The sequence below is a fragment of the Nocardia sp. NPDC004123 genome, from assembly GCF_053603795.1.
In genome coordinates, this window is sequence record NZ_JBSGGG010000012.1 from 170565 (window position 1) to 227449 (window position 56885).

At 68.7% G+C, this 56885-nt stretch carries 52 protein-coding genes and 1 other RNA gene (1 of these 53 only partly in view); 29 read left to right on the forward strand and 24 right to left on the reverse strand.

Annotated elements, in window-relative coordinates; genetic code table 11:
* A protein-coding gene (locus ACWEQQ_RS19265; protein WP_452349125.1) for an alpha/beta fold hydrolase crosses the window boundary here: on the forward strand, positions 1-1118 show its 3' portion. 568 nt of this gene lie to the left of the window's left edge; only the last 1118 of its 1686 coding nucleotides appear in the window; its start codon lies off the left edge, out of view; it ends in the stop codon at positions 1116-1118.
* A 24-nt stretch (positions 1119-1142) separates the two neighbouring features.
* Here the strand turns inward: ACWEQQ_RS19265 and ACWEQQ_RS19270 are convergent, their stop codons facing one another.
* Together ACWEQQ_RS19270 and ACWEQQ_RS19275 are read right to left on the reverse strand one after the other, a co-directional pair.
* Entirely contained in the window at positions 1143-1874 is a 732-nt protein-coding gene (locus tag ACWEQQ_RS19270) for a DUF7873 family protein (RefSeq protein ID WP_452339509.1), read from the reverse strand.
* 106 nt (positions 1875-1980) lie between these two features.
* Entirely contained in the window at positions 1981-2757 is a 777-nt protein-coding gene (locus ACWEQQ_RS19275; RefSeq protein WP_452339508.1) for a C1 family peptidase, read from the reverse strand.
* Between the two features lie 272 nt (positions 2758-3029).
* Between ACWEQQ_RS19275 and ACWEQQ_RS19280 the strand changes: the two genes are divergently transcribed.
* Both ACWEQQ_RS19280 and gndA read left to right on the forward strand, forming a co-directional pair.
* Positions 3030-3974, forward strand: a complete 945-nt coding sequence (locus ACWEQQ_RS19280) for a LysR substrate-binding domain-containing protein (RefSeq protein WP_452339507.1) — start codon at positions 3030-3032, stop codon at positions 3972-3974.
* A 144-nt stretch (positions 3975-4118) separates the two neighbouring features.
* A complete protein-coding gene (gene gndA / locus ACWEQQ_RS19285) occupies positions 4119-5561 on the forward strand; it encodes an NADP-dependent phosphogluconate dehydrogenase (protein ID WP_452339506.1) in 1443 nt (480 codons plus the stop codon).
* A gap of 84 nt (positions 5562-5645) precedes the next feature.
* Here gndA and ACWEQQ_RS19290 read toward each other — a convergent pair whose 3' ends face one another.
* The 7 genes from ACWEQQ_RS19290 to ACWEQQ_RS19320 all read right to left on the reverse strand — a co-directional run bounded on the left by ACWEQQ_RS19290 (position 5646) and on the right by ACWEQQ_RS19320 (position 11227).
* Positions 5646-6383 carry a helix-turn-helix domain-containing protein gene (locus ACWEQQ_RS19290; protein ID WP_452339505.1) on the reverse strand — a complete coding sequence of 246 codons (738 nt, stop codon included), beginning with the start codon at positions 6381-6383 and terminating at the stop codon, positions 5646-5648.
* Positions 6384-6626: 243 nt separating this feature from the next.
* Entirely contained in the window at positions 6627-8261 is a 1635-nt protein-coding gene (locus ACWEQQ_RS19295; protein ID WP_452349126.1) for a CocE/NonD family hydrolase, read from the reverse strand.
* A gap of 687 nt (positions 8262-8948) precedes the next feature.
* Positions 8949-9581 (reverse strand): TetR/AcrR family transcriptional regulator, encoded by a 633-nt coding sequence (locus ACWEQQ_RS19300; RefSeq protein ID WP_379378382.1) that lies wholly within the window; start codon positions 9579-9581, stop codon positions 8949-8951.
* A gap of 142 nt (positions 9582-9723) precedes the next feature.
* Positions 9724-9897: a hypothetical protein gene (locus tag ACWEQQ_RS19305; protein ID WP_169336781.1), complete on the reverse strand. Its 174-nt coding sequence runs from the start codon at positions 9895-9897 to the stop codon at positions 9724-9726.
* 141 nt (positions 9898-10038) lie between these two features.
* Entirely contained in the window at positions 10039-10554 is a 516-nt protein-coding gene (locus ACWEQQ_RS19310) for a gamma carbonic anhydrase family protein (RefSeq protein WP_354838296.1), read from the reverse strand.
* Positions 10555-10709: 155 nt separating this feature from the next.
* A complete protein-coding gene (locus ACWEQQ_RS19315; protein WP_452349127.1) occupies positions 10710-10964 on the reverse strand; it encodes a Txe/YoeB family addiction module toxin in 255 nt (84 codons plus the stop codon).
* Entirely contained in the window at positions 10961-11227 is a 267-nt protein-coding gene (locus ACWEQQ_RS19320; protein ID WP_452349128.1) for a type II toxin-antitoxin system Phd/YefM family antitoxin, read from the reverse strand. The genes ACWEQQ_RS19315 and ACWEQQ_RS19320 overlap by 4 nt, the downstream gene beginning before the upstream one ends.
* Before the next feature lie 139 nt (positions 11228-11366).
* On the opposite strand from ACWEQQ_RS19320, the gene ACWEQQ_RS19325 reads away from it, so the two are divergent.
* A complete protein-coding gene (locus tag ACWEQQ_RS19325; RefSeq protein ID WP_452339502.1) occupies positions 11367-12161 on the forward strand; it encodes an MBL fold metallo-hydrolase in 795 nt (264 codons plus the stop codon).
* A gap of 54 nt (positions 12162-12215) precedes the next feature.
* Positions 12216-13325, forward strand: coding sequence for an alanine dehydrogenase (gene ald / locus ACWEQQ_RS19330; RefSeq protein WP_452349129.1), 1110 nt, complete (start codon positions 12216-12218; stop codon positions 13323-13325).
* Between the two features lie 59 nt (positions 13326-13384).
* Here ald and sigJ read toward each other — a convergent pair whose 3' ends face one another.
* The 4 genes from sigJ to ACWEQQ_RS19350 form a co-directional block, all read right to left on the reverse strand.
* A complete protein-coding gene (sigJ, locus tag ACWEQQ_RS19335; RefSeq protein WP_452349130.1) occupies positions 13385-14350 on the reverse strand; it encodes an RNA polymerase sigma factor SigJ in 966 nt (321 codons plus the stop codon).
* A 141-nt stretch (positions 14351-14491) separates the two neighbouring features.
* A complete protein-coding gene (locus ACWEQQ_RS19340) occupies positions 14492-15433 on the reverse strand; it encodes a cobalamin biosynthesis protein (protein WP_452349131.1) in 942 nt (313 codons plus the stop codon).
* Positions 15434-15637: 204 nt separating this feature from the next.
* A complete protein-coding gene (locus ACWEQQ_RS19345; protein WP_452339628.1) occupies positions 15638-16585 on the reverse strand; it encodes an SURF1 family cytochrome oxidase biogenesis protein in 948 nt (315 codons plus the stop codon).
* A gap of 17 nt (positions 16586-16602) precedes the next feature.
* Positions 16603-17088: a low molecular weight protein-tyrosine-phosphatase gene (locus ACWEQQ_RS19350; protein ID WP_452339498.1), complete on the reverse strand. Its 486-nt coding sequence runs from the start codon at positions 17086-17088 to the stop codon at positions 16603-16605.
* 44 nt (positions 17089-17132) lie between these two features.
* Between ACWEQQ_RS19350 and cobC the strand changes: the two genes are divergently transcribed.
* The 4 genes from cobC to ACWEQQ_RS19370 all read left to right on the forward strand — a co-directional run bounded on the left by cobC (position 17133) and on the right by ACWEQQ_RS19370 (position 21688).
* On the forward strand, positions 17133-18182 hold the full coding sequence (gene cobC, locus ACWEQQ_RS19355; RefSeq protein WP_452349132.1) for an Rv2231c family pyridoxal phosphate-dependent protein CobC: 1050 nt from the start codon (positions 17133-17135) through the stop codon (positions 18180-18182).
* 64 nt (positions 18183-18246) lie between these two features.
* Entirely contained in the window at positions 18247-19377 is a 1131-nt protein-coding gene (locus ACWEQQ_RS19360; protein ID WP_452349189.1) for a Nif3-like dinuclear metal center hexameric protein, read from the forward strand.
* A gap of 208 nt (positions 19378-19585) precedes the next feature.
* The gene (locus ACWEQQ_RS19365; RefSeq protein ID WP_452339626.1) at positions 19586-20323 is read left to right on the forward strand and encodes a zinc ribbon domain-containing protein; all 738 of its coding nucleotides are present in this window, start codon (positions 19586-19588) and stop codon (positions 20321-20323) included.
* 165 nt (positions 20324-20488) lie between these two features.
* Positions 20489-21688: a bifunctional RNase H/acid phosphatase gene (locus tag ACWEQQ_RS19370; RefSeq protein ID WP_452349133.1), complete on the forward strand. Its 1200-nt coding sequence runs from the start codon at positions 20489-20491 to the stop codon at positions 21686-21688.
* A 21-nt stretch (positions 21689-21709) separates the two neighbouring features.
* Here ACWEQQ_RS19370 and ACWEQQ_RS19375 read toward each other — a convergent pair whose 3' ends face one another.
* Positions 21710-22597 carry an alpha/beta hydrolase gene (locus ACWEQQ_RS19375; protein ID WP_452339496.1) on the reverse strand — a complete coding sequence of 296 codons (888 nt, stop codon included), beginning with the start codon at positions 22595-22597 and terminating at the stop codon, positions 21710-21712.
* Positions 22598-22627: 30 nt separating this feature from the next.
* Here ACWEQQ_RS19375 and rnpB point away from each other — a divergent pair.
* From rnpB to ACWEQQ_RS19400, 5 genes are all read left to right on the forward strand, one after another.
* An RNA gene (gene rnpB / locus ACWEQQ_RS19380) (RNase P RNA component class A) lies at positions 22628-23058 on the forward strand.
* Positions 23059-23332: 274 nt separating this feature from the next.
* Entirely contained in the window at positions 23333-24301 is a 969-nt protein-coding gene (locus ACWEQQ_RS19385) for an SPFH domain-containing protein (RefSeq protein ID WP_452349134.1), read from the forward strand.
* A 429-nt stretch (positions 24302-24730) separates the two neighbouring features.
* Positions 24731-25057 carry a hypothetical protein gene (locus ACWEQQ_RS19390; protein ID WP_354838327.1) on the forward strand — a complete coding sequence of 109 codons (327 nt, stop codon included), beginning with the start codon at positions 24731-24733 and terminating at the stop codon, positions 25055-25057.
* 14 nt (positions 25058-25071) lie between these two features.
* Positions 25072-26562 carry an RNB domain-containing ribonuclease gene (locus ACWEQQ_RS19395; RefSeq protein WP_452349135.1) on the forward strand — a complete coding sequence of 497 codons (1491 nt, stop codon included), beginning with the start codon at positions 25072-25074 and terminating at the stop codon, positions 26560-26562.
* Positions 26559-27137, forward strand: a complete 579-nt coding sequence (locus ACWEQQ_RS19400) for a Uma2 family endonuclease (RefSeq protein WP_452339493.1) — start codon at positions 26559-26561, stop codon at positions 27135-27137. The genes ACWEQQ_RS19395 and ACWEQQ_RS19400 overlap by 4 nt, the downstream gene beginning before the upstream one ends.
* A 55-nt stretch (positions 27138-27192) precedes the next feature.
* Here the strand turns inward: ACWEQQ_RS19400 and ACWEQQ_RS19405 are convergent, their stop codons facing one another.
* Positions 27193-28440: an ROK family protein gene (locus ACWEQQ_RS19405; RefSeq protein WP_452339492.1), complete on the reverse strand. Its 1248-nt coding sequence runs from the start codon at positions 28438-28440 to the stop codon at positions 27193-27195.
* Between the two features lie 155 nt (positions 28441-28595).
* Here ACWEQQ_RS19405 and ACWEQQ_RS19410 point away from each other — a divergent pair, with 155 nt between their 5' ends.
* The 8 genes from ACWEQQ_RS19410 to dgoD are packed head-to-tail and all read left to right on the forward strand — an operon-like array spanning position 28596 to position 36762.
* Positions 28596-29645, forward strand: coding sequence for a substrate-binding domain-containing protein (locus tag ACWEQQ_RS19410; protein ID WP_452339491.1), 1050 nt, complete (start codon positions 28596-28598; stop codon positions 29643-29645).
* A complete protein-coding gene (locus tag ACWEQQ_RS19415; protein ID WP_452349136.1) occupies positions 29636-31147 on the forward strand; it encodes a sugar ABC transporter ATP-binding protein in 1512 nt (503 codons plus the stop codon). Before ACWEQQ_RS19410 ends, ACWEQQ_RS19415 begins: the two co-directional genes overlap by 10 nt.
* Before the next feature lie 6 nt (positions 31148-31153).
* Positions 31154-32221, forward strand: coding sequence for an ABC transporter permease (locus tag ACWEQQ_RS19420; protein ID WP_452349137.1), 1068 nt, complete (start codon positions 31154-31156; stop codon positions 32219-32221).
* A 16-nt stretch (positions 32222-32237) separates the two neighbouring features.
* Entirely contained in the window at positions 32238-33191 is a 954-nt protein-coding gene (locus ACWEQQ_RS19425; RefSeq protein ID WP_452349138.1) for an SMP-30/gluconolactonase/LRE family protein, read from the forward strand.
* Positions 33181-33843 (forward strand): bifunctional 4-hydroxy-2-oxoglutarate aldolase/2-dehydro-3-deoxy-phosphogluconate aldolase, encoded by a 663-nt coding sequence (locus ACWEQQ_RS19430; RefSeq protein WP_452349139.1) that lies wholly within the window; start codon positions 33181-33183, stop codon positions 33841-33843. Before ACWEQQ_RS19425 ends, ACWEQQ_RS19430 begins: the two co-directional genes overlap by 11 nt.
* Positions 33840-34847 carry a sugar kinase gene (locus tag ACWEQQ_RS19435; RefSeq protein WP_452349140.1) on the forward strand — a complete coding sequence of 336 codons (1008 nt, stop codon included), beginning with the start codon at positions 33840-33842 and terminating at the stop codon, positions 34845-34847. The genes ACWEQQ_RS19430 and ACWEQQ_RS19435 overlap by 4 nt, the downstream gene beginning before the upstream one ends.
* Before the next feature lie 17 nt (positions 34848-34864).
* On the forward strand, positions 34865-35620 hold the full coding sequence (locus ACWEQQ_RS19440; protein ID WP_452339485.1) for an SDR family NAD(P)-dependent oxidoreductase: 756 nt from the start codon (positions 34865-34867) through the stop codon (positions 35618-35620).
* Positions 35617-36762 carry a galactonate dehydratase gene (gene dgoD / locus ACWEQQ_RS19445; protein ID WP_452349141.1) on the forward strand — a complete coding sequence of 382 codons (1146 nt, stop codon included), beginning with the start codon at positions 35617-35619 and terminating at the stop codon, positions 36760-36762. The genes ACWEQQ_RS19440 and dgoD overlap by 4 nt, the downstream gene beginning before the upstream one ends.
* A gap of 1 nt (position 36763) precedes the next feature.
* Here the strand turns inward: dgoD and ACWEQQ_RS19450 are convergent, their stop codons facing one another.
* The gene (locus ACWEQQ_RS19450) at positions 36764-37681 is read right to left on the reverse strand and encodes a DUF4436 family protein (protein ID WP_452349142.1); all 918 of its coding nucleotides are present in this window, start codon (positions 37679-37681) and stop codon (positions 36764-36766) included.
* 123 nt (positions 37682-37804) lie between these two features.
* Between ACWEQQ_RS19450 and ACWEQQ_RS19455 the strand changes: the two genes are divergently transcribed.
* Positions 37805-38497, forward strand: coding sequence for a TIGR00645 family protein (locus ACWEQQ_RS19455; protein ID WP_452349143.1), 693 nt, complete (start codon positions 37805-37807; stop codon positions 38495-38497).
* Between the two features lie 15 nt (positions 38498-38512).
* Here ACWEQQ_RS19455 and ACWEQQ_RS19460 read toward each other — a convergent pair whose 3' ends face one another.
* The 5 genes from ACWEQQ_RS19460 to ACWEQQ_RS19480 form a co-directional block, all read right to left on the reverse strand.
* A complete protein-coding gene (locus ACWEQQ_RS19460) occupies positions 38513-39409 on the reverse strand; it encodes a CHAD domain-containing protein (protein ID WP_452349144.1) in 897 nt (298 codons plus the stop codon).
* Positions 39410-40366 (reverse strand): prolyl aminopeptidase, encoded by a 957-nt coding sequence (gene pip, locus ACWEQQ_RS19465; RefSeq protein WP_452349145.1) that lies wholly within the window; start codon positions 40364-40366, stop codon positions 39410-39412.
* The gene (locus ACWEQQ_RS19470) at positions 40366-40839 is read right to left on the reverse strand and encodes a hypothetical protein (RefSeq protein ID WP_452339479.1); all 474 of its coding nucleotides are present in this window, start codon (positions 40837-40839) and stop codon (positions 40366-40368) included. Before ACWEQQ_RS19470 ends, pip begins: the two co-directional genes overlap by 1 nt.
* Before the next feature lie 167 nt (positions 40840-41006).
* Positions 41007-41861, reverse strand: coding sequence for a 3-methyl-2-oxobutanoate hydroxymethyltransferase (gene panB / locus ACWEQQ_RS19475; RefSeq protein ID WP_452339624.1), 855 nt, complete (start codon positions 41859-41861; stop codon positions 41007-41009).
* Positions 41862-42045: 184 nt separating this feature from the next.
* Entirely contained in the window at positions 42046-43185 is a 1140-nt protein-coding gene (locus ACWEQQ_RS19480; protein WP_452339478.1) for a S1C family serine protease, read from the reverse strand.
* Between the two features lie 294 nt (positions 43186-43479).
* On the opposite strand from ACWEQQ_RS19480, the gene ACWEQQ_RS19485 reads away from it, so the two are divergent.
* The 3 genes from ACWEQQ_RS19485 (at position 43480) to ACWEQQ_RS19495 (ending at position 49727) form a co-directional block, all read left to right on the forward strand.
* A complete protein-coding gene (locus tag ACWEQQ_RS19485; protein ID WP_452339477.1) occupies positions 43480-45006 on the forward strand; it encodes an alpha/beta hydrolase in 1527 nt (508 codons plus the stop codon).
* A 73-nt stretch (positions 45007-45079) separates the two neighbouring features.
* Positions 45080-46420, forward strand: coding sequence for a glutamine synthetase family protein (locus ACWEQQ_RS19490; protein WP_354838380.1), 1341 nt, complete (start codon positions 45080-45082; stop codon positions 46418-46420).
* Positions 46421-46712: 292 nt separating this feature from the next.
* A complete protein-coding gene (locus tag ACWEQQ_RS19495; RefSeq protein WP_452349146.1) occupies positions 46713-49727 on the forward strand; it encodes a bifunctional [glutamine synthetase] adenylyltransferase/[glutamine synthetase]-adenylyl-L-tyrosine phosphorylase in 3015 nt (1004 codons plus the stop codon).
* Positions 49728-49952: 225 nt separating this feature from the next.
* Here ACWEQQ_RS19495 and ACWEQQ_RS19500 read toward each other — a convergent pair whose 3' ends face one another.
* Positions 49953-51188, reverse strand: a complete 1236-nt coding sequence (locus ACWEQQ_RS19500) for a hypothetical protein (RefSeq protein ID WP_452349147.1) — start codon at positions 51186-51188, stop codon at positions 49953-49955.
* Between the two features lie 952 nt (positions 51189-52140).
* Here ACWEQQ_RS19500 and ACWEQQ_RS19505 point away from each other — a divergent pair.
* Positions 52141-52605: a hypothetical protein gene (locus tag ACWEQQ_RS19505; RefSeq protein ID WP_452339474.1), complete on the forward strand. Its 465-nt coding sequence runs from the start codon at positions 52141-52143 to the stop codon at positions 52603-52605.
* A gap of 131 nt (positions 52606-52736) precedes the next feature.
* A complete protein-coding gene (locus ACWEQQ_RS19510) occupies positions 52737-53399 on the forward strand; it encodes a MarR family winged helix-turn-helix transcriptional regulator (RefSeq protein WP_452349148.1) in 663 nt (220 codons plus the stop codon).
* Positions 53400-53455: 56 nt separating this feature from the next.
* On the opposite strand, the gene ACWEQQ_RS19515 is transcribed toward ACWEQQ_RS19510, so the two are convergent.
* The gene (locus ACWEQQ_RS19515) at positions 53456-54280 is read right to left on the reverse strand and encodes a class I SAM-dependent methyltransferase (protein ID WP_452349190.1); all 825 of its coding nucleotides are present in this window, start codon (positions 54278-54280) and stop codon (positions 53456-53458) included.
* A 174-nt stretch (positions 54281-54454) separates the two neighbouring features.
* Here ACWEQQ_RS19515 and ACWEQQ_RS19520 point away from each other — a divergent pair, with 174 nt between their 5' ends.
* A complete protein-coding gene (locus ACWEQQ_RS19520; protein ID WP_452349149.1) occupies positions 54455-55900 on the forward strand; it encodes a metallopeptidase in 1446 nt (481 codons plus the stop codon).
* 60 nt (positions 55901-55960) lie between these two features.
* On the opposite strand, the gene ACWEQQ_RS19525 is transcribed toward ACWEQQ_RS19520, so the two are convergent.
* Positions 55961-56800 (reverse strand): alpha/beta hydrolase, encoded by an 840-nt coding sequence (locus ACWEQQ_RS19525; RefSeq protein ID WP_452339472.1) that lies wholly within the window; start codon positions 56798-56800, stop codon positions 55961-55963.
* Positions 56801-56885: the final 85 nt, after the last annotated feature.

The window sequence follows — 56885 nt, forward strand, 5'->3', positions numbered from 1 at the left end:
GTCCGGAGGTTTTCGTTCCCATCGTCACCATCGACTACTTCGTTCGGTTCTTGGCGGCTGTTCCCGAATCGCCTGCGGGCGAGCATCATTGGGTGCTCGACGACACCACGCCGCGACTGCCCGAACTGGTGCGCACGGTCGCCGACCAGATGGGGGTGCGGGCGCCGCGCCGCAGCGTTCCCGTCGGTCTGCTCCGGCGCCTGCCGCGCAGGATCACCGGAGCCGATCCCGAGACGCTGTCCTTCCTCTCGACCGACCGCTATCCGACGGCTTCCGCTCGAACCTTCGCCGCCGCAACGGGTCTGGAGATGCCCTCCGCGCACGATGCGCTGCGGACATGGGCCGACGACCTGGTCGCCGAGCGCTTCGGCGCCGCGTCACCGTGGGCGCGCCCCTACGGCTTCCATACCGTGGCGGGCAGCCGGACCTGGATCGCCGGAGACAGGCACACCCCCGATCACGTGCTGCTGCACGGGCTTCCGATGAATGCCGATCTGTGGGCTCCGCTCGCCGCGCGGCTGCGCGGTTCGGTCCTGGCGCCTGATCTGCCGGGTCTGGGCCGCTCGGCCGCCTCCGGCCGGCCGGTGGAGGAGTGGCTGGGGGAGGTGCTGAGCCAGGTCCGGACGCGGCCGGTGCTCGTCGCGCACTCGCTGGCGTGTGGGCCCGCACTGCGCTATGCCGTCGAGCATCCCGACCGCATCAGCAGGCTCGTTCTGATCTCCCCGCCGTTCCTGCAGGCTCCCGGTCCGAAGTCGGCCCGCTCGCCGCTGGCGGCGTCGGTCCTCCGGCGCATGTCCACCGACCGGCTCGCCGAGATGTTGGGAGTTCCCTCGGGTCCCGAGATAGACAGTGCCGCAGCAGATTTGCGACGCCCCGGAGTCGCGCGGCGGGTAGTCGAGGCAATGCGGACCGTGCACGCCGAGCGGGCGCGGTCCCGGGAACTGCTGGAGCGGGTGAGTGTCCCGGTCGAGATCATCGCCGGGTCGGCCGATCCGCTGGTCGTGCCCGTCGGCCATCCGGTGACCGAACTGCCCGGCGCCGGACACTATCCGCAGCTCACCCACCCGGCCCAGCTTGCCGGCCATCTCGAACCGGTCCCCGGCCCGCTCCGCGGGTGACTCCGGCCGTGGACGGCGCGGGGATCAGCCGAACAGATATCCGAAGACCTCATCGCCCAGCTTGCGCTGTGTGATCTCGGCATTGTTGGCCTCTTCGCGCGCGAACTTGACTGCGTGCTGGAGCTTTTCGACGCGCTCGGTGAGTTCGTTGACACGCTTGGCGGGCAGCGCGCCGGAGAACCTGATGGTGCGCCAGTAGCCGACCACCACATCCTCGTGATACACCTCGACCTGCGCCGGATGCTTCTCCGTCGCTTCGGCTTTCACGTGGTTGCGTGGAATCTTCTTGGTGCGCACCGTCTGTACCGGCTCGGTGGCGTAGCAGTCCGCGGCGGCATCGTATTCCCACGACTCCGCGGCATCCAGCACCGGCAGTTTGCGCACGAACGTGTGCAGGTCCACCAGCTGCTTCTCCAGGAACAGCAGGTAGGTGATGGGCGCGCCCTGCACCAGGGTGCGGCCGTCCACCACCACATCGGCGGTGGCGGTGCAGTTCGCCCAGTCCTTGGTGGCCACCACGTCGAACAGTTTGGTCAGGATCTCCGCCGTGGCCTGCAGGACCTCCTCGGATCTCACCTGGACGCGCGTCGACTCGGGCGGCAGCTGCTCGCCCTCCTCGTCCTTGGGGCGGTAGGTGCGCGAAATACCGCTCAGCAGCGGGTTCTTGGCCAGTTTGTGATGGGCCTCGGTGAGGTCGGAGAAGGTCCGGGACTTGATCCCTTTCTCGACGGCGACAATCTGATTCAAACGTGTCATTCCGGCACTGTATCGGTGCGCACGCGGCAGCGACCACCGGTTTTCGGCGGTCGCTGCCGTGGGTATCCGGCTTGGCGGACAAGCGGTTTCGGCTTGTCCGTGGCGGCTAGCCGGTGACAGTGCGGATGGTCCAGAGGTCGGACGCGTTGACCGAGAGCATGTACGCGTAGGGCAGGGTGCCGTATCCGTTCCGGCCCCAGGCGGTACCCCAGGAATTGCGGATCCGGAATACCGACCGGGTGTCGTCGTATCCGACCGCGACCACGCAATGTCCGCCCACCACCTGTTCATTGGCGGCGGGCAGGGGGATGTCGCCGGTCTTGTCGACCTCCGGGGTGAAGATGCTCTCGTAGACGGTGAAGCCGAAGACGAACGGATATCCGTCGGCCAGGCACCCCTGCATCTGGGAGAGCGTGCGCGCCACCCGGGAATACTGGATGGCCCGATGCTCGGCCGCATCGGTGAAGCACTTCTGCGGCGGTTCGATCGCGAATTCCGAAATATCGTAGGGCCATTCGGATTCCGGGCAGGCGCCCACGGTGGCCACGCTCTTGATGCCGTCGCGGATCATCGCGCCCGCGTCCTGACCGACCGTGCCCTCCATGACGCGTTCGTTGTAGTAGATGAACAGCCGGGACGGCACGGATACGTCGGCCAGTTGCTCTTTCATCGCGTCGAACTGCAGTGCCCCCGCAATGCCGTTGCCGGTGCAGGAACCGAGCTTGCCCTGGTCGTAGACGGGGGCGAACTTCGAGGTCAGGTCCACGGACGGCGGCAGCTGGGCGATCGTCGCGGCCGGCGCGGCGTAGAGGTGATCGCGCTGGTCGGGTAGGTCCGGAATCCAGCCGAGCCCTTTGTTCTGCTTGATGCTGATTGCTTTCATGACGGGCGGTCCTTCGAGGGAAACGGTGAATCCGCCCGGCGGGGCGAGTTCTGATGCCCTCCAGTGCAGCCCGGGCCGCCGCGATCGGAAACCAGCGAAGTCCGAAAACATCTTCACTCGAACTGATCGGGGTATGTCTCCGAAAATCGGGTAGCCCACCACTCGTTACCCGGACGGCCGTGCGCGCGATATTCGATGGGCACGAGAAGGAGAAACTGCCGACGGCAACCGGTCATCGACCACCGGTGCCGAACGGCGCGAGGGGGTCGGTCGTGGAGCTGCGGCAACTGCGTTACTTCGTGACGCTGTCGGAGGAACTGCACTTCGGGCGCGCCGCGGCGCGCGAGCACATCGTCCAGTCGGCGTTGAGCCAGCAGATTCAGCGGCTGGAACGCGAACTACGGGTCCCGCTGGTGGAGCGCAGCACCCACCACGTGCGCCTCACCGCCGCGGGCACGCTGCTGCTGGGCGAGGCCCGGCTGATCCTCAGCCACGTCGACCGGGCCGCGGCCGCGGCGCGCACCATGACCGGGACCGATGCCGTCCTGCGGGTTGCGCAGGGGGACGCCAGTTTCGACACCATGCCGGTGGTGCTGGCCGCGGTCCGGCATCATCATCCGGAACTGGTCGAGGTGCATCAGGTCGAGGCCGGGGTGCCCGAGCAGTGCCGGTTGCTCGCCCAGGGGCGGCTCGATGTCGGCATCGGGCGTGCGACACAGCTGCCGGACGGGGTGGCGTCGGAGGTCATCCGGTTGGATCGGCTGGGTGTGCTGGTCGCCGCGGAGCATCCCTGGGCGCACCGGCACGCGGTGCCGCTCGCCGAACTGGCCGGGGAGACGCTGGTGTTCGCCGACGAATCCCGCGCACCGGAATTCAACGAGTACATCCGGGAGCTGTGCCGCACAGCGGGATTCGCGGCCAAGCCCTACCCGGGCACGGTGCACAGCGTGCTGGGCGCGGGCCGGCTGGTCCGCGACGGTCACGCGCTGGTGTGCGTGCCCCGCTCCTGTGCGCCGCTGCCGGGCCTGCGCTGGATCGCGATCGCCGAGCCCGCCTACTATCCGTGGTCGCTGCTGTGGCGCGCGAACGGCGAGACCGAGGCCGTGCGCTCCATCCGCTGCTGTGCCCGGGTACTGGGCGAGCGGCTCGGCTGGACGTCCCGCCGCGAACCCGAGGCGGCCGCGATCCCGCCCGTCACCGGTCGCCTGGCGGGCTGAGCCCGGCCGCGTGGCCGGGGTCCCTCGGTGCGGCGGAGGCCGGACCGGGTAGAAAAGGTATGGCGTCGTGGAGCGCATCCGTCGATGCCGCCGCCGAGGAGACTTCGTGCGGTCATCACAATCTTCGAACGGAGAGGCTGTTTCATGGCGACCTCGGAAGCGCGCGCTCAGATCGGCGTGACCGGCCTGGCGGTCATGGGTAGCAATATCGCCCGCAACTTCGCACGGCACGGGTACACCGTCGCCCTGCACAACCGCAGCATCGGCAAGACCGACGCGCTGCTCGAGGCGCACGGCGGCGATGGTGATTTCGTGCGCACCGAGACCGTCGAGGAGTTCGTGGCCGCGCTGGAGAAGCCGCGCCGCGTGCTCATCATGGTCAAGGCCGGTGACGCCACCGACGCCGTGATCGAGGAGCTGGCCGCGGCCATGGAGCCCGGCGACATCATCATCGACGGCGGCAACGCCCTCTACACCGACACCATCCGCCGCGAGGCGGCCATGAAGGCGCGCGGGCTGAACTTCGTCGGCGCGGGCATCTCCGGCGGCGAGGAGGGCGCGCTGAACGGGCCCGCCATCATGCCGGGCGGCCCGAAGGAGTCCTACGAGTCGCTGGGCCCGCTGCTGGAATCCATTGCGGCGCAGGTCGACGGCACCCCCTGCTGCACCCACATCGGCCCCGACGGGTCCGGCCACTTCGTGAAGATGGTGCACAACGGCATCGAGTACGCCGACATGCAGCTCATCGGCGAGGCCTACAACCTGTTCCGGGACGCGCTGGGCTTCGACGCCAAGCAGATCGCGGACGTGTTCACCCAGTGGAACTCCGGTGAGCTGGAGAGCTACCTGGTGGAGATCACCGCCGAGGTGCTCGAGCAGGTCGATGCCAAGACCGGCAAGCCGCTCGTCGACGTGATCGTGGACGCCGCCGAGCAGAAGGGCACCGGCCGCTGGACCGTCAAGTCCGCCCTCGATCTGGGCATCCCGGTGACGGGTATCGCCGAGGCCGTCTTCGCCCGCGCCCTGTCCGGCTCCCGCGCCCAGCGCGCCGCCGCCAAGGGCCTCTCCTCCGGCGCCCTCGGCGAAAAGCCCACGGATGTGGCCCAATTCACCGAGGACATCCGCCAGGCCCTCTACGCCTCCAAGATCGTCGCCTACGCCCAGGGCTTCGACCAGATCGCCGCCGGCTCCGCCGAATACAACTGGGACCTGCACCCCGGTGACCTGGCCACCATCTGGCGCGGCGGCTGCATCATCCGCGCCCGCTTCCTCAACCGCATCAAGGAGGCGTACGAGGCGGACCCGGCCCTGCCGAGCCTGATCCTCGCCCCGTACTTCCGTGAGGCCATCGAGAACGCCGTCGACAGCTGGCGTCGGGTCGTCGTGACCGCCACGCAGCTCGGCATCCCGGTCCCGGCCTTCGCCTCCTCGCTGTCGTACTACGACGCCCTGCGCGCCGAGCGTCTCCCGGCCGCGTTGACCCAGGGCCAGCGCGACTTCTTCGGCGCCCACACCTACGAGCGCATCGACGCCGAAGGCAAGTACCACACGCTGTGGAGCGGCGACCGCAGCGAAGTCCCCGCGTAATTTCCGGTAGGACAAGACGTTCTACGAGCGGAGTTCGTGCCGAATCGGCACGAACTCCGCTTCTGCGTTGAGGCCCGAATCGAATCAGAGTGGCAGGCAGAGCAACAGGGTTATTCGGTCCGGGTACGTTTCGTTGTGGACCGGGCCGGCTTGGACGCTGTATTCGCGGATTTCGCCGGAGTCGGGGTCGCGGAGGCGTTGGGTGCGGACGGGTGGGGTGAAGTCGACGCCGCCTTCGGACCAGAAGCGGCGGAAGTCGGGGAAGCGGGCCAGATCGGCGACGAAGGTGGTGAAGACGGGATCGTCGGGGGCGCGGCCGACCGTCATGCGCAGCCATTGGACGTATTGGCGGGCTTCGGATTCCCAGTCCACCTCGACGACTTTCGCCTGTTCGTTGCCGAACATCCAGCGGAAGACATTGCCCTCCTCGCGGAGGCCGGGCAGGGCCGCGTTCCAGGAGTCGTTGGAGTCGAGGACGTTTCCGCACGGGTCCAGGTAGGCGGCGAGGGCCGGTTCCAACAGGGCCAGGGCGCGCTGCTGATCCGGGGTGATGGCGGCGTGCAGTTCCTCCGGGTCGGCGGTTTCGGGTATGCGCAGCCCGGCCAGTTCGTGCAGATGCCGGCGGTCGGTGGGGGTCAGCGGGGACATCAGGTTCAGGCAGCGCATCAGGGAATCGACCACCGATCGCGTCGGGTTTCCCCGTTCGCCCTTCTCCAGGGCCGTGATGTAGCTGGCGCTCACACCCGCCGTGTAGGCCAGGTGCTCGCGGGAGAAGCCGCGTTCGTCGCGCAGCCGCCGCAGCGCCTGGCCGAAGGTCGGCACCGCGATATCCTCAGCAAACCAACCGCTTTCCTCGTCTCCGGACACCGAAGACCCGCCTTCCCAACACCCGATCGTCGCCGTTCCCGCTCGCAGTCATCGACGAGCAACCCGATTACGGATGCTGCCACATGGGTGCGATGCCGAGGAGTCGGTCAGAATATCCCGTTTGTGTTGGTTCGGGGCATTGTGACCGCGGTGCGGCCGTGCTATTGCCATGCACCGGCCGCCCGCGAGTCGGTCCGGTCAGGGCACCATCGGAAGATCGATGTAGCAGGGCCCGTGATCGCTGGACAGGGTGATGACGCTGCCGGGCTGGGTCTCGTCACCGTAGAAGTGGTCGTTGGTGTCGACGATCAGTACGACCCGATGGCCGCCGGGGACCCGATAGTCGGTGGCCTGCAGGGGAACTCGGATGGTCTTGGTCTGCTCCGGGCCGCGGTTGGCGATGGTCGCCGCGGCATGGGTGATGATCCGCAGCGCCCCGGTCACCGGGTTGTGGTCGAACAGATACGTGATCAGCGTGGCCGTCGTGCTGGACGGGGTGACGGTCAGCGCGATCTCGGGGATACCCGCGATGTGGCGGGGCCGGAGGAAGACCCGCGTGTGCCAGACCGCCGCTCGCGTGCGGTCCACCTCGGCCAGCGGCTGGCGGTTGGGCATCAGCAGGCGTTCGCGGAAGCCGTCCATCACCAGTTCGGTGGCTGCCCGGACCTGTTCGGTTCCGGCCTGGAAGCTCTGGCTCATGGTCGCCGGCTGATCCGTGACCAGGGTGCCGTCGGGGGACGCGCCGGAGGGCGCGGCGAGGTGGTAGCGGCGCACGGGATTCGACCACGCGGACAGGTCGTTCGACGAGGTCATCGTGAAGCTGTACATGGTCTCGGTGTGCACGACCCCGTCGCTGTCGATGCCGTTGTCGACGCCGAGCAGATAGTGGTCGAACCAGTCGTAGGCCGCCTCGGTGGTCCGGGTGTAGACGCCCAGCAACAAGCCGGGAATCTCCACCGCGCCATGGTCGCCGATCGCCAGATCCAGTCGCTTCGGCCCGGGGAAGCGGTCGAAGTAATCGATCAGCTGATTCTGCGGGAAGATGGTCTCGTGCCAGAAGCTGGTGAAGAACGTTGGCACCGGGCGGATCTGGTCGGCCTCGGCGGGGGAGCGGGGTCGGGCGTAGTCGAGCACCTTGTCGATATCGGTATTGGCCCGGAAGGATTCGAGCACTTTCTGCAAGTCCTCGCTGGGGCGGTCGCTGATACCGGCGAGGGCTTCGGCGGCCACGATGTGCCGGGTTCCGTTGTCGTAGAGGGCCTTACCCAGATCCGCCCAGGTGCTCAGCGCGACCACGGCCTTGACCGCCGGGTGGGCGTTGGCGACCAGCTGGCTGATGCCCGAGCCGTAGGAGATGCCCGCCATCCCGACCTTCTCCCGATCGGCGCGCAGCTCATCATGGTTCAACGCCCACTCGATAACCGCGCATCCGTCGGCCACGTCCTCGGGACCGGCGACGGTCAGCTCGCCCCCGGATCCGGGCAGCCCGCGCTCGGTGTAGGCGACCACGGCGTAACCGCGCAAGAGCAGTCGGACGACCGCGCCGGAGTACATCTTCCAGCCGGTCTTGTCGAGGCCCGCCGGCAGGACGATGAGCGGATGCGGCCCCTCCGCGCGCGGCCAGGCGATGAGCGCGTCGAGCTCGACGCCGCCCGCACCGGGAATCTGCACCTGGCGGATGCCGCACCGGTTGCGCACGGCCGCGATGTCCTCGGCGAGGTATTCGGGCACTCCGGTGGCATTGCCGGTGAGCAGGTCGTCGACGACCGCGAGAACATCGGATTCCTGGTTCGGGGCCAAAAGGCGCAGTTGACCCGGGTGAGCGTGCGACATGACAAATCCCTTCGATCCTCGGTATTCCGAACAACTTTCGAGGGCAGCGTGCGATAGACCTCCCGGAGTGGAAATTCGGCCGACGCGAGTCGTCGCCGTGCAAACGGTCCAGGGAATTCGCGAATCATTCAGGGCTGGAAGGCCTTTGCCAATCCCGAATACCGTCGATGCTACGCCGGTGACAGAGTTGCCGTGAACGATTTGGAAGTCGTGAGTTCCATTGTGTGCCAGGCGATTTGGAATAACGACTCGTCGGTATCGAGTGGTCGGTCGCCGCGCCGCGGGTTCGCGCCCGGCGTATCACACCGCAACCGGATAGTGAACTGTGAGGGTGCTGGGTATCGCCATGGAGTCCGCCCAGAGTTCGAGTTCGGGTCTCGTCCAGGGGTATTGAGCGGCAGTAACTTTCCATGCGTCTTCGAAGTACACAGTCGAAAGGTCATGAAATGGTTGCTCTGATCCTTGCCGCCGTCGGTCTCATGTCGGGCAGCGCGGTCGCCGCGGGCGCGGCGGGTAGTGCCGGCGCGTTCGCCGGAAACATCTAGGCCCGCGAGGATAGTCGGGCACAGAGAAGCGGGCGGCCGGCCGGATACGGCCGCCGGAACCCCCTGACCCGGGTACGGGGCAGGGGGTTCGCCGTATCCGGGCTACCGGGCGATGGTGCGCGGCGTGCGTTTCCGGGGCGGGTCAGGCCGGCTGTACGCCGATCATGGGCAGCACGGTGCGGCGGGCGAACTCGCGTGCGGCCGTCTCGTCGGTCAGCGGGATCAGGCCGTCCGGGGTCAGCACCAGCGACTGGCCCAGGCGGGCAAGCACTTCCGCGACCAGGTCGGCATCGAAGGCGGGCACGTCGGCGGAAGCCTGCAGCACGCGCAGTTTCTCGGCCAGGTAGGTGCGCCCGAGTGCGAGAATGGGCCCGGCCTCGGTGGTCAGGCGCGGCAGGATGGTGTCGGGCTCGGTGCGCAGCAGCCGTTGCAGCAGTTTGTTGCTCGCCAGCTGGGTGATGAACGCGACGAAGACCTCGACCAGCTGATCGTCCCCGGATTCGCCGGTGGCCGTGGCCTCCTGCACGCGTTTGTCGATCTCGGCGATGAACAGCTGCGCCTCGCGCACGCCCACCGCTTCGACCAGATCGTTCTTGGATTCGAAGCGCCGGTACAGGGTGGCCGGGCTGATGCCGGCGCGACGCGCGATCTCCCCCATGCTGGTTCGCTTGATCCCGAAGTCGAGGAATGCCGACAGCGCGCTCTCCAGCAGCTGTTCGCCTTCGGCCCGCGGCTTCTCCAGGATGCGTTGCAGGATGGTGGGCACGGACGGCATCGAGTCTCCAGTCGATCGGTTGGCGACCGCGACATTGCGGTGAACGGCCAAGGCGCGCAGTGGCGCACAGGTCGAGCCGCATTATCGCATCGCCGGCGGGTTGCGGTCGCAACCCCGTCCGATCAGCGAACACCGCGCCCGATCAGCGGACGTCGAGCGCGGCCATTTCGCTCTCTATCGCATTGGCGGCGAAATCGATGCCATTGGAACGCAGTTCGTGCACCCGGCGCTGGAGCGCCTCGATTCCCCCTGGCTGCGCGGCGATATCGGCCACGCTGATGCGCCGTCGGTGCATACCGTCGTGCTCGTACGACACCGTTGAAACCTCCTGCTAGCCCCGAGCGCGCACCCGGCTGGCGGCGGCACAGCCCGGGCCGCCGGGTACGCATCGCACGATGCTAACAGCGGCCTTTATGGTCACTTGTTCAGTGTGGGGATTCTCACATGCCCCCTTCAGTCACGCCTCTTGACCCTGGCGGTGCACGGCCGTGTTGTGCAGGTAGGCGGTCGCATTCAGGCGAATGTGATCACGCTCGGCCTCGCTCAGCTCCCGGCGCACCTTGCCCGGCACCCCCGCCACCAGCGAGCCCGGCGGAATCTGGGCGCCCTCGGGAACCAGCGCGTTGGCCGCGATCAGGCTGCCCGCCCCGATGACCGCGCCGTTCAGGACCGTGGCGCCCATGCCGATCAGCACATCGTCGCCGACCGTGCAGCCGTGCAGAATCGCGTTGTGCCCCACCGAGACTCCCTCGCCCACCGTGCACGGGAAGCCCGGATCGGCGTGCAGCACACAGCCGTCCTGAATATTGCTGCGCGCACCGACGGTGATCTGATCCATGTCACCGCGCAGCACCGCCGAATACCAGACGCTCACTTCGGCTTCCAGCCGCACCCGCCCGGCCACGGTGGCGTTCGGCGCGACCCACGCGCTCTCGTCGATCTGCGGCACGTGCTCACCCAGCTGAATCCTCATAGCCCCGAACTTAGCCCCCGCCGGGCGCCGGGCCGCCGCGGGGAGCCGCGCCGGCGGACTCGGCTCGGTCAAGCCCGGCGGAAGAGGGCCCGATGGGCCGCGGGCGTGGTGCCACGGCCGGGTGGTCCCGGCCGCGCTTCATTGCCGTTCGGGTGTCAGTAGTGGTAACGCGCCTGGACGATGATGACTGTGTCGCCGGTGACCGAATAGACCAGGCGGTGTTCGTCGTTGATGCGGCGCGACCAATATCCGGACTTGTCGCCCTTCAGCGGCTCGGGTTTGCCGAGACCGTCGAATGGGTCGCGTTGGATATCGCCGATCAGGCGAATGATCCGCAACGCCATCTTGCGATCGGTGCTCACCCAGTGTTCGAAGTCTTCGAATGCAACTTTGACGAAAGTGACTTTCATTCAAGCCCTTCCGCGAGTTGGTCCATGTTCACTTCGGTGGATTCCCCGGCCTCGGCCTGGGCGATACCTTCGGCCAGGCGTGCCGCGTTGGCGGGGGACCGCAGTAGATACAGGGTCTCGCGTAGGGAGTTGTACTCGTCCTCGGAAATCAGCACCGCGTTGCCATTGCGGCTGGTGATGTGGATCGCGACGGCGTCGTCGTTGACCTGTTCGATGAGCGGGTACAGCTTGGCGCGTGCCTCACTGGCGGACATTGAAGTCATAACAGGTATCCTTTCGCTCTGTCACGATCAATGGTACCGGATTATGGTACGACTCGATAGGGAATGTGGCCCGATCTTGTCGCCGTTCGGCATGTGGGCCGCTGTCGTGCATCGCGGCGTCCTTGCGAGACTCGATGCCATGACGAACACGATCGACACCGCAGCGGCCACCTCCACCCTCGAGCTCCTCCACATCGGCGGCCCCACAGTGCGATTCGGCTATGGCGACCTGATCTGGCTGACCGACCCCACCTTCGACGAGCCGGGTGAGTACCCGGGCGGCGTCACGCTCTACAAGCTGAGCGGGCCGGCTGTGCCCGCCGCCGAGATCGGGCCGGTCGATGTGGTGCTGCTCTCGCACGATCAGCACGCGGACAATCTCGACCAGTCCGGGCGGGAATTCGTGGCGGGGGTCGAGACGGTGCTGTCCACGCCGGACGCCGCCGGGCGCATGGAAGGTGTTCGCGGACTGGCAGAGTGGGAGTCGGTGCAGATTGGCGCGGTCACCGTCACCGCGGTGCCCGCACTGCACGGACCCGAGGGTTGCGAGCCGTTCACCGGGGTGGTCACCGGGTTCGTGCTGCAGGCCGACGGGCTGCCGACCGTCTACGTCTCCGGGGACAACGCCTCGGTCGACTACGTGCGCCGGATCGCGGAACGCTTCGGGCGCATCGATATCGCCATCCTCAATGTCGGCGCGGCCAATACCGACCGCTTCGGCGATCACGACCTGACCCTCAACGGCCGCACCGCGGTCCACGCCTCGGAGGCGCTGGGTGACGCGGTGATCGTGCCGGTCCACGCCGAGGGCTGGGCGCACTTCTCCGAACACCTCGACTACCTGACCCACCGCTTCACCCTCGCCGGCCGCGCGGACCGGCTGCGCATTCCGACCCCCGGCGAGGTCTTGACCGTCGCCGCGATCGCCTCCTGAAATCGGGCCGTGGCGCTCATGGCGGCGCGGCTCCAGCGGGTGAACGATGGCGGTATGAGAATCGGGGTACCGCGGGAGGTCAAGGAGCAGGAGTATCGCGTCGCCCTCACCCCGGCCGGCGCCGGGGAACTGGTGCGGCACGGGCACGAGGCGCTGGTCGAGGCCGGGGCCGGGGTGGGGTCCGGATTCGGCGACGCCAGCTACATCGCGGCGGGCGCGCGGGTGCTGCCGGGCCCGGACGAGGTCTGGGGCGGGGCGGAACTGGTGCTCAAGGTGAAAGAGCCCATCGCCGAGGAATATTCGCGCATGCGGGAGGGGCAGGTGCTGTTCACCTTCCTGCACCTCGCCGCTTCGCGGGACTGCACGGACGCGATCCTGCGCTCCGGCATCACCGCCATCGCCTACGAGACCGTCCGGGCCGCCGACGGGTCGCTGCCGCTGCTCGCGCCCATGAGCGAGGTGGCGGGCAAGCTCGCCAGCCAGGTCGGGGCCTATCACCTGATGTCGCCGCAGGGCGGGGCGGGCCTGCTGCTCGGCGGAGTGCCGGGGGTGCCGCCGGCGGACGTGACGGTCCTCGGGGGCGGGGTGGCCGGTGGCAATGCGGCGGTCGTCGCGGTCGGCATGGGGGCGCGAGTCACCGTACTGGACACCAATATCGCGCGACTGCGGGAACTCGACGCCCGGTTCGGCGGGCGGGTCACCACGATCGGCTCCAACGCGGCCGAGCTCGAGAAGGCGGTGCTGGCGGCGGACCTGGTGATCGGCTCGGTCCTGGTGCCGGGCGCGCGGGCTCCGAAACTGGTGCCCGACAGTCTGGTCGCCCACATGCGCCCGGGCTCGGTGCTGGTCGATATCGCCATCGATCAGGGCGGGTGCTTCCAGAGCTCGCATCCCACCACGCACGCGAAACCGACGTTCCAGGTGGCGGATTCGCTGTTCTACTGCGTGACCAATATGCCGGGCGCGGTTCCGCACAGCTCCACCGTGGCGCTCACCAATGTCACGCTGCCGTATGTCGGCGCCATCGCGAATCTCGGCTGGTCCGGCGCCTGCGCCACCGATCCCGGCCTGGCCCAGGGGCTCACGGCCGACGCCGGCCGGCTCTACTCGCCGGAGGTGGCCGCCGCGCACGGGCTCGGGCCGGTGACGCGGGTCGCGTCCTGACGGACGACGACGGGCCCGCCGTCGGATGAATCCGGTTGCGGGCCCGCGGTTTCCGCGGTTCAGGCGTCGCTGTCTCCGGCGGTGCCGCCGAGCGGCCAGTCGGGCTCCGCGCCTTCGGCCGGGATGCCGTGCAGCTTGTCCGGGTTGCGGACCACGTCGATCTTGGTGATCCGGCCGTCGTCGATGGTGAACGCGAAGACGCCGGTGTACTTGCCGTCGAACACCACCAGGCCCGGGCGGCCGTTGACCAGTACCGAACGGCCCCACGCGCCACCGACCTTCGATGCGACATCGAGGAAGCCGAGCAGCGTCTTGGCGACCTTCTCCGCGCCGTGCATGGGGTGCAGGAAGGCCTGCACCTTGCCGCCGCCGTCGGAGGTGAAGGTGACATTGGAATCCAGCACGCCGAGCAGGGCGCTCAGATCACCGGAACGCCAGGCCACCGCGAACGCCGAGACCACCTTCTCGTGCTCGTCCGCGCTGGCGGGGAAGCGGGGCGTGCCGTCCTCCACGTGTTTGCGGGCGCGCGAGGCCAATTGGCGCACGGCGGCGGGGGTGCGGCCGACCACCTCGGCGACCTCGGGGCCGGACATGCCGAAGACGTCCTGCAGGACGAAGGCGGTCCGCTCGGCGGGGGAGAGGGATTCCAGCACCACCAGCAGGGCGGTGGTGACGCGCTCGTCCTGCGAGATGCGGTCGGCCGGATCGTCCCAGGTGGTGATCTCCGGCTCCGGAAGCCATTCGCCCACATACTGTTCGCGCCGCGATCGCGCCGAACCCAGGTGGTCGAGGGCCAGGCGGCCGGTGACGGTGGTCAGCCAGGCGCGCAGGTTTTCGATATCCGCGCCCTCGGGACTGGTCTCGTAGTAGCGCACCAGCCGCAGCCACGCCTCCTGCACCACATCGTCGGCGTCGCTGAGACTGCCGAGCGTGCTGTACGCGACCCGCCGCAGATAGCCCCGATGCTCCTCGAACCGTCGCGCCAGCTCGACCTGATCGGGCCCGTCCGGCCGTCCGTCACTCATCGCACCCTCGCCCTTCACTCATGTCCGCCCCGGTGGGGCGAACCGTCCACAGCACCGACGAAACAGGTCGGCGGACTGTGACATTCCTTCCGGAAAATCTAGCGAAGACGACCGAACGGTTCGTGAATTCGCGCGGCCGGATCAGCGTCGCCGCAGGTAGGCGGCCGACGCGGCGGCGACCACGGTGGCCACCTGCACGGCTTCCGAGAGCCGCACCGCCCGGCGCAGATCACGCACCCGGGGGATCGGACCGTCACCGAGCGTCGGCCGCAGCTCGGTGCCGTGCCGATATTCGGTGCGGCCGCCGAGGGTTACGCCCAGCGCGCCCGCCATGGACGCCTCCGCCACACCGGCATTCGGGCTCGGATGCTTGGCCGCATCGCGCCGCCATGCCCGCCACGCATCGGCCGGGCGACCGCCGATGACCGGAGCCAGCGCGGTGGTGACGAGACCGCTGACGCGGGCGGGCGCGAGATTCGCGACATCGTCCGTGCGGGCGGCAGCCCAGCCGAAGTTGCGGTAGCGGTCATTGCGGTAGCCGACCATGGCGTCGAGGGTGTTGATCGCCCGATACGCCAGCAAGCCGGGAACACCCGCCACCGCGCCCCAGAACAGCGGCGCCACAGTCGCATCGGAGGTGTTCTCCGCAATGGATTCGAGCGCCGCCCGGGCCAGCCCGTCCACGTCGAGCACCTCGGGATCCCGCCCGCACAGCGACGGCAGCAGTGCTCGCGCCCCGTCGATATCGCCGGATTCGAGCCGATCCGCCATCGCCCGCCCGGTCCGTGCCAAGCTCGTCCCGCCCAGCACCGTCCAGGTCGCGGCAGCCGTGAGCACCGCCTCACCGAGCGCCCGTCCGGCGACGGCCCGCCGTAATCCGATCCCCAGCCCCGAAACCGCACCTACCAGCACGATCTCGTGCACAACCCCCGCCACGCGGCTGTTCCGATAGGTGAGCCATTCCACCTTCGTTGCGGCCGAACCGAATCCGGCCACCGGATGCCCGCGCCGCGGATCCCCCAGCGCCCGGTCCAACCCGAACCCGAGCAGCAGTCCCGCCGCAGTGGCAATTCCCGTTCGCACCCGGCGAGGTTAGCGGAGGCGACAGGCCCGGCCGACTTCAGCCGCGGCGCGGAGAACGGCCGAGCTGCTGTCCGATGCTGCGCGGCCAGGTCGCATATCCGGACGATGAGAAGTGCACACCCGGGTGCCTTTCAGCCTTCGTCGCCCCCGGCGCGGACCGAGGCTGTGCGCATGCGGAATGCGCCGCGACGGTGCAGCCCAGGTCTACCGGCGCGTGCCGCCGTAGCGGTCGGCGAGGCGAGCTTCATTTGTCGTGGGTTTCGGCTCGGGGGCCGGGTCGTTGGGTTTCGTCGCTGTTGTGGGGGCGGGCGCGGCGGTGCTATCGGGCTGGTCGGCGTCGCCCGGTGAGCCGGCGGCTGCCACGCCGGTGGTGGTCGGCTGGGCTGAGGCTTCGAACTTTTCGCGGCGGCGGGCGCGGATCTCGGCCCAGACGAAGTAGCCGAGGCCGAGGGGAGCCATGACGCCGAAGGCCAGCCACTGCAGGCCGTAGGAGAGGTAGGGGCCCGAGTCCAGCTGGGGGAGCGGGTCGGGGGTGAAGGCGCCGGGCTGGCCGGACTCGAGCTGGAGGTAGCCGCCCAGGCCGTCGGTGGGGATGGGGGTCAGGGGGATGCCGAGGACCGTGGCTTCCTGCTGGGTGTCGGTCGTATAGACCTGGCGGTAGCCGTCTTCGGTGGTCGGGGGCTTCTTCTCGATCACGCCCTCGGAGGCGCGGATGCGGGCCGCCAGTTGCTGGGTGCCGGTGGGCGGGGCGGCGACGATCGGCGGATGAGTGCCGCCCGCGGCCGCTGCCACCTGGCCGCGGTCCACCAGCAGGGTGCGCCCGTCGCCGAGGCGGAAGGCGGCCAGCACCGTGTAGGCGGGCTGGCCGTCGAGGTGGCGCAGCCGGACCAGCACGGTCGAATCCGGCACGTAGACGCCGTTCGCGGTGACCCGCCGCCACTCGGTGTTCTTGCCGCTGCCCGACAGCATGCCGGTGATGTCGACCGGGTCGGCGTGCACCGAATTCGCGATGCGGTCGTTGCGTTCGGAGGTGCGGGTGTTCTTGCCCAGCTGCCAGGGGGCCAGCACGGTGAAGCACAGGTAGGCGAAACCGGCGACCACCACGGCGAGAATCAGCCAGCTGGGCCGCAGCAGGAAGGTGAAGCGCCGCAGCAGCGAGGTCACCGAGCTCATGCGACCTCCCCCAGCTGTTCGCGCACCCAGTCCAGCAGACCCGGCACCGCCGCCTCGATCTGTTCGCGCACCAGCGCGAAATCGGACTGGTCGCCGTAGTACGGATCCGGCACCGATCGCCCGTCCGCGTGCGGATCGAAACTCCGCAGCAGCCGCCGCTGATCCGACGGCACCCCCAGCCGGGCCAGCTCCCGCTCGTGCCCGGTGTCGAGCGCCACCAGCAGATCGGCCGCCCGATGATCCGGCCCGATCAGCGCGGCCCGATGCCCGGTCGGATACCCGTGCGCCTCCAGCTCCCGATTCGTCCGGTAGTCGGCTTCGTCCCCGACATGCCAGCTGCCGGTCCCGGCACTGCTCACCCGCACCCGATCCGCCAGCCCCGCACGTTCCAGGTGTACGGCGAAAATCTTCTCGGCCATCGGGGACCGGCAGATATTGCCGGTGCAGATGAAGGTCACATGCAGCTCGCCCACGACAGCCATTCTGTCCGGTGGGCGTGGGAGGCGGCCACGTAGGGTGGACGGCTGTGCCGGACGACACGGAGTTTCCCGATTTCGACCATGCCAGGCTGCGGCACCACGGGGACGTGGATGCGCGGCCCGGCATGGTCGATTTCGCGGTGAACGTCCAGGGGAGCGCGCCGCCGGAATGGTTGCGTGAGCGGCTGGCGGGACGGCTGGGAGAGCTCGGGCGGTATCCGGGCGCGGCGGACGAGCGGGCAGCGCGCGCGGCGGTGGCCGCCCGGCACGGGCGGGCGATCGACGAGGTGCTGCTGCTGGCGGGGGTGGCCGAAGGGTTCGCCATGCTGCCACGGCTGGGGTCGCGGCTGGCGGCGGTGATCCATCCCTCGTTCACCGAACCGGAGCTGGCGCTGCGGGAGGCGGGGGTATCGGTCGCGCGGGTGATGCTCGCGCCGCCGTACACGCTCGACGGCGCCGTGGTGCCGGAGGACGCGGATCTGGTGGTGGTGGGCAATCCCACCAATCCGACCTCGGTGCTGCATCCGGCGGACAGTATCCGCGCGCTGCGGCGGCCGGGCCGCATCGTGGTGGTGGACGAGGCATTCGCCGACGCGGTGCCGGGGGAGCCGGAATCGCTTGCCGGAGAGAGCCATCCGGATGTGCTCGTATTCCGGAGCCTCACCAAGACCTGGGCGCTGGCCGGGCTGCGCTGCGGCTATGTGCTCGGTGCGCCGCCGGTGCTGGCGCGGCTGAATCACGGGCGCCCGCACTGGCCGCTGGGCACTCTGCAACTGGAAGCCATTGCGGCGGTGAGCGAACCGGCCGCGGTGGCGGAGGCGCAGCGCCGGGCCGGGACCGTCGCGGCCGATCGGGCCGCCATGATTCCACGGTTGCGGGAACTCGGCGTCGAGGTGCACGAGCCCGCGCACGGGCCGTTCCTGCTGCTCCGGGTGCCGGATGCGGAATTGTTGCGAAAGAAGCTCGCGGACAAGGGAATCGCGGTGCGCCGTGGTGATACGTTCCCGGGGCTGGAAACGGTTTTCCTGCGAGTCGCGGTGCGGCCCGCCGCCGAGGTGGATCGGCTGGTCGCGGCCATTCGCGACGTGGGCTTATGAGTTGAGACGCAGTGCGTTCGTGAGTGAGGCGCAGGCTGGTGAGCGAACAGGAGGTTCGGTTGTGGTGACGACGGTGCGGCTGGCGGATCTCATGGCGGCGCTGGATGCGGCGTACCCGCCCGGGCTGGCCGAATCCTGGGATTCGGTGGGGCTGGTGGCCGGTGATCCGGACGAGCCGGTGTCGCGCGTGCTGTTCGCGGTCGACGCCACCGGCGCGGTCGTGGACGAGGCGATCGAATGGGGCGCGCAGGCGCTGGTCGTGCACCATCCGCTGCTGCTGCGCGGCGTGGACACCGTCGCGGCCAATACACCGAAAGGCGGGCTGCTGCACCGGCTGATCCGTTCCGGATGCGCGCTGTTCACCGCCCACACCAATGCCGACTCCGCCGATCCGGGGGTCTCGGACGCGCTGGCACACGCCATCGGGCTGACCGTGACCGGTCCGCTGGATCCGAAACCCTGGACCGCCCTGGACAAGTGGGTGGTGGCGGTGCCCGTCACGCATCGCGACGAAGTGCTCGACGCCCTGTTCGCCGCGGGCGCGGGCAGCAGCGGGACCTACTCGGATGCGGCGTGGACGGTCTCGGGCACCGGACAGTTCCGGCCCCTCGACGGCGCGAATCCGGCCGTGGGTGCGGTCGGTGAGCTGCACGAGGTCACCGAGGACCGCCTCGAGGTGGTCGCCCCGCCATCCCGGCGCGCCGCCATGCTGGCCGCCCTCCGGGCCGCGCATCCGTACGAGGAACCCTTCTATCACGTGACCGAGCGCGCCGCGCTGCCCTCCGGCCTGGGCATCGGCCGCGTCGGCGAGCTGCCCGCCCCGGAAACCCTGCGCGAGTTCACCGCTCGCGTCCGCGCCGGCCTGCCCGCCACCACCTGGGGGGTGCGCGCCGCCGGGGACCCGGACCGCGTCATCCGTACCGTCGCGGTGTGCGGCGGCGCGGGAGATTCGTTCCTGGGCAAGGTTTCTCGCCTCGGCGTCGATGCCTACGTGACCTCCGACCTGCGCCACCACCCGGCCGACGAGCACCTGCGCGCGGGCGGCCCGGCCCTGATCGACGCCGCCCACTGGGCCACCGAGTTCCCCTGGTGCGCGCAGGCGGAAGGTGTGGTGCGCGCCGCACTGCCGAGCCTCGAGACCCGCGTCTCGACGCTGCGCACCGACCCGTGGACCCTCGGCGCGGCCGGCTGCTGAGCAGGCACTTTTTGGTTCGCGGCCGTCTCGATTCTGGACCGCGGCTGGAATAGACCTCCGCCTTGGAGCGGGGGAGCGAAGCGGAGGAGCGGAGGAGGGAAGAATCGAGACTTCGGGGCCGCGAACCAGCCCGGAGCGAAGCGTAGGGCAAATTGGACACGGTACGGTGGGAGTCTTACTCGTCCATAGCGTCCAGGAGACCTTCGCGTTGAATGCCGAACCATCGATCCAGGCCAAGCTGCTCGACCTCGCCGCTGTCGATGCCGAGCTGACACGGATCGAGCATCGCCGCAAGGTGCTGCCCGAGCAGCAGGAAGTGGCGCGGCTGGAAGGGGAACGCACCACCCGCAAGGACGCGGCGGTGAAGGTCGAGATCCTCATCGACGACCTGGACCGCGACATCCGCAAGCTGGAGGGCGAGATCGAGGCCGTCCGCAAGCGCGAGGACCGCGACCGCGGCATGCTCACCGCCGGGTCGGTCGGGGCCAAGCAGCTCTCCGAACTGCAACACGAACTGGGCAGCCTGGAACGCCGCCGCACGGTCCTCGAGGACGACCTCATCGAGGTGATGGAGCGCCGCGAGGCCGCCGCCGCCGACCACGACCACGCCGGCGCCAACCTGGACCAGGCCGAGGCCGATCTGATCGACGCCGAGCGCCGCCGCGACGACGCGGTCGCCGACCTGGACGTCGCCCAGCAGCGCTGCGACTCCGATCGCGCAGCCCTCGCCAACTCCTTCCCCGCCGAGCTGCTCAGCACCTACGACAAGCAGCGCACCAGCTACGGCGTCGGCGCCGCCCTGCTCCAGGCCCGCCGCTGCGGCGCCTGCCGCATCGAACTCGACCGCGGCGAGATCTCCCGCATCTCCCAGACCGCCCCCGACGTGGTGGTGCGCTGCCCCGAATGCGGCGCGATCCTGGTGCGCACCAAGCAGTCCGGCCTGTGACAACCCGCCGCGCGCCGCTGATCGCCGCGCGCGGCCGTGCCGGAATGCCTCGAGGGCGTTCCACTGTCCTGATGTGATGAGCTCGGCCGGCCCGCCGTGGACGAGTGGCCGCGGGTAGCACGCCGCGTGCGGGATGACGGACGACATGAAGGGTGAGAAGCGTTGGTGGACTTGGTGATCGTCGAGGCTGACGGCGGTTCGCGCGGGAATCCCGGGCCTGCCGGTTACGGCGCGGTGGTGTGGGATGCCGAGCGGGTGCGGGTGCTGGCCGAGCGCAAGGAGTTCCTCGGGGTCACCACCAACAATGTCGCCGAATATCGCGGGCTGATAGCGGGTTTGGAAGCCGCGGCCGAACTCGGTGCGCGTGAGGTTTCCGTGCGGATGGACTCCAAGCTGGTCGTGGAGCAGATGTCCGGGCGGTGGAAGGTCAAGCACGAGGCCATGATTCCGCTGGCCGATCGGGCGCGGCGGCTGGTCGCCGGGTTCGATCGGGTGAGCTTCACCTGGATTCCGCGCAAGGAGAACTCGTACGCCGACCGCCTGGCCAATGAGGCCATGGACGACGCCGATACGGTCGCCGAAGTCCGCACCGCGCTGGCGAACGATCGGGCCGCCGGTCCCGCGGCGGTCGACAGCGGTTCGGCGGTAGGGGAAATCGCCGCGGCGGTCGCGGGCGGTGTCGTCGAAGTACCGGAAACCGGTGGGTCTGCCGCGGGGAGCACCGCGCACTCGCCCGGATGGACCGGTGCCGTGGGACGGCCGACGCGGCTGCTGCTGCTCCGGCACGGACAGACGGAACTCTCTGTGCAGCGGCGGTATTCGGGGCGGGGGAATCCGCCGCTGACCGAGCTCGGGCAGAAGCAGGCGGCCAACGCGGCGGCCATGCTGGCGCGCAAGGGCGGGATCGAGGCGATCGTGTGCTCCCCGCTGGGGCGGGCCAAGGAGACCGCCGAGGCGGCGGGCCGGGCGCTCGGACTGCCGGTGCGGGTGCTGGACGGATTGACCGAGACGGATTTCGGTGCGTGGGAAGGGATGACCTTCCCGGAGGCCCGCGAGCGGGATCCGAAGCTGCACGGCCGCTGGCTGGGGGATCCGTCGATTCCGGCGCCCGGCGGCGAGAGCTTCGACCAGGTGCGGGAGCGGGTCGAGGGGGTGCGGCGGGATCTGGTTGCGCTGTATCCGGGCGCGAATGTGCTGGTGGTCAGCCATGTCACGCCGATCAAGACGCTGCTGCAGCTGGCGCTCGGGGTGGGGCCTTCGCTGCTGTACCGGCTGCACCTGGATCTGGCGTCGCTGTCCATCGCCGAGTTCTATCCGGACGGCGGCTCCTCGGTGCGCCTGGTCAACGACACCTCGTACCTCTGAACCCCTGGGCCCCACCGGGGTTCAGGGACGCAGCGTGGCCATCAGGAACTCGGTCTGGTCGTAGACGGCCTTCTCGAACCAGTCGTCGAAGTAGATCTCGAAATGCCCGATGGGGTAACGCTTCACGGTGGCGTGCTTGGTGCGCTCCGCGGCCTTGAGCGTCGGGCCGGCCGGGGCCACCGAGTCGTTGTCGCAGATCGCGTACAGCACCGGCGCTTTGATGTCCTTGACGTGCCGGGTGGGATTGTCGAACAGCGTCGACAGGGCGACGCGGGCCGCCACCTTCGGCCGGTACTGCCCGCTCTCCTCGGCCAGGCGGCCGAAACCGGCCGGCACGTCGGCGGCGCTCATCAGCGCCGCGGAATGCTTCTTGCCCGCCAGCCGGGCATTGATGGGGCGCCGGATGATCGGTCCCACAACCTGATCCGTGACCGCCAGCGTGCCGGTCTTGATCAGGCTGATCGGCCCCTTCGCCAGTGCCGACGACCGGCCGCTGGTGAACGGGCACTGCGCCACCACGGCCGCGATGTAGTGATCGTCGGGCGCGACCGCCAGCACGTGCCCGCCACCGAATGAACTGCCCCACAGTGCGATTCGCGTGGCGTCGATCCCCCGGACGGTGCGCGCGAAGGCGATTGCCGCATGCCAGTCCGCGCGCTGCCGGGCGATATTGATCATCTGCCGGGGCTCACCGCCGCTGGCCCCGAAATGCCGATAGTCGAAGGCCAGGGCCGCGATTCCCGCCGACGCGAACCGCCGGGCATACCGGTCCAATCCCATTTCCCGGTCCGCCCCCAGCCCGTGACCCATGACCACCAGCGGGCGCGGCTTGGGCGGTCCATCCGGGAGATACAGCCATGCGGCGCACTGCTCGCCACCCGAAGGGAACCCCACCTCCACACGCTCCATGGGGCCCTACCGTACCCTGGTGGCCGCGGACGAGTCGGTCGGGCGGCCGCGGCGAAGGGAACGGGCACGCATGTGCCGCCGCCCCTCGCCGAGGAAAGTCCGGACTCCGGAGAGCAGGGCGGTTGTTAACGGCAACCCGGGGCAACCCGCGGGACAGTGCCACAGAAAACAGACCGCCGGTGGGCCGCACTTCGCGAGAAGTGCACCGCCGGTAAGGGTGAAACGGTGCGGTAAGAGCGCACCAGCGCGCCGGGTGACCGGCGCGGCTAGGTAAACCCCGCCCGGAGCAAGGTCGAAGGCCGCACTCGCGAGAGTGCGGCTGCGCAGGTGTTCGAGGGCTGCTCGCCCGAGCCTGCGGGTGGACCGCTCGAGGCACCCGGCAACGGTGTGTCCAGATGGATGGTCGCCACCCGGTGGGTAACCACCGGGGACAGGATCCGGCTTACAGACCGACTCGTCCGCCCGTATTTTCGGCCTCCGCTCCGGCGGGTTCGCGGCCAAGGCGCAGGTCTATGGAGCCGGAAGCTCGATTCTTCCCTCCTCCGCTCCTCCGCTGCGCTCCCCCGCTCCACGGCGGAGGTCTATTCCAGCCGCAGTCCAGAATCGAGCCGGGCCGCGAACCTCGGGTGGCTCATGTGGCGAGTTTTTGCGTCGCGGGGGCGATCCTCCGGTGCCATGATGGAGGCACGCCATCGGGATTTCCGATGGAGCGGAAATAGTTTCGCGGAGCGAACAATGGATGTTCTGTATCTGTTGATGGGATGGCTCGCCGCCTTTGCAGTGATCGCCGGTATCGGACTCGCGGCCGGGGTGCGAGTGGTTACGCAGTACGAAAAAGGGGTGGTATTCCGGCTGGGGCGGGTGCGAGCGGTGCGGGAGCCGGGAATGCGGCTGCTGATTCCGGGCGTGGACAAGATGCAGAAGGTCTCCATGCAGGTGATCACCATGCCGGTGCCCGCGCAGGAGGGGATCACGCGTGACAATGTGACCGTCCGCGTGGATGCGGTCGTCTACTTCCGGGTCATCGATCCCATGCGCGCGCTGATCGAGGTGCAGGATTATCTGTTCGCGGTCGCGCAGGTGGCGCAGACCTCGCTGCGCTCCATCATCGGCAAGAGCGAACTGGATGATCTGCTGTCCAATCGCGAACAGCTCAACAAGGGCCTGGAGCTCATGATCGACAGCCCGGCCATCAACTGGGGCGTGCACATCGATCGCGTCGAGATCAAGGACGTCGCGCTGCCGGATGCCTTGAAGCGCTCCATGTCTCGCCAGGCCGAGGCCGAACGCGAACGCCGCGCCCGCATCATCTCCGCCCAGGGCGAGTTGCAGGCGTCGGAGAAGCTGGCGGCGGCCGCGGCCAATATGGCCCACGCCCCGGCCGCTCTGCAATTGCGCTTCCTCGAAACCGTGGTTCAGGTTGCGGCGGAGAAGAATTCGACCCTGGTGCTGCCGTTCCCGGTGGAACTGCTGCGCTTCCTGGAACGCAGCGGGCACCCGCCCGCCCCGGCAGCCGGATCGGAAGCGGCGGCCGAGCAACCGGCCGCCGAGCCGTCGGCCCCGGAGCCCGCCGCCCTCGGCGAGCTGATGGCGGCGCTCGCCCAGCCCGGCATCCGGGAGGCCCTGGCGGCGCTGGAACAGCCCGGTACGCAGGCGAAGACGAACGCGGCCGGGGGTCCCGGCCGCGGTGAGGAGTCGGCGTAGCGCGGGCACCGGGTCCGAGCGCGTCCGGCGGCAAGAGGTGAGGAAACAATCATGTCGGGTCTGATTCAGCCGGCGGCCATCGTGGTGCTGTTCGGTATCGCATACGCATTCAAACTCTTCAGCGCCAAGTTCCCGGACGGGCTGCGCGGAAAGTAGACCCCGCGACCACGGGCGGGGAAATGGCCGGCGGGAGAGCGGCGTGAGCGACGCCGCTCTCCCGTTCGCGTGCACGGACCGACGGGTTGGATGACAATTGCGACGCGCCACACGGCGTGTAGCGGCGCGGCTCGGCGTGTCGAGCGGGGTTATCTGCTCCGAACTGGCACCGAACGTGATCGACGTCATAAAGTGTTGCGCGTTGGAAAGTTCCGTTGCGGTCCGCAACGGGGCGAAGGGCTCAACAAACGTCGGAAAGCAGGTCTCGTCTACATGCGAATTGCTCGCAAACTGGCAGTCGGTGCGCTTCTCGCTGCCGCCGCTACCGCTGTGCTGGGTGCCGGTTCCGCCTCGGCGGCCACCGTGACCCCGCTGCCGGGTGGGGTGCAGGTCGATCTCACCCCCGCGGACACGGTGTGGGTGGCGCAGACCCACATCGGGCAGGCGATCGCGGGCCTGCCGCATCCCTCGGCCGCGTCCTTCGGGGAGGCTCTGGACTCGGCGGCCGCGATGTCGTCCCAGTACCCGGATGGTCGCGTGGTGTTCACCGTGTACGGTCCGTTCAACGAGCTGAACGGCACCATGCTGGCCCTGCAGTAGGGACAGTCTCCGCAGTGGAACTGCATCAGCGGATCGTGTCGGCGCCGGTGGACTTCGGCGTCGTCCGAGCTGAGTTCGGATTGGCCTCGGACTACCCGTCCGGGGCCGTCTCCGAGGCCCGCGACGCGGTGGACGCGTTCGCGGGCGCCCGGGCCGATCGGCGGGAGATTCCGCTGGTCACCATTGATCCCCCCGGCGCCATGGATCTGGATCAGGCGCTGTATCTGGAGCGCACCCCGGCCGGCGGATTCCTGCTCTACTACGCCATCGCCGATGTGGCCGCGATGGTCGTTCCCGGCGGGCAACTGGCCCGCGTATCCCTGGCCCGCGGCCAGACCTTCTACTTTCCCGACGGCACCGTCCCGCTGCACCCGCCGGTGCTGTCCGAGGGCCGTGCCAGCCTGCTGCCCGGCGTGGACCGCCCGGTCGCGCTGTGGACCATCGAATGCGACGCGCGCGCCGTGCCCGTGCACTACACGGTGACGCGCGCCCTGGTGCGCTCCCGCGTCCGCCTCGACTATCGGGGTGTGCAGGCCGACGCCGATGCCGGCCGCCTGCACCCGTCCCTCGCGGCGCTGCCGGTGTTCGGCCGCCTGCGCATCGATGCCGGACTCGAGCGCGGCGCGATCACCCTGCGGCTGCCCTCGCAGACCGTGGTGCGCGACGGCGAGCAAACCGGAATCGACCATTGGCAGCTCGCCGTCGAACCGCGCACCGCCGTCGACGATTGGAACGAACAGGTCTCCCTGCTGGCCGGTATGTGCGCGGCCCGAATCATGCTCGATGGCTATAAATCGAACGGGTCCGGCAACCCCGAGCACGTGGGTTTGCTGCGCACCATGCCACCGCCCGCCCCGGCCGCCATCGAGTCGATGCGCCACACCGCCGCCGCGGTCGGGGTGTCCTGGCCGCGTAACGAGTCCGCGGGCCGCATGCTGGCCACACTCGACTGCAATACTCCCGCCGCCCTGGTGCTCATGTCCGAGGCCACCGGCCTGCTACGCGGCGCGACCTACACCATCCTGAACGGCCAGGCCCCGGAAGCCTTGCAGCACAGTGCGATCGGCGCACCCTACGCCCACGTGACCGCCCCCCTGCGCCGCCTGGGCGACCGCTACGCCACCGAGATCTGCCTGGCTCACTGCGCGAAAACCGAAGTCCCGCACTGGGTCCGCGACGACCTCACCGCCGTCGCCGACGCCATGCGCCGCACCGACGCCATGGCCGGCAAGGTCGAACGCGCCTGCGTAGACCTCACCGAGGCCACCGTCCTGTCCCCCCGCCTCGGCACCGACTTCGACGCCGTGGTCCTCCGCGAAGCCAACGCCACCCGCCCCGCCGAAATCTTCATCGCCGACCCACCCGTCCTCGCCAAGTGCACCGGCACACCCCCGGAAGGCGGGACGGTACGAGTGCGACTCGCCGAGGCCGACCCCACGACCCGCACGGTCATGTTCGGCTACCCCGCCGGACCAGCGCCTTCGATGCCATACTCGAACACATGACCGTCGAACCGTTCCCGCAGTGGTTGCGCCCGCCGCCGGGCGGGTTCGTCGCTGAGGATCTGGACCGCTTGCCCGACCTGCCGCCGCACACCGAGCTGATCGACGGGAGTCTCGTCTTCGTAAGCCCGCAAGCGAAGTTCCACCGCTTGGCGAATATCCTCCTCGACGCAGGGCTGCGCCGGTACGTCCCAGCTGATATGCGGGTCCGAGGTGAGATGACCGTGACCCTGGACCGAGACCAACGCCCTGAGCCGGACGTGATCGTGGTACACGCAGATCGCGACGGCGATCACGGCCTCACCGGATACCAGGCCGACGATGTGGTGCTGGTCGTCGAAATCGTCTCGCCGGAATCGCGAACACGAGATCGAGAGCGCAAGCCTCAGCTGTATGCCAGAGCGGGGATATCGCACTTCTGGCGCGTCGAAAACGTCGACGGACGCCCGGTGGTGTACGTCTATGAGCTCGATCCGGCCACAAGTACCTACGCGCTCACCGGAATTCATCACGATCGGCTTCAGCTGACCGTGCCGTTCGAGATCGACATCGATCTCACCGAGATCGACCGACTCTGACCGTGCCTCGACCTGAGGCATGAGGCGGGTAACCAACGGCGGGGTGTGGCCGCGGTCAGGCCGGGGTCAGGGGTGGGGTGTCGGTGCGGCGGGCTCGGCGGGTGGCTATGGAGGTGAAAGTTTCTCGGTCGGCCAGGAATCCCTCGAGGGCGAAGGTTGCTGCGCCGAGGCTGGAGGGGTTGTGGGGGAGGGTGTCGAGTTCGAGGGTTACTGCCGCGAAGGGGTCGGACATGGCGTGGTGGGCGGCGGCGCGGCGGGTTGCTTCCAGTAGCGGGGTGCCGAGGTGGCGGGCGACCAGGTCGCCGAAGACCATGCGGCGGGGGTTGAAGAGGTTGACCAGGTTGGCTATGGCCACGCCCAGGTAGTGGCCGGTCTTTTCGATGACGGCGTGGGCGGTTTCGTCGCCGCGGGCGGCGGCTGTGGCCACGGCCGCGACGGTGGAGGCGGCATTGTCGGTGAGAAGGTCGCTCGCGGAATCGATTTCGCGCAGGGTCGCGGCGATTCCGGGGGCGCTCACATAGGCTTCGACACAGCCGTTGCGGCCGCAGGTGCAGGACCGGCCGTCGAGGACCAGGTTGGTGTGGCCCCATTCGCCGGCGCTGTTGGTGACGCCGCGGTAGAGCATGCCGTCGATGACGACGCCGATGCCGACGCCCGCCCGGAGGGTGACGACGATGAGGTCGTCGACATCGCGGCCGGCGCCGAACCAGAGTTGCGCCGCGGTACTGGCCTTGAGCGGATTGTCCAGGTAGAGGGGATACGGTAGCCGCTGCTCGAGCAGGGTTTTGAGGGGGACGTCGTGCCAGTGCCAGTACGGTGAGAACACCGACTTCCCGGTCTCGGGTTCGACCAGGCCGGGCACGCTCAGGCCGATGCCGAGCACCGTGTCGGCATCGCCGGCGATGACCTCGTCGATGCCCTGCACGATGAGCTCCACGATGTCCTCCGGCGTGGTCGCGGCGGGATCGACGGGGATCTCGCTCGACCGCAGCACCGACATCGCGAGGTCGAAAACGTCCACGTGGATGCCGGTTTCGGCGATATCGACGCCGATCAGCCTGCCGCGGTCGGGATTGATGGCGAGCTGGGCGCGCGGCCGGCCGATTCCCGCTGCCTCGTAGCCGAGTTCGGCGAGCACCCCCACCTCGAGCAGTTCGGCGATCAGATTGCCGATCGTCGCGAACGACAGCCCGGTGGCTCGTGCGATCTCCTGCCGGCTGGTGTGCCCCGCCGCGGCGTACACCGCCTGCAGTACGCAGAACCTGTTGCGGCGCCTGATATCCCGCGCGGTCAACTGGTACACGGCCTCGCCCGCTCCTTTCGCTGCTGCCCGCGAAGATACCCTAGCTGTGCGTGAGACTACTTCCGCCAACAGTATTTACAACAGTTATCCGAAGTCCTACTGTAACCGGCATCACTACCGATGCCTACTGTGTGGCAGATCACCTAGGAGTGCTCATGTCCTGGACCCACCGACGCCGATGGACCAGCGCGCTGGTCTGCGGAGCCGCTCTGGCCCTGGCCGCGACCGCCTGCTCGTCGGGCAAGGATTCCGGCTCGAACGACGCAGGCCCGCAGCACACTTCGGGCACGATCAACCTCGTCTACGCCCAGAAGCAAGGCGACCAGGAATACTTCATCGGCGAGGCCGACGGCGCCAAGGCCAAGGCCAAGGAGCTCGGCGTCGACCTGAAGGTGGTGAACCTCGGCAATGACGCCAACAAGGCGGTCACCGAGGTGCAGAACGCGGTGAACCAGAAGGCCAATGGCGTCATCGTGGTCGTCCCGGATCCCTCGGTCGGCCCGCAGGTCGCGCAGCTGGCCAAGTCGGGTGGCGTCGCCCTGCTCACCTCCGACGACCAGGTCTGCACCAATGGCCCGGATCCGGCCTCCTGCACCAAGGACAATCTGGTGCCGCGCGTCGGATTCAGTGGCACGCAAATGGGAACCGAGGTCGGCACCCGCGCGGGCGAGGACTTCAAGAAGGCGGGCTGGAAGGCGGAGGACACCGCGATCGTCGACGCCTGGAAGCAGGACGTGACGGTCTGCACCGATCGGGTGAAGGCGAATCAGAAGGCCTTCAAGGACGCTTCGGGCGCCGACGTCAAGGTGATCGAGGTCGGCACCGACAACACCCCGTCGGACGCGCAGAACAAGATCTCCGCCACCGTCGCGGGCAATCGCTCGGTCAAGAACTGGATCGTCATGGGCTGCAACGACGAGAACGTCAGCGGCGGTGTCGCGGCCATCCAGAACGCCGGCTACTCCGCCGACAATGTGCTCGGCGTCGGCCTCGGCGCGTATCTGGCCTGCAAGGAATGGCGCGGCGGCAAGCCCACCGGTTTCAAGGCGGCCCTGTTCATCAATGGCAAGGACGTCGGCGCGCTGGCCGTGCAGACCATGTACGACTACCTGAAGAACGGAAAGTCCATGCCCGCCGAGGCATTTGCCCCGACCAAGATGGTGGACGCCACCAACTGGCAACAGGCAGGCGTCACGTGCAGCTGACGGGACTGCGGGTCTCCGGGCTCACCAAGGGCTTCGCGGGCGTGCCCGCGCTGCGCGAGGTGAGCCTGGACTTCCCCGCCGGAATGGTGACCGCGTTGATGGGGGAGAACGGCGCGGGGAAATCCACGCTCATCAAGATCCTCGGCGGTGACCATCGTCCCGACAGCGGCACCCTCGAACTCGACGGTGCGCCACTGGAATTGGCGAGTCCTGCGGCAGCGCGCGCCGCGGGCATCCGGGTGATCGGCCAGGAACCGGAGATCGTGCCGCACGTCTCGGTCGCCGAGAACGTCTATCTCGGCGCGCTGCCGCGCCGCGCGAGCCGACTGCTGGATCGCGCGGCACTGCGGGCCCGCGTGCGCGCCGATCTCGCCCGGCTCGGCTTCGACCGGGATCTGGATCCGGACACCCTCGGCTCGAAACTGACTGCGGCGCAACGGCAGTTGGTGGAGATCATGCGGGCACTGACCACCGACGCCAAGGTCATCGCCTTCGACGAACCGACCTCCTCGTTGTCGGATCACGAGACCGAATCACTGTTCGCGCTGATCGGCCGCCTGCGCGACCGCGGCCTCGCGGTGATCTACGTATCCCACCGCATGCGGGAGATCTTCCAGCTGGCCGACCGGGTGGCCGTACTACGGGACGGCGCGCTGGTCGGCGTGCGCGATACCGCCGGCACCGACGATCAGGAGATCGTGCGGATGATGGTCGGCCGCGATCTGTCGACGGTGTTCGCGCGCAAGCATTCCGAACTCGGGCGGGTGCTGCTCGAGGTGGACCACGTGACCACCGACGATGTGCGTGACGTGAGCCTGCGGGTGCGCGCGGGTGAGGTGGTGGCGCTGGCCGGGCTGGTCGGCGCGGGTCGTTCCGAGCTGGCGGGCGCGCTGGCCGGGGACCTGCCGATCCGGTCCGGGGAGGTGCGGATCGATGGCACCCGGGTGCGGCTGCGCCAGCCGCGCGACGCGGTCAGGGCCGGAATGGGATACGCGCCCGAGGAACGCAAGGCGCAGGCGCTGCTGCTGCATCGCGGTGTGCGCGACAATATTTCGCTCGCCATGCTGGATCGCCTGCGGCACTGGCGTTTCGTGCGCCGCGGTGCGGAACGCGCACTGGCGCTCCGGTATGTCGAGTCGCTGCGGGTCCGGACGCCCTCGATCGAGCAGGAGGTGCGCAAGCTCTCCGGCGGCAATCAGCAGAAGGTGGTGCTGGCGCGCTGGCTGGCCCGCAAACCCAGCGTGCTCATCCTGGACGAACCCACGCGCGGCGTCGACGTGGGCGCGAAGATCGAGATCTACCACATCATCGAGGAACTGGCCGGATCCGGCGTGGCGGTGCTGGTCATCTCCTCGGAGCTCCCCGAAGTCCTCGGCCTCGCCGACCGCATCGTCGTCATGCAGCAGGGCCGCGTCACCGGCGAACTGGACCGCGCCGACGCCAGCGAGGAGGCGATCCTCGCCCTCGCCATGGCTGACGACCTGACCGCGCAGCGACCTTAGGAAATCATGACCGACCAACGAATCGACATGGATACGGAGACAGCGGTTTCCGCGCCGACACCCGTATTCGCCCGCTACCTCGGTGGTTTGACCGCACTCACCCCGCGCCGGGTGATCCGCTTCATCGGCACCGGCAATCTCAGCCTGATCGGCGCGCTGGTCGTGGTCGTGGCGATCTTCGCCTGGCTCAACGACGGCTACCTGGATCCGCGCAATATCGCCGGAATCGGTGACGCGGTCACGGTTTTCGGGCTGCTCGCCGTCGTGCAGACCGTGGTGATCATCTGCGGCGCCCTGGACATCTCGGTCGGCTCGCAGGCGGGTGTCGCCTCGGTCATCAGCGCCATGGCCTTCACCTCGGCAGGGAGCAACGCCTTCGCCGGGATGCTGGCCGCGATCGGTGCCGGACTGGTGCTGGGCCTGGCGAACGGCATCATCATCGTCTACGGCCGGGTCAACCCCGTCATCGCGACGTTGGCCACGCTGGCCGCGTACAAGGGTCTGGCTCAATTGATCTCGGGCGGCAAGGCGCAGGGCTTCGTCCTCGACAACGATGTGTTCATCTTCCTGGCACGCGGCAAGATCCTCGGGCTGCCGGTGCCGGTGATCGTCCTCGGCCTGGTCGCGCTGGGCGTGCACGTGCTCCTGAAGTACACCGACATCGGGCGCAATATCTACGCCATCGGCGGAAACGACACGGCCGCACGACTTTCCGGCATCAACATCAACAAGTACCTGATCGCGGTGTACATGCTGGCGGGCGTGGTCGCGGCCATCGCGGGCATCATCCTGACCGCCCGCACCGGATCCGGCCAGCCGGTCTCCGGTAGCGAGGGCCTCGAACTCAAGGCGATCACCGCGGCGGCGCTGGGCGGCTGCGCCCTCAAGGGCGGCAAGGGCACGGTCGGCGGCACGCTGCTCGCGGTCATCCTGCTCGGCGCGCTGGACAACGGCCTGAACGTGGTGGGCGTCAATACGTTCTGGCAGAACGTCGCCCAGGGCTCGCTGCTGGTCGCGGCCGTGGTGATCCAACAGCGGCGCAGCGGCGAACGCGCCGTCGGACTGCCGACATAGCGGGCCGGAGCTCACCATGAGAACTCTCAGGGCACACGTGTGCGCACCCCCGCCCGGCCGCCTGTCCGAAGCGCCCGTCTGGGACCCGCGCACCGGGGAACTGCTGTGGGTGGACATCCGCGGCGGCCACATCCACCGCGCCACCCTGACCGGTAGCACCCCCGACCTCGCCCCCCGGGCGACCATCAGCCTCGACCCGCCGGTCAGCGCGGTACTGCCGTGCGCCTCCGGCGGACTGCTGGCGACGATGGGAGACACCATCTTCCGCGTCGACGGTCCTGTCGCCGCCGAGCGCTCGTCCGAGAAGTCTCCGTGCGGAACATTCGCCCGGCCACTCAGCCCGGTCGTCACCCTGCCGCTCCCGGACGACGGAGTGCGTCGTCGCCTGAACGATGCCAAGGTCGACCCGCGCGGCACACTGCTCGCGGGCACGATGTCCGAAGACGGCGTGCCGGACAGCGCCGCCCTCTACCGCCTCGACCCCGCCGGCACCCTCACCACTCTCCGCACGGGCATCACCATTTCCAACGGTCTCGGGTGGAGCCCTGACGGCCGCACCCTCTACCACGCCGACAGCCCCACCCGCCGCGTGGACGCCTTCGACTACGACCCCGACACCGGAACACTCGGTGCCGGAAGGCCATTCGCGCACTTCGATGACGGCGAGCCGGACGGCCTGACCGTCGACGCCGAGGGTCACGTCTGGGTCGCGGTCTGGGGCGCAGGCCAAGTCCGCGCCTTCGACCCCTCCGGCAACCTCCACACCACAGTCGATGTCGGCCCCTCGCAAGTCTCGAGCTGCGCCTTCGCCGGACCCAACCTGGATGTTCTGGTGATAACCACCGCGGCCGAGGGCGGAGCCGCACGAGAACCCGGCGCGGGCCGGCTGTTCGCCTGTGTCCCCGGAGTGATCGGCCTGCCGTCGACGCCGTTCGCAGACGAGAGGCTGGTCTGCGCCGATGGCCGATGACACACCGCGGACCTCGCCGGCCGGCGCAGCGGCGGATCCGGCATTCGCCGACCCGTTGCGGCCGGAAATTCCGGTCATCGCGATTCTGCGCGCACCCAGCGCTGACAGGTTCGTGGAGGTGACCGCAGTTCTGCATGAATCCGGAGTCACCGCGGTCGAATTCACGCTGACGACCGCGGGGGCGTTGGATGCCGTCCGTGAATGCGCGGGATTGGCGCATCCGATCGGAGTCGGCACCGTGCTCACCGCAAAGGATGCGGCGCTCGCGGTCGAGGCGGGGGCTGCGTACCTGATCACCCCGGCGGTGATCGAGGAAGTGATCGTCGAGGGGCGCCGGCTCGGTGTGCCGGTGGTCTCGGGTGCGTTCACGCCCACCGAGATTCATCGGGCCTGGACGGCGGGAAGCGCCATGGTCAAGGTGTTTCCGGCCGCCGTCGGCGGACCGGGATACATCAAAGCTGTTCGTGCGCCGTTGCCCGATATCCCGCTGGTGCCCACCGGTGGGATCGGGCTCGGTGCGGTCCGCGCCTATCTGGATGCGGGGGCCGCGGCACTGGGGATCGGATCGCCGCTCATCGGGGACGCTTGTGCCGGTGGCGATCTCGACGCGCTGCGGGAGCGCGTACTCCTCGTCCGGGACCAGCTGTCATGAGGGGCGGACTGGTAACGCTCGGGGAGGCGCTCGGCGTGGTGGCGGCGACCGACCCCGGTCCGCTGGCCCCCGGCGCGGCCATGCGGCTGGAGTTCGCCGGGGCGGAGGCCACCGTCGCCATCGGCGTGCGGCGGCTGGGGCACGACAGCGCCTGGATCGGCAGCGTCGGCGCGGACACGATGGGCCGGATGATCCTGGAACGGTTGCGGGCCGAGCAGGTCGACGTGTCGCACTGCCGGATCGATCCGGAACTACCCACCGCGCTGATGCTGCGCGAACGCCGCACGGCCGACCGGACCCGGGTCACCTACTACCGGCGCGGGCTGGCGGGTTCCCGCTTGTCGGTGGACGAGGCCGACACCGCCCGGATTGCCGCTGCGGGCGTCCTGCACATCACGGGAATCACTCCCGCCCTCAGTGATTCGGCGCGTGCCGCGGTGGATTCGGCCGTCGGCATCGCGATCGATGCGGGCGTGCCGGTGTCCCTGGACGTCAACTATCGCCGTGCGCTGTGGACGCCCGCCCGGGCCGCCACGGAGCTGGCCGAGCTGGTATCGCGGGCCGACATCCTCTTCGCTGGACTGGACGAGGCGGCCCTGCTCCTGCGGGGTGGACGCTCGAACGCGCCGGTGGGTGCACGAACCACCGCCCAGCCGGGCCCGGACGTGGCGACCGGGGACCTGGTGTCAGCGGCCGAATTGCTTGCGGCCCAAGGCCCTTCGGAGATCGTGCTCAAGCTCGGGGCCGACGGGGCGGCGGCCTGGGCCGGCGGGGCGTTTCTGCGCGAGGGCGCGGTGCCGGTGACCGCGGTCGATCCCATCGGTGCCGGGGACGCGTTCGTCGCCGGGTATCTGGCCGGGCTGCTGGACGGCGGATCTGTCTCGGAGCGTTTGCGATTGGCGTCCATCTGCGGCGCGTTCGCGGTCTCGGTGCCGGGGGATTGGGCGGGGCTGCCCTATCGGGACGAGCTCGGGCTGCTCGATGGGGCCGATGTTCAGCGATGAGGATGAAGGGGAAGAGCATGTGTCGTCTGACGGACCGGGTCGCGGTCGTCACCGGGGCGGCCTCGGGGATCGGGGCGGCCACGGCGCGGCGGCTGGCCGCCGAGGGGGCGGCGGTCGTCGTCGCGGATATCGATCGGGTCGGTGGGCGTGAGGTGGCGGAGAAGATCCGGGCGATGGGGGCGCAGGCCGAATTCCAGTGGTGCGATGTGACGCTCGAGGAGTCGTGGGACGCGTTGCGGGCGCGGGTGAACGATCGGTTCGGGCCCCTGGATTTCCTGTGCAGCAATGCGTCTCGGCAGGCGATCGTGCCGGCGCACGAATTGAGCAGGCGGCAGTGGGACGACGGGCTCGCGGTCAATCTGACGCCGCTGTTCCTGGGCGTGCGGGCATTCATCGACGACCTGCGTGCCCAGCGCGGCAACGTGGTCGCGGTGTCCAGCGTGCATGCCCAGTTCGGGCTGCCGGGGTATCCGGTCTATGCCGCGGCCAAGGGCGGGCTGACCGCCCTGGTGCGGCAGCTGGCGGTCGAGTACGGGCAGGACCGGGTGCGGGTGAATGCCGTGCTGCCCGGACCCATCCTGACGCCCGTGTGGGACGACGTGGACGCCGAGGGGCGCGAATTATCCGCTCGGGCAACGGTGCTGGACCGGCTGGGCGCGCCGGAGGAGGTGGCGGCCGCGGTCGCCTTCCTCGCCTCCGACGACGCCTCCTTCATCACCGGCGCGAACCTGGTCGTCGACGGTGGCTGGAGCGTGCGAAAGGAATCCCGGTGAAGATCACCGCACTCACCACCTACCTGGTCGCGCCGCGCTGGTGCTTCCTGCGCATCGACACCGACGAAGGCGTCACCGGCTGGGGCGAGCCCGTGATCGAGGGCCGCGCCCACACCGTGGCCGCCGCCGTCGAAGAACTGTCCGACTACCTCGTCGGCAAGGACCCGATGAGCATCGAGGCACATTGGCAGACCCTCACCAAGGGCGGCTTCTACCGCGGCGGACCCATCCTGTCGAGCGCGGTCGCGGGCATCGACCAGGCCCTGTGGGACATCACCGGCAAGGCGCTCGGCGTACCGGTGTGGCAGCTGCTCGGCGGTGCGGTGCGCGACCGGATTCGCGTCTACAGCTGGATCGGCGGCGATCGCCCCGCCGATGTCGCGGCCACCGCGCTGGAGCGAAAGGCCCAGGGCTTCACCGCGATCAAGATGAACGCCTCGGCCGAACTGGAGCCGATCGACACGCCCCGCGCGACCCTCGACATCGTCGACCGGGTGGCCGCCGTGCGGGAGGCGACCGGCGACGACTTCGATATCGCCGTCGACTTCCACGGCCGCCTGTCCGTCGCCATGGCACGGCGCGTGCTGCCCCTGCTGGAGCCGTACCTGCCGTTCTTCGTCGAGGAGCCGCTGGTGCCGGAGGCCGGTGGCCGGCTCGGCGAGATCACCAGCGGCACAGCCATTCCCATCGCCACCGGCGAGCGGCTGTATTCGCGGTGGGACTTCCTCCCGGTGCTGGATCGCGGTGTGGCCGTGGTGCAGCCGGACCTGTCCCACGCGGGCGGCATCTCCGAGGTCCGCCGCATCGCCGCACTCGCGGAGGCCCGCGATGTCGCCCTGGCCCCGCACTGCCCGCTCGGTCCGATCGCCCTGGCCGCCTGCCTGCAGGTCGGCTTCGCCACCCCGAATCTGCTCATTCAGGAGCAGAGCCTGGGCATCCACTACAACACGGGTTCCGACCTGCTCGATTATCTGATCGACCCAGCGGTTTTCGACTACCGCGACGGCTACGTCGGCCTGCCGCGCGAACCCGGCCTCGGCCTCCGCATCGATGAGCGTGCCGTCGCCCGCGCCGCCGCGACCGGGCACCGCTGGCGCAATCCGATCTGGCACCGCAGGGACGGTTCGCTCGCCGAATGGTGAATCACCGCTGCGGCGTGAGCATTCGGAATTGATCGGTCGGATGCCGCGTGGCCGCCTTTTCCTCGCGTTCCTTCGCCATTTCGACGCGGTAGCCGACGATCACGGTGCCCACCAGGGCCGCCGAGATAATGCCCTCCGCGATGAAGAACGATGTGAAATCGATGATCGAGCCGATCGGTGCGCCGCCCGGCACCGCATTGCGCAATGGCACCAGCGCGAAAAGCAGTGCGCCCATCATGGATACGGCCGGGAACATCAGACCGCGCTTACCGGCCAGGACGTAATAGCAGGCGATGGCAGCGGCCAGGGCCAGACCCAGCATGAGGATCATGATGAACAGGGCGAAGGTCAGCGACGGGACGGACCGGGCGGCGTGCACGCCGAGATCGATGCCGTTGTCGGCGCCGGATTCCGGTTGCTCGCTCACCGCGAACAGCGTGTCCCCGCTGGCCACGGTAGCGGCGGTGGGCAGGCGCCGGTCGCCGCTGAACACATCGAAGGCCAGCACCGCGTCATAGGTGTCGAACGGGTAGTCGGTGAGCGTGCCCTCCACCACGACCCTCACCTCGGCCGCGGAGATCGGTTCGCCCGCTTTGATTTTGATCGGATCGGCCTTGAGCGCCGAGGTGTAGATGAGGGTGTCGGCGGCGAAATTGCCGTTCTTGTCCGCCAGCGCGCCCCGCGGGGTGGCCAGTACCTCGACGGTGGTGGTCTGGGTGACCGGGTCGATCTTGGCGACCCAGATGCCCAGGTCCACCCGATCCCTGACCGCCGTATTGCCGAAGGGATGTGAGGCCTCCGCCCGGGTCCGGCCCACCTCGTAGGTGGACAGCGCGAGCACCAGGCCCACGATGAGCGCCGCCGCGGTCGCGACCAGCCACAGCGGGCCGCGGCGTTTCTGCTGAATTCCGTGTTGCACGCGGCGAACCTATCGGCGCGCACATCAACGATCGATCAGGAAGACATCAATTCCCGAGCGGCGCCCGCGGCCGTGATCGATTACTGATCGGTGCTTGATTTCGCACGTGCTGTATTGAGTCCCATGGCTTTTCCATACCCGAACGCGAATTCCCCCGAGGCCGCCCAGCAGCGCAGTCTGGGCTATTTCATCTTCCTCAGCCGCTGGCTGCAGCTACCCCTGTACCTGGGTCTGATCGTGGCGCAGGCCGCGTACGTGTGGCAGTTCCTGCGCGAGCTGTGGGATCTGGTGCACGGGCTGTTCGCCGACGGCAATGTCGAGACCAGCATCATGCTGTCGGTGCTCGGGCTGATCGACGTGGTCATGATCTCCAACCTGCTGATCATGGTGATCGTCGGCGGCTACGAGACCTTCGTGTCGCGCCTGCGCATCGACGGGCATCCCGATCAGCCGGAGTGGCTGGCACAGGTGAACGCCAATGTGCTGAAGGTGAAGCTGGCCATGTCCATCGTCGGCATCTCCTCGATCCACCTGCTGAAGACGTTCATCTCCATCACCACCGACACCGACCCGGGCGCGCACAGTGCGCGCTACCTGTGGCCGGTGCTCATCCACCTGGCATTCGTGGTTTCGGCGGTACTGCTGGCCTGGATCGACCGCATCATGCCGCACGCCGCGCACCGGGACCACCACGACCCGAACGGGCACCCGCACGACTCGAACGGGCATCACCACGGTGAAACGGTGTCCGCGGTCGAGGGGGCGCACCCCGCGGGCTGGGGCCACGGTGACCCGGCGAGCATGCGCATCAACTAGCCCGCCGGGCGCTGGTCAACCGAGCGGCTGTTCGCGCAGGAACTCGATCGCGTCGGGGTACTCCTCGAGCGCCTTGGCGGCCGCCGCCTCCTCGGCATCGCAGAGCCGCTGGTAGCCGGACTCGCCGGCCTCGGAGGCGTGGGTGCGCAGGGTCTCCAGGGCCTCCACGGCGTCGCGGTGATCGCCGAGCACACCCTGCAGGCGTTTGGCCTTTCTGCCGAGCTCCTCGGCGGGCTTGCCGAGCACCTCGGTGGCGGCCTCGGCCGAGTAGCGCAATCGCTTGGCGGCCTTGCGGATATCGTGTAGCCGCTCGACGCGTTCCTCCCCGGACAGGCCGGGCTCCGTGCGCACCAGGCGGCGTAGTGCCCGGAAGTCGTGGCGCAGCACGCCGGCGAAGACCGGTTGGGCCGGCTCGTCGGCGTGCGAGGCGCGCAGCGGCGGGTCGGCGATCAGCCGGTGCAGGCGCTTCACCAGGCTGCGGTAGCGGCTGCCGTCGAAGGCGTCGACCGCCGCCCGGTGCGCCGCGGCGTAGAACCGGCGCTCCTCGTCGACCAGTCGCTGCCCGAAATCCTTTCGGGGAGCGGATTTCTCACCCAGCGGCACGGTCTGCTCGTCGAACGGCACTCCGGTGTCGCCGAGCAGCGTGGCGAACCGTTCGGCCCGCACCTCGGCGTCGCGCGCCACCCCGAGCAGTCCGGCCAGCCAGCGCAATTCGTCGGTGATCTCGCCGACCGGCTTGCGCCGCAGCACCCGGCGGTAGGACTTGAGGACGCTGCGCAGTCGCCGGGTGGCGACCCGCATCTTGTGCACGGAATCCGGAAGGTCCTGGCGCACATCGGGTTCGGCGGTACACAGCCGGTCCACATCGGCGGCTACGGCGTCGATCAATGCGGGACCGGCTGTGGTACTCATCTACGTCCTGTACTTGTCCGTGGCCTCCACCAGATGGTGGGTGATGCCGGGTTCGAGAGCGGCGTGGCCGGCGTCGGGCACCAGGTGCAATTCCGAACCGGGCCAGGCCCGATGGAGATCCCAGGCGCTGGCGGCCGGGCACACCACGTCGTGGCGGCCCTGCACGATGACGCCGGGAATATGGGCGATGCGCCCGATGTCGCGCAGCAGCTGCCCCTCGTCGAGGAAGCCGTGATTGACGAAGTAGTGGTTCTCGATGCGCGCGAAGGCCAGCGCGAAGCGCGGGTCGGCGGTTTCGGCGACCCGTTCCGGTTGGGGCAGCAGGGAACTCGTGGCACCCTCCCAGGTGGACCACGCGACGGCCGCGTCGGTGGCAAGGGCGGCATCGGGGGAGTGCAGCAGGCGGTGGTAGACCTCGATCAGATCCTGCCCGCGTTCGGCTTCCGGCACCGGCGCCAGGAACTTCTCCCACTCATCGGGGTACACGTACCCCGCGGAGCCATTGTAGTACCAATCGATTTCCTTGCGCCGCAACAGGAATATCCCGCGCAGCACCAGTTCGGTGACCCGCTCCGGATGGGCCTGCGCATAGCTCAGCGCCAGCGTCGAACCCCAGGAACCGCCGAACACCAGCCACTGCTCGACGCCGAGATGCGTTCGCAGCCTTTCGATATCGGCGACCAGATGCCCGGTGGTGTTGTGCTCGAGACTCGCCCCGTCCGCGATGTGCGGCGTGGACCGGCCGCAACCCCGCTGATCGAACAGGACGATGCGGTACGCCTCGGGATCGAAGAACTGCCGGTGATACGGCGACGTGCCGCCGCCGGGGCCGCCGTGCAGGAAGACCGCCGGCTTGCCGTCCGGATTCCCGCTCACCTCGTAGTAGAGCCGCTGGCCGTCGCCGACGTCCAGCAGGCCCTGCTCATAGGGCTCGATCGGCGGGTAGAGCGTTCGCATCAGCCGGCCGCCAGGCCCGAGGCCAGATCCGGGATCTCGATCGCGGAGAGGGCCTGATCGCGCACATCCGGACAGGCCTTGGTGGTGACCTGGTCGACCAGGCCCCGATTGCTCGGCAACTGCAGCAGGAAGCCGTTCTGGGTCGCCCACTGGATCACGGTCGCGTTCAGCGAGATCTTGTCCATGGTCGGGGTCTGCACCCGCCAGTCCGACAGCTGCGGCCGGATCAGGTCGCACAGCTGCTTGGCCGCCTCGTCGGAGACGGTCAGCCCCGAGCCACTGCCCGCCGACGTGGTCGGTCCGCCCGTGGTGGTCGGCTTGCCCGGCGTCGAGGACAACGACGAGGAGGAGCCCTGCGGCTGCGTCGAGCCGGTCGAGGAGTTGCCCCCGCAGGCCGCGGTCAATGCGACGGTGGCCACCGCCGCGACCAGTAGTGGCGCCCGCCGAATCCAGCGACTCGTTCCACGATCCATGAACTTCCCTTTGGTCGATCCAGCTCGTTGGCTTCCGAGTCTGCCACCAAAAGTTCGCAGTGGACCGAGATGATCGGCGGCGAATAGATTCCAATAGCCGACTGCTATGAAAGAACGCCCCCGCGGTCCTCGCGGGGGCGTCCTCGATCACTGCGCGGCAGGGCGGCTCAGTAGCTGTGCTCCGGACCCGGGAACACGCCGCGCCGCACCTCGTCGGCGTAAGTGGCTGCGGCGGTACGCAATTGACCGCCCACATCCGCGAACTGCTTGACGAACTTGGCGGTCTTGCCGCCGGTGTAGCCGACCATGTCCTGCCAGACCAGCACCTGCGCATCGCATTCCGCGCCGGCGCCGATGCCGACGGTCGGAATGGTCAGCTTGCGGGTGACCTGCCCGGCCAGCTCGGCGGGCACCATCTCCATGACCACCGAGAAGGCCCCGGCCTCCTGCACCGCGATGGCGTCGGCGACGAGCTGCTCGGCCCCGTCACCGCGACCCTGCACCCGGAACCCGCCGAGGGTGTTGACGCTCTGCGGGGTGAACCCGATGTGCGCCATCACCGGAATACCGGCGGCGGTCAGCTTGTGGATGGTGTCGGCCACCCGCTCACCGCCCTCCAGCTTCACCGCGTGCGCGCCGCCCTCCTTCATGAAGCGGACCGCCGTGGCCAGGGCCTGCTCGGGGGAGGACTCGTAGCTGCCGAACGGCAGATCCGCCACCACCAGCGCGTGCGGCGCACCGCGCACCACGCCACGCACCAGCGGGATGAGCTCGTCGACGGTGATCGCGACCGTGGTGTCGTAGCCGTACACCACATTGGCGGCCGAATCGCCGACCAGCAGGACCGGAATCCCGGCCTCTTCGAAGAGCCGGGCGGTGGAATAGTCGTATGCGGTGAGCATGGACCAGCGCTCACCGGCCTGCTTCATCTGCTGCAGGTGCTGCACTCGCGTCTTCCGCCGCGTGGGAGTCTTCGGTGCCGCAGACCCGTACACAGGGGTTTCCGCATCGGATACGGACATCATCGTCCCTTTCGTCGTTCCTCGAGGCCCATGACCGGGTCCCCGGGTTGTTCTGACGAATGTCAGTCTGCCATTCCGGCCGCTCCCGGCAGGGATGCAATTCCTCACACCGCGCAGATGAGAGACACCGCGCGCAGAGAAAGAGGCGAGGGATGCGCCTCTCGCCTCTTCGCCCCGCTACTCGCTAGCCGATCGGGCCCTTACCCAACTGGACCTGCGCCGACTGGGACTGGCCGGTCTGGTCGGTCCACTTCAGGGTGACGGTGTCGCCCGGGTGGTGGTGATCCATGGTCGAGGTGAGGTCGTTGGCCGAGGTGACCGCGTGGTCGTCGACGCCGGTGATGATGTCGCGGGCCTCGAGACCGAGCTGGTCCGCCGGGCCGCCCTGGACCACGCCCCGGATCTCCGCGCCGCCGGAGACCGAGCTGACCGAGACGCCGATGAACGCGGTGTCGCCGATGTGCACCCGATCCGAGGCCTGGCCGGCCTCGATCTGCTTGGCCACCGACAGCGCCTTGTTGATCGGGATGGCGAAGCCCTCGCCGCCGCCGATGCTGAAACGGAAGCCCTTGGAGGCGGCGGTGTCCATGCCGATGACCTGTCCGGCCGCGTCGACCAGCGGGCCGCCCGAATCCCCCGGTTCGATATTGGCGGCGACCTGGATGAGCCCGGTCAACTGCTCGGAGCTGCCGGTGGAGTCGTCGCTGGCGGTGATGGCCCGGTCCAGGGCGGTCACCTTGCCCGCGGCCGCGGTGGGCGTGCCGCGTCCACCCGCATTGCCGACGCCGGCCACCGTGTCGCCGACCGCCACCTTGTCCGAATCCCCGAGCGGCGCGGTCTGCAGACCGGACGCGCCGGTCAGTTTGATGACCGCCATGTCCTCACTGCGGTCGAAGCCGACCACGGTGGCGCCGTAGGTCCGGCCATTGCCCAGATCGGTGACCGAGATCTTGGTCGCGCCCTCGACCACGTGGTTGTTGGTGAGCACGTAGCCGTCCGAGCTGAGCACGATCCCGGTGCCCGCGCCCTCACCGTTCTGCAGCCCGAGCTCGGTGTTCACGTCCACGATGCCCGGCACCACGCCCTGCACGGCGGAGTCGAGATCGGCCGGGGGCGTGGTGAAGTCGATCGGCTGGCTCTGGGTGACGCCACCCGGCGAGTGCGCGATCGGATTGCCCGGCAGCGTCGACGGCCCGCAGGCCACCAGGCCCAGGGTGGCGGCCAGTGCCACTGCCGCGGCGGCCGCGGCCCGGATGGTGCGTGAACGCGATGAACCGGATCCGGCCGCGGCGGACCGATTCGGCGAATGTGGTTGCACGGTCATGGCATCCCTCATCAGTAGAGCCCCCAGGTCACCTCCCATTAAGCATGCCGTTTCTGAGAGCGGACTGGGGACTTGCCGTGTGAACGCCCACGTACTCGGTGGTCTCGGCTCCGAACCTCTACCGTTGCCGAATCCGTGCCATGCGTGACGTTTCGCACAGCGGCGGCGAGCGCGATGTACACAGCGGTGACGGTCGCCATGTGAACCACGGTGGCGGCCGGAATGTAAACGGAGAGATATATGGACCGGACGAGGGGTGCGAGGGTGATTTCGGCGGGATGGCACGATCGTGGGATGGCGTTGATGCGAACCGGCCGGGTCGTGCTCCTGGTGACGGCGTTGGCGATGACCGCGGCTGCGTGCACCAGCGTGGTGGACGGCAAGCCCACCTCGAGCACACCGGTGGGGATGGATTCCTTCTACAACCAGACCCTGACCTGGGGTAGCTGTGCCGATTACAGCGAAGACGAGATGCCCAAGAACTCCGAGTGCACGCGGGTGACGGTGCCGGTCGACTACGCCAATCCGGACGGGGCGACCGCCAAGATCGCGATCTCGCGGGTCCGGGCCACCGGCAACAAGATCGGCTCGCTGCTGCTCAACCCCGGCGGTCCCGGCGTGACCGGACTGAACATGGTCACCCTCGGTGACAGCACCCCGCTGGCCGAACGGTTCGACCGGATCGGCTTCGATCCGCGTGGCATCGGCGCGTCGCAGCCCGCCATCAAGTGCATGACCGCGGCCGAGGACGACGCCCAGCGCGCCGAGCCCAACAAGGACAACTCGCCCGCGGGCATCGCGGCCGCGGAGAACGAGAACAAGGACTTCGCCGGCAAGTGCGTCGAGCGCACCGGCAAGGACTTCCTGGCCCACGTCGGCACCCGGGAGGTCGTGCAGGACATGGACGTGATCCGGGCGGCGCTGGGTGATCGGAAGCTGACCTACCTGGGCTACTCCTACGGCACCCGCCTCGGTTACGCCTACGCCGAGAAGTTCCCCGACCACGTGCGCGCGCTGGTGCTCGACGGCGCGCTGGATCCCGAGCAGGATCCGGTCAAGGAGTCGGTGGCGCAGGCCGCCAGCTTCCAGAAGGCCTTCGACGCCTACGCCGTGGACTGCGCGGCCAAGGAGAAGACCAACTGCCCGCTCGGCGACGACCCGGGGCAGGCCACCAAGAAGTTCCGCTCGCTGGTGGATCCGCTGTGGGACAAGCCGGTTCCCACCCAGGACCCGCGCGGCCTGCACTACGGCGACGCCATCACCGGTGTGCAGCAGACCCTCTACTCCAACCGTCTGTGGCCCGCGCTCACCAAGGGCCTGCGTGAACTGGCCCAGGGCAGCGGCGACACGCTGCTCGCCCTCGCCGACATGTACGACGGCCGCCACGACGACGGCACCTACGACAACAGTTCCGACGCGTTCAACGCCATTCGCTGCGTCGACGACCCGGCCATTACCGACCGATCCATCGCGGCCAAGCAGGACGCCGACTACCGCCGCGTCGCCCCCTTCCTCGACGACGGCCACGGCGGCAACGCCGCGCCGCTGGAACTGTGCGCCATCTGGCCGGTCCCGAATACCAGCGCGCCGCACAAGCTTTCGATCCAGGGACTGCCGAAGACCGTGGTGATCTCCACGACCGAGGACCCGGCCACCCCGTACCAGGCCGGCGTCAACCTGGCGCAGCAGCTCGGCGCGTCGCTGATCACCTACAAGGGCACCCGACACACCGTGTCGCTCTCCGGAGTTCAGTGCGTCGACGACCCGGTGATTTCGTATCTCGTTGATCTGAAAGAGCCTGCGGCGGGCCTCACGTGTTGAGTGGGCACGACTCGCCGCGCCTCCTGACGTTCATGTAACACGGATTTAACTCCGGGACCCTACGCTCGCGGTCATGGACCGTCAGAAGGAATTCGTGCTCCGGACGCTCGAAGAACGGGATATCCGATTCGTGCGACTGTGGTTCACCGATGTCCTGGGGTATCTCAAGTCTGTCGCGATCGCGCCCGCCGAACTGGAGGGCGCTTTCGAGGAAGGCATCGGATTCGACGGTTCGGCCATCGAGGGGTTTGCCCGGGTCTCCGAGGCGGACATGGTGGCCAAGCCGGATCCGTCCACCTTCCAGGTGCTGCCGTGGTCCACGTCGAAGGGGCACCAGCACTCGGCGCGCATGTTCTGCGATATCGCGATGCCGGACGGTTCGCCGTCCTGGGCCGATCCCCGGCACGTGCTGCGCCGCCAGCTGAACAAGGCCGGTGACCTGGGCTTCAGCTGCTACGTGCACCCCGAGATCGAGTTCTTCCTGCTCAAGCCGGGCCCGCACGACGGCACGATGCCGGTTCCGGCCGACAATGGCGGCTTCTTCGACCAGGCCGTGCACGACGAGGCCCCGAACTTCCGCCGCCACGCCATCGACTCGCTGGAATCCATGGGCATCTCCGTGGAATTCAGCCACCACGAGGGCGCGCCGGGCCAGCAGGAGATCGACCTGCGCTACGCGGACGCGCTGTCCATGGCCGACAACGTCATGACCTTCCGCTACCTGATCAAGGAAGTGGCCATCGACGAGGGCGTGCGGGCCAGCTTCATGCCCAAGCCGTTCGCCGACCACCCGGGTTCGGCCATGCACACCCACATGTCGCTGTTCGAGGGTGAGCAGAACGCCTTCGCCGACCCGGACGACCCGGACAACCTGTCGGAGACCGCGCGCGCCTTCATCGCGGGCATTCTCGAGCACGCGCACGAGATCTCCGCGGTCACCAACCAGTGGGTGAACTCCTACAAGCGCCTGATCCACGGCGGCGAGGCGCCGACGGCCGCCTCCTGGGGCCGGTCGAATCGCTCTGCGCTGGTGCGGGTTCCGATGTACACGCCGAACAAGTCGGCCTCGCGCCGCGTCGAGATCCGCAGCCCTGACAGCGCCTGCAACCCGTACCTGGCCTTCGCGGTGCTGCTGGCCGCGGGTCTGCGCGGCATCGAGAAGGGCTACACGCTGCCGCCGGAGGCCGAGGACGACGTGTGGTCGCTGACCAGCGCCGAGCGTCGCGCCATGGGCTTCCGCGAACTGCCGGCGTCGCTGGACGAGGCGCTCAAGGCCATGGAGAAGTCCGAGCTGGTCGCCGAGACGCTGGGCGAGCACGTCTTCGACTTCTTCCTGCGCAACAAGCGCCGCGAGTGGGCGGGCTACCGCGCGCAGGTGACGCCCTACGAGCTGAAGGAATACCTGGGGCTGTGACATTTTGCCCTCCGCTTCGCTCCGGGCGGTTCGCGGCCTAGGCGCAGGTCTATGGAGCCGGAACCTCGGCCTTCCCTCCTCCGCTCCTCCGCTTCGCTCCCCGCTCCAAGCGCGGGAGGCGGAGCGCAGTCCAGGCCGAGGCGGGCCGCGAACTCTGGGTGGAGTGCTCTCGGGATTTTCGGAACCGAGGCGGGTGCATTCAGGAGTCGAACCGGCTGCGAGCGGGCAACGATGTCCCGTTTGAGAGGGATGGGTGGCACGTCCGATCAGCGTGACATGTAATTTGAAGGGCATGGTTCGGCCACCGACTGCTCGCTCCGCTGTACCCGGTGTCGGACGGCTCGGTCTGCTCGAGCCGTCGGCCGCCGACTCTCTGCGAGAGTTGGCGTGGGACAACGTGGACAGCGTGCCACTGCTGTGGGCGCTGTCGCGGTCCCCCGACGCCGATCTGGCGCTGCTGACGCTCATCCGGCTGCGCGAGCAACTCGGGAGCGACTGGGCCGCTTTGGATTACGAGCTGCGCCGGGACCCCGCGCTGCGCGGGCGGCTGCTGGCCCTCATCGGCTCGTCGAGCGCCTTCGCCGATCATCTGGTGGCGGATCCGGGCTCCTGGCAGCTGCTGAGGCGGAAGACGCTGCCCGATCGCGCGGAGTTGCTCGCGGATCTGCTGGACGCCGTGCACGCCATCCCGGAGACCGGGGAGAACGCCGGGCCCATGATGCACCGGGCGGGCGTGGCCGGGCCGGAGGCGATCGCCTTGCTGCGCAAGCGGTATCGCGATCAGCTCATGCTGCTGGCCGCCATCGACCTGGCCGCCACCGTGGAGAACGAACCGGTGCTGCCGTACCAGCAGGTCGGCCAGCACCTCACCGATCTGGCCGACGCGGCGCTCACCGCGGCGCTGTCGGTGGCGATCGCCCGGGTGTGCCCCGACCGGGAGACGCCGGTCCGGCTGGCCGTCATCGCCATGGGCAAATGCGGTGCGCGGGAACTGAATTACGTCTCCGATGTGGACGTCATCTTCGTCGCCGAACCGGCCGACACCACCGCCACCCGGCTCGCCGCCGAGATGATGAGCGTGGGCAGCGCGGCCTTCTTCGAGATCGACGCGGCGCTGCGGCCGGAGGGCAAGGCCGGTGCGCTGGTGCGCACCCTGGACTCGCACATCGCCTACTACAAGCGCTGGGCGCGCACCTGGGAATTCCAGGCACTGCTCAAGATGCGGCCCGCCACCGGCGATCTCGCACTCGGCGCCGCCTACCGTGACGCACTGATGCCCATGGTGTGGGCGGCCTCCGAGCGACCGGACTTCGTGGCGGACGTGCAGGCCATGCGGCGGCGCGTCGAGGACCTGGTACCCGCGGACCTGCGCGAACGCGAACTGAAACTGGGCCACGGCAGTCTGCGCGACGTCGAATTCGCCGTCCAGCTACTGCAATTGGTGCACGGCAAGGCCGACGAATCGCTGCACGTGCAGGGCACGGTGGAAGCGCTGACCGCGCTGGCCGCGGGCGGCTATGTGGGCCGCGACGACGCCGCCAACCTGACCGCCTCCTACGAATTCCTGCGGCTGCTCGAACACCGCCTGCAGCTGCAGCGACTCAAGCGCACCCACACCCTGCCCGCCCCCGAGGACGAGGAGGGCATGCGCTGGCTGGCGCGTGCCGCGCACATGCGGCCCGATGGGCGGCAGGACGCGGTCGGGGTGCTCACCAGCGAGATCAAGCGCAATGCGGTGCGGGTGCGGCGGCTGCACGCCAAACTGTTCTACCGGCCGCTGCTGGAATCGGTTGCGCGCCTGGACGCCGACAGCCTGCGACTCAGCCCCGAGGCGGCGGTGCGGCAGCTGGCCGCGCTGGGCTATGTGGCGCCGGAGAACGCGCTCGGGCATCTGAAGGCGCTGACCGGGGAGGTCGGGCGCAAGGGGCGGATTCAGGCGCTGCTGCTGCCGACCCTGCTCGAATGGCTCGGTGAGACACCGAATCCCGACGCGGGCCTGCTGGCCTACCGGCGGGTGTCGGAGGGGCTCGACAACGAGATCTGGTTCCTGCGCGAACTGCGCGACGAGGGCGCCATCGCGCAGCGGCTGATGATCGTGCTCGGGTCCTCGGCGTACCTGCCGGATCTGCTGATCAATGCGCCCGAGACCATTCGCATGTACGCCGACGGGCCGGACGGGCCGCTGCTGCTGGCCACCAAGCCCTCGGATGTGGCGCGCGGAATCCTCCCCGGCGCACGGCGTTACGACGACCCGAGGCGGGCGGTGGCGACCGCGCGCTCGCTGCGCCGGCACGAGCTGGCCCGTGTGGCCTCGGCGGATGTGCTGGGCATGCTCGACGTCCCGCAGGTGTGCGAGGCGCTGTCCTCGGTGTGGATCGCCACCCTGGAGGCGGCGCTGCAGGCCGTGATCCGGGCCAGTGAGGCCGAGCTCGGCAGGCCCGCGCCCGCCGACTTCGCCGTCATCGGCATGGGCCGGCTGGGCGGGATGGAACTCGGCTACGGCTCCGACGCCGACGTGCTGTTCGTGTGCGATCCGCGGCCCGGCGAGGACGAGACGGTCGCGGTGAAATGGGCGATCAGCATCGCCGAACAGGTACAGCGACTGCTCGGCGCGCCGAGCACCGACCCGCCGCTCCAGGTCGACGCCGGGCTGCGGCCCGAAGGCCGCAACGGTGCGCTGGTCCGCACGCTCGCCGCCTACTCCGCCTATTACACGCAGTGGGCGCAGCCGTGGGAGGTGCAGGCCCTGCTGCGCGCCCACCAGGTCGCCGGCGACCGCGAACTCGGAATCCGCTTCCTGCGCACCGTGGATCCCATCCGCTACCCCGAGGGCGGCATGTCCCCCGAGGGCGTCCGCGAGATCCGCCGCATCAAGGCCCGCGTCGACTCCGAACGCCTGCCGCGCGGCGCCAACCCCGCCACCCACACCAAACTGGGCCGCGGCGGACTCGCCGACATCGAATGGACCGTCCAGCTCCTGCAGCTCCTGCACGCCCACGAGGTCCCCGAACTCCACAACACCTCCACCCTGGAATCCCTCGACGCCATCGAACGCGCCGAGCTGATCGACACCGCCGACGCCGCCCTGCTCCGCGACGCCTGGCTCACCGCCACCAAGGCCCGCAACGCCCTCGTCCTGGTCCGCGGCAAACCCGCCGACCAACTCCCCGGCCCCGGCACCCTGCTCTCCGCCGTGGCCCGGGTCGCCGGCTGGCCCAACGACGACGGCAGCGAATTCCTCGACCACTACATGCGCGTCACCCGCCGCGCCAAAACGGTCGTGGAACGCGTCTTCGGCGGCGAGTAGCAGCCCCGCCGGCAGCACGAATCCTCCTCACGCCCTGCCTGTTTGCGACGTTGCGGCCAGTCGCCGTCAGTAGGCGCACATCGACAGTGCGACGATGAGATCCCGCTCGTCTGCCGGGGAACGGGCGGTCGTGGTGAGGGACCTGTTCGAGGCCGCAGGCGTGCCGCGCGAGGCGGCGGCGGAAACACTCCATCGCCGGCTCGTGGCGCTCGTTCGGCCGAGGGATCAGCCCGGGTCGTCGACGTCGGTTTGCATGAGATCGTTTCGGGCTGCGGGGAATTCGGCGCCGATTGTGGGTGGGACGTGGGGGAGGGGGGTGCCGAGGAGTTCGTCCTGGCGGTCGCGGATCAGCCAGGGTGGGGTGCGGTGGGATGAATCCGGGTCGGTGGTGGGGCGGCCGCCGGGGGCGAACATGCCGGAAGGTCCTGAGCCGGGTGGGGTGGAGAGGTTGGGGGAGTTGGGTTGTCTCGGCTGGGTGAGGGGTTCGGGGCTGGGCGGGCCGGGGAAGCTACGGCCCGGATCGGGGGTAGTGGGGGTGGGGGAGAACGGGATGGCCGGGTGGCCGCCGGGGGTCGGGGTGAACGGGGAAGTGAGTGGGGTGGCGGCGACGGGCTCGGTTTCGGGATCGGTCTGATGAGGGGCGGTCGAGGGCTGATCGCCGGGCATTCGGCGGTCGGGACTCCGGTATGCCGGATCTTGCGCGTCGGCGTCTGTCCCGGAGCCCGGAAGGTGTTGGGAATCGCCCGGATCGGCTGCGGTGGCCGCGGTGCCGGGAGACCCAGGTTCGAGATCGTGACTGCCACCCGGGCCGCTCCGGGTATTCGAGATCGGGGTGGTGGGCCGGCCTGTGTCCGGGGCGGAATCGGGTGTGCCGCCGAGGTTTTCGGATGCGATGTCGCCGGGAGATCTGAGCGCGAAGAAGGCGGGGACGGCCGTGCCGGCGGGTGGGTAGATCGGCACGTAGTTGGCATCCAGGGCGGCCAGTGCGAGGTGGTACTGCTCGTCTTTGGCGTCGGCGGGGGCGTCGGGTACGGGCGGTGGCACGGTTTTCCGGACGGCTTCGGCGCCGTATGCGGCGGCGATCACGCGGTGGCCGGTGCTGTGGGCGATTTCGGCGACATCGGTGGCGTCGCGGACGAATTGGCGAGCGGCGGTCTCGGCGGCGTCGGCGAGGTGGCCGGACATGGCGTCGGCCAGGGTGGTCTGGACGGTGGCGTGCAGGGTGCTGAGGGCGCCGAACATGCTGTCGGCGATGCTCACCCAGATCTGGGCGGCAGTGTGCATGTCGCCGGGGTTCATGGCCTGGACCCGGGAATGGATCTGCTCGTGCGTGAACCCGGGGAAGTGCTCCAGGTGCCGGATGTAATCCGGGTCGAGTCCGCGTATGGCGATGCGTGACTGCTCATGCTCGGCCCCCGATTGACTCAATCGGGCCCTGCGCCGCAAGGCTTCCGGTTCCATCGGCGTCCTCCCATCATCCGGTCTCTTCCACTTCGACGCCGGGGGCGGGGTGTCGGTTCCGCCGCGCGCGATTCGCCGATTCGGACGAGATCGGCCACACCAACCGAATTTGTTCGTCGCTCGCATCGCCGTTTCGACTGCAAGGCTGGTGCGGGTATCGAAATGCCTGAAAAAGAACATTCGCCGGGCGAGACTACTTCACGATGTTGCCGAGTGGACCGAGGAAGGTCGTTCACCCGGCGCCGTCGGCAACTTCGGAGCCGAATAGGGGCACCAGCGGCTCGAGCGGTGTTCCGTCGCTGAGTGAACGTACGGCAAAATGCCTTTGCATACGCATAATAGTCTCTTGATAGAGAAATCTCCGATCTGATATACGGCCATCTTCTGGTTGGACGAGGTGGTGGCCACAGTTTTCAAGAAACCGGTTTCTGTAATAAGAAATCCTGGGACTCGCTGACCAAATGCGATGAAGGCGATGATTGACATCGGGTGTAACGCCCAGGTCAGGGCTTGTATTTGATCGAATGTTCCCCGGGCTCGTCCCGTGATCGGAACCACGGTGGTCCGACATGGTGCCGGTCGGCCGGTGTCGAAGTTTTAGTGGAATTAACTTTCCAGGCTGAATATTTAATAGCAGATAAGGATCTGCCGGGACCGCCCTCAGGCGAGCCATCGATGCCAAAACGTTATTTTAGATCTCGATCACGGCCGGATGAGAACAGGTTATATTTTAGATCCCTTACGGTTACGGCGCGACATCTCGCCCGTGCTGTTGCTTCACCTTTTGGAGATAGTTATGAGATCGACCGCATCCGTGCTGCTTCGTGCCGGAGTTGTTACGCCAGTGGCGCTGGCGACTGCCTTCTGTTTAGCCGCACCCGCAAATGCCGCTCCCGTGAGCGTGAACTGGAGCTGCCAGGGCACGATCTTCGGGATAGGCCAAACCTCGAGCATGACCACATCGGTCGACGGTGCCGCGCCGGGTTCGGCGGCATCCGGCTCCGCGGTGGCCATTACCCTCACCCCCGGTGTATCCACGGTTCCCAGTTCGGCCTCGGGCTTCACGGTGACGAGCATCAGCAACCTGAAGATGATCTTCCCGACTCCGGCGAATTCGACGCTGGTCTCGGCCACCGCTTCCGGTGGGAGCGTGGCCGGCACCGTCACCACCTCGGGCGGGAATGTCGTTCTCACCGTGCCGGGTCCGATCGCCGGCGGCTCGAGCTTCACGCCGCCGGCGGTGACCATCAATGTGACCGCCGGTACTCCCGGAACGCCGATCACCAGCAAGTACGCGGGGACCAGTTATGCCAATCCCGGTATGACCATGACGACCAACGTGCAATGGATCGGCGGTGTCGCGACCGCGTGCTACCCGAATCCATCCCCGACCCTCACCACCACGACTGTCAGCTGATCGGACGTAGGCGGAGCAGCGTGACGCGCAGTATCCGCGCCGGTGAAATGTGGTGAATGTGCCCGGACTGGGCTGTTACCACCAGCCCAGTCCAGGTTCCGTCCGATCGGATCGGACACTCGCCGCCCCGGATGGTGTTCGCGCGCTTCGGCTTTCGTGCGGCGAAAGCCACTCTGGCCGGGGTGTGCAATACCGACTATCGTATCGGCTTCGGTGTCGTCGTGCAGTACATGTCCGCCACGACCTCGGTGAATTTGGTTGAGAGGTTTCGTGTTTCAAGTGTTCGAGGGTGGGAGCCTGTGCGTCCGATGTCAATCGAACCCGCTCGGATCGCAGTAGAGCTCAGAAAGGCCCTGGAGTTCTATCACGGAACCATCGAGGATCTGGCCCGCGAATCGATCAGGCTGCTGGGCGTGAACGAGACCGATCGACGTGCGCTGGAAATCGTCCTCGGGGAAGGGAAGTCCACGACACCTGGAATGCTCGCCGAACGGCTGGGCCTCACCGCCGCAGGTGCCACGGTCATGCTCAACCGGCTGGAGAAGCAGGGCTATATCGCCCGCTCGCTGGACCCCACCGATCGTCGCCGTGTGATCGTGGTGGCCACAGATCTCGCCGCCCGTCGCATGCAGGAACTCATCTCACCATTGGTCGACGAGGGCTACCAGATGATGCTGAGCTGGTTCGATCCCGCGGAACTGGAGATGATCGCGGGCTTCCTCACTCGGGCGGGCGAACTGCAGCGAACCCACCGGCAACAGCTACGCAACATGGATCCCTACCCGCGGCACTGAGGGTTTCCGGGATCGTATCCGGCGCGGAACCGGATGCGCACGACCATTTTTCGATGTCAGAGTTTGCGTGCCTGCAGGGTGAAGCTGAGGGGCAGCCGTTCGGGGTGTTCGGCGAGCCGCCATTCGGAGTCTTCGCCGCACACCATGCGACCGGGGAGCGCCTCCCATGGCACGCTCTGATGCTCGACGAGCTGGGTGAGGGTCAGGTCGGCCTGCAGGACGGCCTCCACGATCTCGCCGAGGCCGTGATTCCACTCGTGGGTGGTGCTGTGCGCGACCGCCAGATCGGTGTCCACATAGGTGGTTCCGTCGTCGAACACCATCGGTTCCGGTGTCTCGAAGTACGGGTAGCCGAGGGTGAGCGCCTCGGTGCGGGCCTCGTCCACGGCCATCCGGACCGGATGGTCGTCGCGGATGAACAGCCGCCCGCCCGGCCGCAGCAACCCGGCCACCGTCTCGGCCCACCGGCGGATGTCGGGCAGCCAGCACAGCGCCCCGATGCCGGTGTACACGAGATCGAATCGCGCAGCGCCGAGCACGGTTACGGCGTCGTAGACATCGGCCTCGACGAAATCGATTGGCGTGGCGCTGGATTCGGCGAGCTTACGAGCCTCGGCCAGGGAGGCGGGGGAGAAGTCGAGGCCGGTCATGGTGGCGCCCAGCCGCGCGAGGGAGAGCGTGTCGGTGCCGATGTGGCATTGCAGGTGCACCGCGTCCAGGCCGCGGATGTCGCCGAGGCGCGGCAGGTCGAAGCGGACCACGTGGCTCAGGAACGACGGATCGGTCCGGAATTTGTCGAGGGCGTAGTCGCCGGAACCGGCGTGCAGCGGAGCGCGATCGTCCCAGTTGGCCCGGTTCAGGCGGCGGTAGTCGCTCATGATGCTCGACTGTGCCATGGATGCGGCGGCCGTCTCAGCTGATTTTCTGGATGCGTGTCGCGAGCGGCGCGCCGTGACCGGGCCGATGATTCCCACCGGCCGTTGCGAGACCGGGGACTTCGTGCGATATGTCGGTGGATACTCGGAGCAGGTCCCGAGTGGTAAGCGGGAGGCGAGATGGGGACGTCGCGGGTGCGGCTGGGGCCGGCCGTCGTGCTCTTGGTGGCGGGGGTGGTCCTCACCGGTTGTTCGGCCGTCAAAGGACCAGCCGCACAGAATGTTTCGGCTCCGGCGACGACCAATCCGTGGGAGCTGACCGGGCAGACCTCGGCGAGCGGGCCCAGCGGTCCCCGGGCCGGGGTGCCGGACGCGGATCTGCGGGCCGAGAACGGGGACGGCGGGGCCATCGACAAGCTGGCCCTGAACGCCATCTCCGATATCGCCGACTACTGGAAGGGGCAGTACGCCAAGACCTTTCCGGGCACCTTCACGCCGGTGACCCGATTCATCTCCTGGGATTCCACCGCGCCCCGCGCGCGGGCCGTCGACTTCTGCCGCAGCAGCACCTATCAGGAGGTCAATGCCGCCTACTGCAGCGTCGACCAGACCATCGGCTGGGATCGCGGCACCCTGCTGCCCGAACTCGTGAAGAAGTTCGGGCAGCTGGCGGTGGTCATGGTGCTGGCCCATGAATACGGGCACTCCGTCCAGGCGCAGGCCAAACTGAACGGCTTCTTCACCTCGAGCGTGGTGCGCGAACAGCAGGCCGACTGCTTCGCGGGGGTGTTCCTGCGTTCGGTGGCGGAAGGGAATTCGCGGCACTTCACCCTCAACACCACCGACGGGCTGAACGGCGTGCTGGCCGCGGTCATCTCCTTCCGGGACCGGGAACCCGGCGCGTCGCAGGACGAGCACGGGACCGCGTTCGAACGGGTCACCGCCGTGCAGATGGGCTACACCGACGGCGCGGCCGCGTGCAAGGGCATCACCCGCAGCGAGCTTCAGAAACGGCGCGGCACCCTGCCCACCAGTTTCCAGCCGGGGGACAAGGCCAAGCAGCTGCCGGTGGACCAGCCCGACCTGACGCTGGTGGCGCAGTCGCTGGCCCGCGCCTACCCGATCCAGCCGGAACCCGCCTACGACTACTCGGGAGTCACCCGCACCTGCCCGAACGTGACCGCGACCCAACCGGTTTCGTACTGTCCGAGCACCAATGTCATCGGCACCGACGTGCCTGCCCTGGCGAAACGGGCGGTCGCCGGCGACAACGGCGATCTGTTCTCGGCCATGGTGGGCGGGGACTACAACGCCTTCGTCGTCTTCGTCTCCCGCTACATGCTCGCCGTGCAGCAGGCCCGGAAGCTGAGCATCACCGGGGCCGGCACCGCGGGTCTGCGCGCCGCCTGCTTCTCGGGCGTGTACAGCACCCAGCTCAGCCGGCCCGGCAGCGACTTGCAGCTCTCCGCAACCGATCTCGACGCGGCGATCTCCGGACTGCTGCTCGACGGGCTGGCCGCCGCCGACGTCAACGGCGCTGTGGTTCCCAGCGGCTTCGTGCGGCTCGAGGCCTTCCGGACCGGGGTGCTGGACGGCGAGGACGCCTGCCTGAAGGCTTACCGGTAGCGGACCAACGGCCGGAATTCGGAGTGGCGCAGTGGATTCCGGCCGATTACGGCCGCCGAGTCAGTTCTGCGGCAGGTGCGCTTCGAGCCAGTTCACCAGGTCGGTGAGCACCTTGTCCTGTTCGGGCTCGTTGTAGATCTCGTGGTAGAGCCCGTCGTAGCGGATGACCGTCTTGTCCTTCGACGCCGCGCTCCGCTCCAGCAGGTCGCTGCCGGTGGGCGAGGCGAGGCCGTCGGAGGTGCCGTGCTGGACCAGCAGCGGGGCGGTCAGGCGGTCCAGGTGGGACTTGACGTACTCGCCCGCGCGCAGCATCTCACCGGCGGTGCGGGCCGGGACGCCGCCGTGGTGCACCAGCGGATCCTCGTCGTAGGCGCGCACCACATCGGGGTCGCGGCTCACCAGCTTCGAATCCAGCTTCACCACCGGCAGATTCGGCAGGTACTTCGACACCAGCGGCGCGGCCAGGCGCTGCACCGCATTGCCCGCCTCGATATCGATGGCCGGGGCCGACAGCACGATGCCGGTCACCTCCGGCTGGTCGCGGGTGGCCAGGTAGGCGGTGGTGAGACCGCCCATGCTGTGGCCGATGAGGAAGCTCGGCAGTCCGGGATGGCGTCCGGTGGCGGTGGTGAGCATGGTGCGCACATTGTCGGCCGCGGTATCCAGCGAGACGACATTCGCCCGCGGGCCCTCCGATCTACCGTGCCCGGTGTGGTCGAGCGCGTAGACCGCGAACCCGGACTCGGACAGCCGCTGCGCGACATGCGCGTAGCGGCCGGAATGCTCGGCGTACCCGTGCACGATCACGGCGACGGCGCGGGGTTCGCCGTCGGGCAGCCACGCCTGCCAGAACACGCGGCCCTCCGCTCCCTGGAATTCACCGGTTTCCGTGCGGGTCATTCGCCGCTCCCTTCAGGTCGTCACGCTGCCGGAGGGTGCGCCCGCCCAACACGGTGCGCCCGAAATGTCGAGTACCGGCGGAGTC

Coding starts and splice junctions, on each gene's coding strand:
- ACWEQQ_RS19270 (WP_452339509.1), bottom strand. CDS start 1,874: ATGACACGTTTGAATCAGATTGTCGCCGTCGAGAAAGGGATCAAGTCC.
- ACWEQQ_RS19275 (WP_452339508.1), bottom strand. CDS start 2,757: ATGAAAGCAATCAGCATCAAGCAGAACAAAGGGCTCGGCTGGATTCCG.
- gndA (WP_452339506.1), top strand. CDS start 4,119: ATGGCGACCTCGGAAGCGCGCGCTCAGATCGGCGTGACCGGCCTGGCG.
- ACWEQQ_RS19295 (WP_452349126.1), bottom strand. CDS start 8,261: ATGTCGCACGCTCACCCGGGTCAACTGCGCCTTTTGGCCCCGAACCAG.
- ACWEQQ_RS19300 (WP_379378382.1), bottom strand. CDS start 9,581: ATGCCGTCCGTGCCCACCATCCTGCAACGCATCCTGGAGAAGCCGCGG.
- ACWEQQ_RS19310 (WP_354838296.1), bottom strand. CDS start 10,554: ATGAGGATTCAGCTGGGTGAGCACGTGCCGCAGATCGACGAGAGCGCG.
- ACWEQQ_RS19315 (WP_452349127.1), bottom strand. CDS start 10,964: ATGAAAGTCACTTTCGTCAAAGTTGCATTCGAAGACTTCGAACACTGG.
- ACWEQQ_RS19320 (WP_452349128.1), bottom strand. CDS start 11,227: ATGACTTCAATGTCCGCCAGTGAGGCACGCGCCAAGCTGTACCCGCTC.
- ACWEQQ_RS19325 (WP_452339502.1), top strand. CDS start 11,367: ATGACGAACACGATCGACACCGCAGCGGCCACCTCCACCCTCGAGCTC.
- ald (WP_452349129.1), top strand. CDS start 12,216: ATGAGAATCGGGGTACCGCGGGAGGTCAAGGAGCAGGAGTATCGCGTC.
- sigJ (WP_452349130.1), bottom strand. CDS start 14,350: ATGAGTGACGGACGGCCGGACGGGCCCGATCAGGTCGAGCTGGCGCGA.
- ACWEQQ_RS19350 (WP_452339498.1), bottom strand. CDS start 17,088: ATGGCTGTCGTGGGCGAGCTGCATGTGACCTTCATCTGCACCGGCAAT.
- ACWEQQ_RS19375 (WP_452339496.1), bottom strand. CDS start 22,597: ATGGAGCGTGTGGAGGTGGGGTTCCCTTCGGGTGGCGAGCAGTGCGCC.
- ACWEQQ_RS19385 (WP_452349134.1), top strand. CDS start 23,333: ATGGATGTTCTGTATCTGTTGATGGGATGGCTCGCCGCCTTTGCAGTG.
- ACWEQQ_RS19390 (WP_354838327.1), top strand. CDS start 24,731: ATGCGAATTGCTCGCAAACTGGCAGTCGGTGCGCTTCTCGCTGCCGCC.
- ACWEQQ_RS19400 (WP_452339493.1), top strand. CDS start 26,559: ATGACCGTCGAACCGTTCCCGCAGTGGTTGCGCCCGCCGCCGGGCGGG.
- ACWEQQ_RS19410 (WP_452339491.1), top strand. CDS start 28,596: ATGTCCTGGACCCACCGACGCCGATGGACCAGCGCGCTGGTCTGCGGA.
- ACWEQQ_RS19420 (WP_452349137.1), top strand. CDS start 31,154: ATGACCGACCAACGAATCGACATGGATACGGAGACAGCGGTTTCCGCG.
- ACWEQQ_RS19425 (WP_452349138.1), top strand. CDS start 32,238: ATGAGAACTCTCAGGGCACACGTGTGCGCACCCCCGCCCGGCCGCCTG.
- ACWEQQ_RS19430 (WP_452349139.1), top strand. CDS start 33,181: ATGGCCGATGACACACCGCGGACCTCGCCGGCCGGCGCAGCGGCGGAT.
- ACWEQQ_RS19435 (WP_452349140.1), top strand. CDS start 33,840: ATGAGGGGCGGACTGGTAACGCTCGGGGAGGCGCTCGGCGTGGTGGCG.
- ACWEQQ_RS19440 (WP_452339485.1), top strand. CDS start 34,865: ATGTGTCGTCTGACGGACCGGGTCGCGGTCGTCACCGGGGCGGCCTCG.
- ACWEQQ_RS19455 (WP_452349143.1), top strand. CDS start 37,805: ATGGCTTTTCCATACCCGAACGCGAATTCCCCCGAGGCCGCCCAGCAG.
- ACWEQQ_RS19460 (WP_452349144.1), bottom strand. CDS start 39,409: ATGAGTACCACAGCCGGTCCCGCATTGATCGACGCCGTAGCCGCCGAT.
- pip (WP_452349145.1), bottom strand. CDS start 40,366: ATGCGAACGCTCTACCCGCCGATCGAGCCCTATGAGCAGGGCCTGCTG.
- ACWEQQ_RS19470 (WP_452339479.1), bottom strand. CDS start 40,839: ATGGATCGTGGAACGAGTCGCTGGATTCGGCGGGCGCCACTACTGGTC.
- panB (WP_452339624.1), bottom strand. CDS start 41,861: ATGTCCGTATCCGATGCGGAAACCCCTGTGTACGGGTCTGCGGCACCG.
- ACWEQQ_RS19480 (WP_452339478.1), bottom strand. CDS start 43,185: ATGACCGTGCAACCACATTCGCCGAATCGGTCCGCCGCGGCCGGATCC.
- ACWEQQ_RS19485 (WP_452339477.1), top strand. CDS start 43,480: ATGGCGTTGATGCGAACCGGCCGGGTCGTGCTCCTGGTGACGGCGTTG.
- ACWEQQ_RS19490 (WP_354838380.1), top strand. CDS start 45,080: ATGGACCGTCAGAAGGAATTCGTGCTCCGGACGCTCGAAGAACGGGAT.
- ACWEQQ_RS19495 (WP_452349146.1), top strand. CDS start 46,713: ATGGTTCGGCCACCGACTGCTCGCTCCGCTGTACCCGGTGTCGGACGG.
- ACWEQQ_RS19500 (WP_452349147.1), bottom strand. CDS start 51,188: ATGGAACCGGAAGCCTTGCGGCGCAGGGCCCGATTGAGTCAATCGGGG.
- ACWEQQ_RS19505 (WP_452339474.1), top strand. CDS start 52,141: ATGACCACATCGGTCGACGGTGCCGCGCCGGGTTCGGCGGCATCCGGC.
- ACWEQQ_RS19510 (WP_452349148.1), top strand. CDS start 52,737: ATGGTGTTCGCGCGCTTCGGCTTTCGTGCGGCGAAAGCCACTCTGGCC.
- ACWEQQ_RS19520 (WP_452349149.1), top strand. CDS start 54,455: ATGGGGACGTCGCGGGTGCGGCTGGGGCCGGCCGTCGTGCTCTTGGTG.
- ACWEQQ_RS19525 (WP_452339472.1), bottom strand. CDS start 56,800: ATGACCCGCACGGAAACCGGTGAATTCCAGGGAGCGGAGGGCCGCGTG.